The organism is Pseudomonas sp. REP124, assembly GCF_020164475.1.
In the GTDB taxonomy this organism is placed as follows: domain Bacteria; phylum Pseudomonadota; class Gammaproteobacteria; order Pseudomonadales; family Pseudomonadaceae; genus Aquipseudomonas.
In genome coordinates this window covers 1-57671 of sequence record NZ_JAIQWX010000015.1, presented here as the reverse complement: position 1 = coordinate 57671, position 57671 = coordinate 1, and the positions used below count along the sequence as shown (strand labels likewise).

General features: G+C 58.1%; 52 protein-coding genes (1 of these 52 running past the window's edge). 15 read left to right on the top strand and 37 right to left on the bottom strand.

The annotated features are described in order from the left end of the window. The 5 genes from K9857_RS06180 to K9857_RS06160 all read right to left on the bottom strand — a co-directional run. Positions 1–762 carry the 5' end (the start) of a cation-translocating P-type ATPase gene (locus K9857_RS06180; RefSeq protein WP_224533966.1) on the bottom strand. 1149 nt of this gene lie to the left of the window's left edge, so the window shows 762 of its 1911 coding nt (coding positions 1–762); the start codon lies at positions 760–762; the stop codon falls past the left edge of the window. Then, on the bottom strand, positions 759–1817 hold the full coding sequence (hflK, locus tag K9857_RS06175; RefSeq protein ID WP_224533965.1) for a protease modulator HflK: 1059 nt from the start codon (positions 1815–1817) through the stop codon (positions 759–761). Before hflK (K9857_RS06175) ends, K9857_RS06180 begins: the two co-directional genes overlap by 4 nt. Then, positions 1814–2872 (bottom strand): protease modulator HflC, encoded by a 1059-nt coding sequence (hflC, locus tag K9857_RS06170; RefSeq protein WP_224533963.1) that lies wholly within the window; start codon positions 2870–2872, stop codon positions 1814–1816. Before hflC ends, hflK (K9857_RS06175) begins: the two co-directional genes overlap by 4 nt. Beyond that, the gene (hflK, locus tag K9857_RS06165; RefSeq protein ID WP_224533961.1) at positions 2869–4827 is read right to left on the bottom strand and encodes a protease modulator HflK; all 1959 of its coding nucleotides are present in this window, start codon (positions 4825–4827) and stop codon (positions 2869–2871) included. The genes hflC and hflK (K9857_RS06165) overlap by 4 nt, the downstream gene beginning before the upstream one ends. A 254-nt stretch (positions 4828–5081) precedes the next feature. Continuing rightward, the gene (locus K9857_RS06160) at positions 5082–5555 is read right to left on the bottom strand and encodes an Lrp/AsnC family transcriptional regulator (RefSeq protein ID WP_224533960.1); all 474 of its coding nucleotides are present in this window, start codon (positions 5553–5555) and stop codon (positions 5082–5084) included. A 145-nt stretch (positions 5556–5700) separates the two neighbouring features. On the opposite strand from K9857_RS06160, the gene K9857_RS06155 reads away from it, so the two are divergent. Further along, positions 5701–6330: a LysE family translocator gene (locus K9857_RS06155; RefSeq protein ID WP_224533959.1), complete on the top strand. Its 630-nt coding sequence runs from the start codon at positions 5701–5703 to the stop codon at positions 6328–6330. A 3-nt stretch (positions 6331–6333) separates the two neighbouring features. On the opposite strand, the gene K9857_RS06150 is transcribed toward K9857_RS06155, so the two are convergent. The 20 genes from K9857_RS06150 to mnmG form a co-directional block, all read right to left on the bottom strand. Then, entirely contained in the window at positions 6334–8448 is a 2115-nt protein-coding gene (locus tag K9857_RS06150; protein ID WP_224533957.1) for a hypothetical protein, read from the bottom strand. Continuing rightward, on the bottom strand, positions 8435–9631 hold the full coding sequence (locus K9857_RS06145) for a DUF3142 domain-containing protein (protein ID WP_224533956.1): 1197 nt from the start codon (positions 9629–9631) through the stop codon (positions 8435–8437). Before K9857_RS06145 ends, K9857_RS06150 begins: the two co-directional genes overlap by 14 nt. A gap of 110 nt (positions 9632–9741) precedes the next feature. Then, complete coding sequence (locus K9857_RS06140; protein ID WP_224533955.1) at positions 9742–10368, bottom strand: glutathione S-transferase family protein; 627 nt, start codon at positions 10366–10368, stop codon at positions 9742–9744. A 130-nt stretch (positions 10369–10498) separates the two neighbouring features. Continuing rightward, positions 10499–11401, bottom strand: a complete 903-nt coding sequence (locus K9857_RS06135; RefSeq protein WP_224533953.1) for a LysR family transcriptional regulator — start codon at positions 11399–11401, stop codon at positions 10499–10501. A 76-nt stretch (positions 11402–11477) separates the two neighbouring features. After that, entirely contained in the window at positions 11478–13310 is a 1833-nt protein-coding gene (gene glmS / locus K9857_RS06130) for a glutamine--fructose-6-phosphate transaminase (isomerizing) (RefSeq protein ID WP_224533952.1), read from the bottom strand. Between the two features lies 1 nt (position 13311). After that, positions 13312–14088: a DeoR/GlpR family DNA-binding transcription regulator gene (locus tag K9857_RS06125; protein ID WP_224533951.1), complete on the bottom strand. Its 777-nt coding sequence runs from the start codon at positions 14086–14088 to the stop codon at positions 13312–13314. 209 nt (positions 14089–14297) lie between these two features. Beyond that, a complete protein-coding gene (gene glmU / locus K9857_RS06120) occupies positions 14298–15665 on the bottom strand; it encodes a bifunctional UDP-N-acetylglucosamine diphosphorylase/glucosamine-1-phosphate N-acetyltransferase GlmU (RefSeq protein WP_224533950.1) in 1368 nt (455 codons plus the stop codon). A gap of 113 nt (positions 15666–15778) precedes the next feature. Further along, positions 15779–16204, bottom strand: coding sequence for a F0F1 ATP synthase subunit epsilon (locus K9857_RS06115; protein WP_075946957.1), 426 nt, complete (start codon positions 16202–16204; stop codon positions 15779–15781). Positions 16205–16249: 45 nt separating this feature from the next. Next, a complete protein-coding gene (atpD, locus tag K9857_RS06110) occupies positions 16250–17626 on the bottom strand; it encodes a F0F1 ATP synthase subunit beta (RefSeq protein ID WP_224533949.1) in 1377 nt (458 codons plus the stop codon). 27 nt (positions 17627–17653) lie between these two features. Beyond that, entirely contained in the window at positions 17654–18514 is an 861-nt protein-coding gene (gene atpG / locus K9857_RS06105) for a F0F1 ATP synthase subunit gamma (protein ID WP_085716116.1), read from the bottom strand. A gap of 50 nt (positions 18515–18564) precedes the next feature. Beyond that, the gene (gene atpA, locus K9857_RS06100; RefSeq protein ID WP_217829078.1) at positions 18565–20109 is read right to left on the bottom strand and encodes a F0F1 ATP synthase subunit alpha; all 1545 of its coding nucleotides are present in this window, start codon (positions 20107–20109) and stop codon (positions 18565–18567) included. Between the two features lie 21 nt (positions 20110–20130). Continuing rightward, positions 20131–20667 (bottom strand): F0F1 ATP synthase subunit delta, encoded by a 537-nt coding sequence (locus tag K9857_RS06095; protein ID WP_175375685.1) that lies wholly within the window; start codon positions 20665–20667, stop codon positions 20131–20133. A 12-nt stretch (positions 20668–20679) separates the two neighbouring features. Further along, positions 20680–21150, bottom strand: a complete 471-nt coding sequence (locus tag K9857_RS06090; RefSeq protein WP_175375686.1) for a F0F1 ATP synthase subunit B — start codon at positions 21148–21150, stop codon at positions 20680–20682. Between the two features lie 58 nt (positions 21151–21208). Next, complete coding sequence (gene atpE, locus K9857_RS06085) at positions 21209–21466, bottom strand: F0F1 ATP synthase subunit C (RefSeq protein WP_003097235.1); 258 nt, start codon at positions 21464–21466, stop codon at positions 21209–21211. 134 nt (positions 21467–21600) lie between these two features. After that, positions 21601–22470 carry a F0F1 ATP synthase subunit A gene (gene atpB, locus K9857_RS06080; RefSeq protein ID WP_224533948.1) on the bottom strand — a complete coding sequence of 290 codons (870 nt, stop codon included), beginning with the start codon at positions 22468–22470 and terminating at the stop codon, positions 21601–21603. 16 nt (positions 22471–22486) lie between these two features. Beyond that, entirely contained in the window at positions 22487–22894 is a 408-nt protein-coding gene (locus K9857_RS06075) for a F0F1 ATP synthase subunit I (protein ID WP_110965648.1), read from the bottom strand. 148 nt (positions 22895–23042) lie between these two features. Further along, on the bottom strand, positions 23043–23915 hold the full coding sequence (locus K9857_RS06070; RefSeq protein WP_224533947.1) for a ParB/RepB/Spo0J family partition protein: 873 nt from the start codon (positions 23913–23915) through the stop codon (positions 23043–23045). Positions 23916–23924: 9 nt separating this feature from the next. Beyond that, the gene (locus tag K9857_RS06065) at positions 23925–24722 is read right to left on the bottom strand and encodes a ParA family protein (RefSeq protein ID WP_110965646.1); all 798 of its coding nucleotides are present in this window, start codon (positions 24720–24722) and stop codon (positions 23925–23927) included. Positions 24723–24740: 18 nt separating this feature from the next. Beyond that, entirely contained in the window at positions 24741–25385 is a 645-nt protein-coding gene (gene rsmG / locus K9857_RS06060) for a 16S rRNA (guanine(527)-N(7))-methyltransferase RsmG (protein ID WP_224533946.1), read from the bottom strand. Then, on the bottom strand, positions 25382–27274 hold the full coding sequence (gene mnmG, locus K9857_RS06055) for a tRNA uridine-5-carboxymethylaminomethyl(34) synthesis enzyme MnmG (RefSeq protein WP_224533945.1): 1893 nt from the start codon (positions 27272–27274) through the stop codon (positions 25382–25384). The genes rsmG and mnmG overlap by 4 nt, the downstream gene beginning before the upstream one ends. A gap of 591 nt (positions 27275–27865) precedes the next feature. On the opposite strand from mnmG, the gene K9857_RS06050 reads away from it, so the two are divergent. The 3 genes from K9857_RS06050 (at position 27866) to K9857_RS06040 (ending at position 31860) form a co-directional block, all read left to right on the top strand. Then, the gene (locus K9857_RS06050; RefSeq protein WP_224533943.1) at positions 27866–28372 is read left to right on the top strand and encodes a sigma-70 family RNA polymerase sigma factor; all 507 of its coding nucleotides are present in this window, start codon (positions 27866–27868) and stop codon (positions 28370–28372) included. Continuing rightward, a complete protein-coding gene (locus K9857_RS06045) occupies positions 28372–29316 on the top strand; it encodes a FecR domain-containing protein (protein WP_224533940.1) in 945 nt (314 codons plus the stop codon). The genes K9857_RS06050 and K9857_RS06045 overlap by 1 nt, the downstream gene beginning before the upstream one ends. A gap of 108 nt (positions 29317–29424) precedes the next feature. Further along, entirely contained in the window at positions 29425–31860 is a 2436-nt protein-coding gene (locus tag K9857_RS06040; protein WP_224533938.1) for a TonB-dependent siderophore receptor, read from the top strand. A gap of 45 nt (positions 31861–31905) precedes the next feature. Here the strand turns inward: K9857_RS06040 and mnmE are convergent, their stop codons facing one another. The 5 genes from mnmE to rpmH all read right to left on the bottom strand — a co-directional run bounded on the left by mnmE (position 31906) and on the right by rpmH (position 35828). Beyond that, a complete protein-coding gene (mnmE, locus tag K9857_RS06035) occupies positions 31906–33276 on the bottom strand; it encodes a tRNA uridine-5-carboxymethylaminomethyl(34) synthesis GTPase MnmE (RefSeq protein ID WP_224533937.1) in 1371 nt (456 codons plus the stop codon). A 79-nt stretch (positions 33277–33355) separates the two neighbouring features. Continuing rightward, the gene (gene yidC, locus K9857_RS06030; protein ID WP_224533936.1) at positions 33356–35035 is read right to left on the bottom strand and encodes a membrane protein insertase YidC; all 1680 of its coding nucleotides are present in this window, start codon (positions 35033–35035) and stop codon (positions 33356–33358) included. A gap of 2 nt (positions 35036–35037) precedes the next feature. Next, complete coding sequence (yidD, locus tag K9857_RS06025) at positions 35038–35283, bottom strand: membrane protein insertion efficiency factor YidD (protein ID WP_010207715.1); 246 nt, start codon at positions 35281–35283, stop codon at positions 35038–35040. Further along, complete coding sequence (rnpA, locus tag K9857_RS06020) at positions 35276–35677, bottom strand: ribonuclease P protein component (RefSeq protein WP_224533935.1); 402 nt, start codon at positions 35675–35677, stop codon at positions 35276–35278. Before rnpA ends, yidD begins: the two co-directional genes overlap by 8 nt. A 16-nt stretch (positions 35678–35693) precedes the next feature. Continuing rightward, complete coding sequence (gene rpmH, locus K9857_RS06015) at positions 35694–35828, bottom strand: 50S ribosomal protein L34 (protein ID WP_003213577.1); 135 nt, start codon at positions 35826–35828, stop codon at positions 35694–35696. Between the two features lie 566 nt (positions 35829–36394). Between rpmH and dnaA the strand changes: the two genes are divergently transcribed. From dnaA to K9857_RS05980, 7 genes are all read left to right on the top strand, one after another. Then, entirely contained in the window at positions 36395–37915 is a 1521-nt protein-coding gene (gene dnaA / locus K9857_RS06010; protein WP_224533934.1) for a chromosomal replication initiator protein DnaA, read from the top strand. A 38-nt stretch (positions 37916–37953) separates the two neighbouring features. After that, positions 37954–39057: a DNA polymerase III subunit beta gene (dnaN, locus tag K9857_RS06005; protein WP_224533933.1), complete on the top strand. Its 1104-nt coding sequence runs from the start codon at positions 37954–37956 to the stop codon at positions 39055–39057. 20 nt (positions 39058–39077) lie between these two features. After that, positions 39078–40181 (top strand): DNA replication/repair protein RecF, encoded by a 1104-nt coding sequence (recF, locus tag K9857_RS06000; RefSeq protein ID WP_224533932.1) that lies wholly within the window; start codon positions 39078–39080, stop codon positions 40179–40181. Positions 40182–40186: 5 nt separating this feature from the next. Further along, positions 40187–42604, top strand: coding sequence for a DNA topoisomerase (ATP-hydrolyzing) subunit B (gene gyrB / locus K9857_RS05995; protein WP_224533931.1), 2418 nt, complete (start codon positions 40187–40189; stop codon positions 42602–42604). A gap of 223 nt (positions 42605–42827) precedes the next feature. Then, positions 42828–45200: a TOTE conflict system archaeo-eukaryotic primase domain-containing protein gene (locus tag K9857_RS05990; RefSeq protein WP_224533930.1), complete on the top strand. Its 2373-nt coding sequence runs from the start codon at positions 42828–42830 to the stop codon at positions 45198–45200. 243 nt (positions 45201–45443) lie between these two features. After that, a complete protein-coding gene (locus tag K9857_RS05985; RefSeq protein WP_224533929.1) occupies positions 45444–46544 on the top strand; it encodes a type IV toxin-antitoxin system AbiEi family antitoxin in 1101 nt (366 codons plus the stop codon). Between the two features lie 4 nt (positions 46545–46548). Further along, positions 46549–47460 carry a hypothetical protein gene (locus K9857_RS05980; protein ID WP_224533928.1) on the top strand — a complete coding sequence of 304 codons (912 nt, stop codon included), beginning with the start codon at positions 46549–46551 and terminating at the stop codon, positions 47458–47460. A 124-nt stretch (positions 47461–47584) separates the two neighbouring features. On the opposite strand, the gene K9857_RS05975 is transcribed toward K9857_RS05980, so the two are convergent. After that, positions 47585–48304 carry a response regulator transcription factor gene (locus K9857_RS05975; RefSeq protein WP_224533927.1) on the bottom strand — a complete coding sequence of 240 codons (720 nt, stop codon included), beginning with the start codon at positions 48302–48304 and terminating at the stop codon, positions 47585–47587. A 136-nt stretch (positions 48305–48440) separates the two neighbouring features. Here K9857_RS05975 and K9857_RS05970 point away from each other — a divergent pair, with 136 nt between their 5' ends. Then, positions 48441–50003, top strand: a complete 1563-nt coding sequence (locus tag K9857_RS05970; RefSeq protein ID WP_224533926.1) for a sensor histidine kinase — start codon at positions 48441–48443, stop codon at positions 50001–50003. Positions 50004–50183: 180 nt separating this feature from the next. On the opposite strand, the gene K9857_RS05965 is transcribed toward K9857_RS05970, so the two are convergent. The 4 genes from K9857_RS05965 to glyQ all read right to left on the bottom strand — a co-directional run bounded on the left by K9857_RS05965 (position 50184) and on the right by glyQ (position 54586). Then, positions 50184–50963, bottom strand: coding sequence for a lysophospholipid acyltransferase family protein (locus K9857_RS05965; protein WP_175375700.1), 780 nt, complete (start codon positions 50961–50963; stop codon positions 50184–50186). Between the two features lie 78 nt (positions 50964–51041). Then, positions 51042–51575 (bottom strand): D-glycero-beta-D-manno-heptose 1,7-bisphosphate 7-phosphatase, encoded by a 534-nt coding sequence (gene gmhB / locus K9857_RS05960; protein ID WP_175375701.1) that lies wholly within the window; start codon positions 51573–51575, stop codon positions 51042–51044. Positions 51576–51581: 6 nt separating this feature from the next. Beyond that, positions 51582–53636 carry a glycine--tRNA ligase subunit beta gene (gene glyS / locus K9857_RS05955; RefSeq protein ID WP_224533925.1) on the bottom strand — a complete coding sequence of 685 codons (2055 nt, stop codon included), beginning with the start codon at positions 53634–53636 and terminating at the stop codon, positions 51582–51584. Then, positions 53633–54586, bottom strand: coding sequence for a glycine--tRNA ligase subunit alpha (glyQ, locus tag K9857_RS05950; RefSeq protein WP_003213601.1), 954 nt, complete (start codon positions 54584–54586; stop codon positions 53633–53635). Before glyQ ends, glyS begins: the two co-directional genes overlap by 4 nt. An 81-nt stretch (positions 54587–54667) precedes the next feature. Between glyQ and tag the strand changes: the two genes are divergently transcribed. The 3 genes from tag to K9857_RS05935 all read left to right on the top strand — a co-directional run bounded on the left by tag (position 54668) and on the right by K9857_RS05935 (position 56464). Then, complete coding sequence (gene tag, locus K9857_RS05945) at positions 54668–55225, top strand: DNA-3-methyladenine glycosylase I (protein WP_175375703.1); 558 nt, start codon at positions 54668–54670, stop codon at positions 55223–55225. Positions 55226–55265: 40 nt separating this feature from the next. Then, positions 55266–56153, top strand: coding sequence for a lysophospholipid acyltransferase (locus K9857_RS05940; protein WP_224533924.1), 888 nt, complete (start codon positions 55266–55268; stop codon positions 56151–56153). A 71-nt stretch (positions 56154–56224) separates the two neighbouring features. After that, on the top strand, positions 56225–56464 hold the full coding sequence (locus K9857_RS05935) for a PilZ domain-containing protein (RefSeq protein WP_224533923.1): 240 nt from the start codon (positions 56225–56227) through the stop codon (positions 56462–56464). Between the two features lie 7 nt (positions 56465–56471). Here the strand turns inward: K9857_RS05935 and K9857_RS05930 are convergent, their stop codons facing one another. Both K9857_RS05930 and trkA read right to left on the bottom strand, forming a co-directional pair. After that, positions 56472–56786 (bottom strand): tetratricopeptide repeat protein, encoded by a 315-nt coding sequence (locus tag K9857_RS05930; RefSeq protein ID WP_224533922.1) that lies wholly within the window; start codon positions 56784–56786, stop codon positions 56472–56474. A gap of 87 nt (positions 56787–56873) precedes the next feature. Beyond that, positions 56874–57671, bottom strand: a 798-nt coding sequence (trkA, locus tag K9857_RS05925; protein WP_224533921.1) for a Trk system potassium transporter TrkA, incomplete at its 5' end; no start/stop codon positions are given.

Below are 57671 nucleotides of genomic sequence, written 5' to 3'. Positions count from 1 at the left end.
GCTGCCGGCATAACGTTCCAGCAGTCGGGTGATCGGCGGCTTGGAACGCTCGGCGTTCTGCATCAGGGCGATGACTTTACCGAGGGTCGATTCACGCCCGGTGCGGGTCACTTCGATGTGCAGCAGGCCATCGAGATTGATCGCCCCGCCGAACACCGTCATCCCGGCGTGCGCCTCCACCGGCACCGATTCGCCGGTGATGGAGGCGGTGTCCAGACTTGCCTGGCCGGACAGCACCAGGCCATCGGCCGGCACCCGATCTCCGGCGCGCACCTCCACCCGATCGCCAGCCCTCAAGGTGCCGTTGTCGACTTCAATGATGGAGCCATCGGCCTGAACCTTGCGCGCGTGGCTGCGGGTCAATTTGCCGAGCGCGTGAATGGCTTCCTGGGAGCCGATGACACTGCGCTCCTCCAGCACGTGGCTGAAGATCATGATGATCGGCAGCAACGCTGCGGTCAGCAGATCGCCGGTCGCCCAGGCACCCAGCATGGCCAGTGCAATCAGTTGATCGGTGATGCCATGCAGGCTGGGATAACGCAGGCTGAACCACGCCGAACGCATCACCGGCACGGCCACCAGCACGGAGGCAACACCCAGCAACAACTGACTGACGTCGTTCTGCTCGGGCGTCAGCCAGCGCCAGATCAGACCAAGTGCGAGCAGCCCCAGCGCCAGCATGGCCAGGGTCAATTGGCGGGCGGCGCTGCGTTGTTCGGTCGAGGACAACAAGCTCGGTGCAGCGGCGGTTTGCGTAGTCATTGTGCAGCTCCCTGGATGATCAGGCGGGAATCGTCTTTGGGATCGACAGTGGTGACCGAGCCTGCCTGACCGAGAATTTTCGGCATCCGCTCGCGGTAGATTCGCAGCAGCATCTGCGGGTCGGTGCCCTGCTGCTGAGCCTTCGCCAGGCTCAGGACGGTGGCAGTGTCGGCGGAGGCTTTGGCCAATCGTTCACTGGCTTGGGCATGGGCGACTTGCAGCGTGCGATCCGCTTGCTCGTTGGCAGACTGGGTGAGTTTCTCGGCCTCCGTTCGCGCGTTGGCCACCGCCTTGTCCGCTTGCTGACTGGCCGTCAGGACCGCGTTGAAAGCGTTCACCGCAGGGCCGGGCAAACTCGATTGCACATCCACCCGCGCCACTTCGATGCCCAGCCCCTGCCCCGTCGCCGACAACTCGGCAAGACGCTGGTTGATGCCTCGCACCAAATCGCCACGCAAACGCTCACGCCTTTGCGCCGCCTGATTGTCCGATCCGATCAGCTCCGGGCGTGCCACGAGGATGGTGTCCAGATCCCGCGCTGCCGTCAGTGCCACGGTGCTGCGGGTGACGAGCCGATCCAATGCCGGCAGCACGTGTTCACCCTGCAACACGAATGCATAGGGATCGGTGACTTTGTAGAAGACCCGCACATCGAGTTGAACCACACCCGCGTCACCTGTCAGCAGATACCCGGAGCCCGCCAGCGCATCGCTTATCGGGGTGGCGAAACTGGCGGCGCGATCGGCTTGCAACGCCGCATCGCTGCGCAGCAGATTTTCCACTCGACGCTCGATCACCCGATCCGCCGCTGGCAGCAAGATGACCTGCTCGAAGGGTCGCGGCCACGCCAACAGCAGGCCGGCATTCTGGATGCGATCGAGCGCACCGAAGTGCAGGACCACCGCGCGATCCTGCGGATCGATCTGTCGCACATTGGAGAAGGCCCAAGCCAAAGCGGCCAACGCCGTCACGGCGTACAAGGCAAAAAATGCCAGACGCCCGGCCTGAATCCAGGGGCTGCTCAACTCATGTGTTCCACGTGGAACGCTACTCATGGTTGCGATCCGGATTTGTTGTCGAGGCTCGGCGGGCCGTCCACCAGAACGCGGAACGGCGCAGCATCGGTACGCAGAATCAATTTGGTGCCCGGCGTGACCACCGTGCCCAGGGTATCGAGGGAGCGCAGCAAGTTATAAAGCTGAGGCGAACTGGCGTAGGCGCGACCGTAAATCTGCGCCGCTTCCACCCGGGATTGCGCTTCGATGTCCGCCGCTTTCACCGTGGCATCGGCTTGCACGATTCGGGCATCACGCTCGGCGGCGGAACGGATTTGCGCCGCCTCTCGTTTGCCGATGGCGGTGCGTTCGGTGGCTATCGTTTCACGCTCCGCGCGCATGCGATCCACCGTGGCGGTGAGGGTCACTGAGGGCAGGGTCAGACGCTCGACGCCCACTTGCAACACTCGCACGCCATAGGTGGTCAGCAACTGCTGATCGATCTGCTGGCGCAGCTGAGCTTCGAAGTCGGCGATACGTACCTGACTGGCGTCGGTATTGACCAGATCGGCCAGGTCGAAACTGCTGGCCGTGGTTTCCAGGGCCGAGCCGACGAAGGTGCGAATCTGCCGCGCCGCTTCGTCCGGCTGATTCTGCACGGCGCGCATGAAGCGCTGCACGTTGTCCGGATCGCCCTGAACCTGCCAGGCCACGTAGGCCTGAACGATGATGCGCAGACCGTCCCGGGTACCGACATCCTGCAAGCCGCTGGAAGTGGTACGCAGGCGCAGATCAACCGGAATCGCCGCCTCGAAGGGTGCCGGCCAGCGCCAGCCCAGACCGGGCTCGAGCAACACTCGCGACGGATTGCCGAAGCGCGTAATCACCGTCGCCTCCCCCGACCTGACCTGTACCAGACTGGCAGCAGCGACGGCGAATGCCACCAGCAACGCGGCCCACCCCATGCGTCGCCAAGGGAAAGGGCCAGCGTCTTGCGGATCGCCGTGGTGATGGTGGTGGTGACCGTGATGATGTTGATGTCCACCATGGCCATGATCATGACCGCTGTGGTCATCGTGATCGTGGCCGTGATCTGAAGTGGGCGACTGGCTCAATTGGAGGCTCCTGGCTGAGCGGTTTTACGCGACGATGCAGGGTCAGCCGGCAACGTAAAATTTCGCAGGTCGATGGTCGGCGCATTGCTGCTGCCACCCAGACGGTGATCGAGTACCAGCAGTTTGGCGTTGGCCAAACCCTGGGAGAGTTGGCTGAGGTACTGCTCCAGCACGAAGGCCTGGCCTGCATTGGCGTAGGCTTTTTGTTCAGCGCTGAACTTGAGGTCGGCGATTTGCGCACCGGCATTGATTTCACGCGCGTTGGCCGTGGCCTGATCGCGGGCGATGCTGGCCTGCAATTGCGCCTGATTGGTGGCTTCAGCGGCGGCGCCACGTTCGCGGGCGATCAACGCCTGGGCTCCGATCTGTGCAGCTTGAACACCGTGATAGGCATTGGCGGCGCCGGCCGGTGGATGAATCGCCTCGACGACCGTAGCGAGGATTTCCACACCGCTGTCGAGCTTCTCCAGATCGGCCTGCACCGCGCGGCCGATCTCCTGGGCAAGCCCTACCCGGTCCTCACCGAGCAAACCGTCCAAGGTGCGCGAAGCGAAATCGTGGACCAGAACGCGACTGGCGGTGCTGCGAATCAGCGTCGGCACATCTGCACTGTTGTAGGTGGCCGCCAGTGCCGCCTGATCGCTCAGACCGATGCGATAGACGAAACGCACGTCCATGTTGACGATCTGAAAGCTCTGCTGCTCGCCACGACTGCTGGCGATCACCTGGGATTTGTCGTTCACATGGCTTGCGTCCCACAAGCGATTGGCCGTGATCGGCGCCGGACCTTCCGCCGGTTCGGCCATCACCGGCGCGGTTGTTTCACCCACGCTGGTGGCCAGTTCGTGGACCACACCGTTTTCGACACTCAGCACCCGACCCAGCGGCCAGGGCAAACCGGCGTGCAGACCAGGACCGAAGACCATGACCGGTTTGCCGAAACGCTCGTAGATTCCCCGCCCTTGCAGCGGGATTTCGTGAATGCCCGTCAGGGACCAACCGACCACAGCCACGACGCTCATCACCGGAAAAAAAGCGCGGCGCATGTAGGTGAAGGCCCAGATCTGTCGCAGGTCGATGCCGAAGCGGTTGTGCAATTCGTGCTGCAACGCCAGCAACGGCTGGGGCGGCCAACGCAGCATGTCGGCGACAAAACTGCGGGCCAGCAGTGTCGGCTCCAGTTGCTCACGCCGCGGACTGAACAATGACAGTACCGCGCGCAACAACAATTCAGCGGCGACCAGGCCCGGCAACAGGCCGATCAGTACCGCGAGGCGCACCGGCCAGATAGCGGATTCGCTGGCGAACAGCAGACACAATACACCCAGCACCAGGCTGATGATCGCCACTCGGACCATCTGCGCCAGGGCGCCCGCCTCAGGCCATTGCGCGGGGTTTTCCTGAGCCAGGTGACGTTCCAGCACCAGCAAGGCGAACGCCAGCAGCAGCGCGATCGCTGCGCCGACAGTGGCCGACAGGCCCGTTGCCGCGGGCGGTAAACCGAGATTCCAGACCTGCTCGACACTTGCCAGCGCCAGTAATGCCCAGCCGCCGAGCCACAACGTCGGTGCACCGATCTGCCTGAGCAGATGAATCCATCGCTGCCCCAGGCGGTCCAGCAGTTGCTCGTACCAACCTAGCGGCCCATCTGTCTCCTGGATGTCGGCTACAGGTTCCACAGGATTCATCGCCCGTGCCCGCCACAGGCTGACAAACCTGGCCGATTGCAGGGCAGACGCGACCACCAGCAGCGCAGCGCTTTGATTGAACAGCAACGCCGGCCACAGGGATTGCGGCGCAAACAGCCCGACAAAGAACCCCACCACCAGCCCCGTGGCCACCAACACACCGCAGCCAATCAGCATCTGACGCAATCGACGGCCTTGAAAAATCGCCTGCTGAAAACGCGGTAGCTCAGCTACCTGCGTTCCCTCCACTTCGAGATCGACTTGCATACCACCCCAGCGCCCGGACCGTTCACGTTCGGACTATCTAAAGACGGCAAAGCTGTCGCGTTGCTGAAGCTGCGAACGAAAAACGTGATTCAACGAAAAATGAAGAGGTGGCGATAGGAGGTGCGTTTTCCCCTTCTCCAAATGATGGTGATTTATCTGCCGTATTCGCGAGCAAGCCCCCTCCCACATTGGATTTGTGTTCGACGCAAATCAAAGGTGGGAGCGGGCTTGCTCGCGAATGCAGGCGACGCGGTCTAAAGCGGCAAATGCTCCAGCGGCAACCCCCCCGGCGCCTTCACCGTATGGATCGCAAAATTGCTGCGGATATCGCTCACCCCCGGCAACTTGAGCAGGCTTCCGGTCAGAAACCGGTCATAGGCTCGCAGATCCGGCACCACGACCTGCAACAGGAAATCCGATTCTCCCGATACCAGGAACGCCGAAATCACCTCGGGCAATGCCGTCACAGCCTGGCGAAAGGCTTCGGCCTGTTCATCGTTATGGCGCTCGACCTTCACCCCGACGAACACCGTCAAACCGAGCCCCACTTCATCGCGATCCAGATTGGCCTGATAACCCCGAATCACCCCCGCCTCTTCCAGCATCCGCACGCGACGCAAACAGGGAGAAGCTGACAGACCGATCTCGTCAGCCAACTGCACGTTGCTCAGGCGTCCGTCACGTTGCAGCGCGGCGAGGATCTTGCGATCAAAAGCGTCGAGTTTCATGGCTTGGCAGATCCTGATAGTTTGATGTGAATTACGTGGCAGGTTATGCCAATCCACAACCCATTAGAAGCGAACTACGCAAGCACCTGCCCTGCCCTTGCGGCATAGACTGGCCCTACCGAATCGACAACGAATGGGGTGTGACATGGCGGGTCTGTGGCTGTTTTTCATGGCGCTGGCGGTGGTTTATCTGCTGCCGGGGCCGGACATGATCCTGTTGCTGCAGACCGGTGCCCGACAGGGCAGAGGCGCGGCGCTGGCCACTGCCGCAGGTTTGGCGATTGCCCGGGGTTGTCATGTCGCACTGGCGGCCTTGGGGCTGGCGGCGCTGTTCAAGGCGGCGCCCTGGACCTTCGATGTGGTGCGTCTGGGCGGTGCCGCTTACCTGTTATGGATCGGCATTCAGTGCCTGCGCACGTCGCTGCTGCCAAGCCTGAATAACGCAGACACAGTCAAAGAAAAACCGCGCTACCGGCAGGCGGTACAACGCGGTTTGCTCACCAACCTGCTCAACCCCAAGGCCCTGCTGTTCTGCTCGGTGCTGTTGCCACAATTCATCGATCCACAGGCAGGAGCGGTGCTGAGGCAATTCGCAACGCTGGGTGTGGTGCTGGTCGCGGTGGGCTTACTGTTCGACAGCGCTTACGCTTTGGCCGGTGTCGCCCTTGGCCGATGGCTGCAACGCAGTCCATCGGCACAACGTGTACAGCAGTGGTTATTCGGCAGCCTGTTGATCGGCTTCGCCGTGCGACTGAGCCTTTTTCAACAGACGTGAGCCCTAGCGGGACTTGCGGCGGCGATTGATCAACAACAGCGCCGCCGCGACCACTGCCAGCCCACCACCGATCTGCAACGGCCTCTTGTAGGGTCGCAGCGCCGAGCGCGCCGCATCGATCGGCTCTGTCACATAGCGCTTGTCGGCATCCTGGAATTTGGGATCCTGGCACTGATGACCGAAATCACCGGCCCATACAACGTAAGGGCCGTTCTCGACATAGCGTTGATAGAACGCGCTTTGCTCCTGAAGACTGGTCCCCCACATCGACGCCTTGCACAGCACCGCCGCAAACGCCTGACTGCTGTGGGGCAAATGATCGGCAGCCTTGTTCGCCAGTGCCGTGGCGACGTAGCGGTAATGAAAGCGCTCGTCCGGTTTTGCCACGCTGGCGTTCTGTCGCTGCACTTCCCCCTCGGCGATCAAAGGCCCGACTTTCAACTCGGTGGTTTCCAGGCTGTAGTTGCCTTCGAAGGTCGCGAAGTCCGGCGCCATCTCGTAGCCCAGCAACTCCATGCCGTTGAAGCGAGCCAGATACCCGGCCTGGTAATAAGCGGACGCCCGCTTGCTCGGCCACCATTTGGATTCGGCGTCCTGACGCAGCTCTCCATACCACTTGGCCTTGGCCTGCAAATCGGCGTTGTCGAAATACGCGGGCGCTTCTTCGTAACGTTCCTCGCGCAACAAACGCCGTCCGAGCAGATTGCGCAGTTTGGCGGCGACCGGCAGCGGCACATAGTTGTCGCGATCCTGCTGGGTCAGCGCTGGCGGCGCGGGCACCTGAGTGTCGACATAATGTTTGAGTTCGTCGGTGGTCAGCACCCGCTCGGCAACGGTAGCGGCATCGAACCAGTAGATGTCCTTGCTGCGATAAAGCTGATCGAACGCCTGCAGGTAATCACCGCGTTGCAGGGCCAGAATTGCGCTTTCACAGTCGACACGACACTTGGGCTGCAAGGTTTCGAAGGCCCAGTCTGGCGTGCGTCGTTCACCCCAGGATTCGTTCTGCGGGAAAGCCTGGGCCGCCTTCGCATACGCGGCGGCCGCGGCATTCTTGTCGCCGTCGCGTACTGCCAGTTTGGCGCGCAACCACCAGGCCAGCCCACCATCACCGGCGTGTTCGAGGAACGCCTTGGCACTGGCGTAATCGCCCTGTTGATAATTCATCGCCGCCAGGCGATCGGCATTATCGAGACTTCCTCGGGTGCTGTTTTGCAGGAGCTTGATGAGCTTTTGTTCGCCCGGCGGTTGATCGCCGAACGACCAGCCCAGGCGACTGATCAAACCGGCGGTCACCAACTGCTGTACGGGTTTGCCCTTGAGCAACTCGGCCAATTGATCCTCAGACATGGCTGCCAGATCCGCCATCAACAGCTTCAACGAGGTGTAGCCCACCGTCGAGCCGTAGCGGTTTTGCGTGGCATACAGTTCGATGGCGCTGTTCCAGTCACCTGCGGTGCGGGCCACTCGCGCCTCTTCACCGAGGCTGGCGACACCCAGGCCCAACGGATCACTGAATCCGTCGGCGCTCAGTTGCCGGGCTTGCTCGAAAGCCTTGCGCGATTGCGCGAGCAGGTCTGGCCCCGCCCCTGCTTGCGTACTCATGGCGAACAACGCCCGGCCCAGCGAGTAAGCGGCCCAGGTGCTGCGCAACGTGCGCTGGTCCGCCGGCAAATCCAGAACCTTGTGGAAATACTCCGCCGCCAGCCTGTGGTCACCGGCAGCAAAGGCCACAGCGCCGGCCAGATACAACCGCAGCTCGGCAGGCAGACTTTCTCCCTGAACCTCGACCTGATGTGCATCCATCAATGCGCGCAACTGTTTGACCAACGCCTGCTGTTCCGCGCTCAGCCCCTCTTCCTCGGCCAGGCTGCGCTGTTCGACATAGTCAGCCGCTTCCAGGCCATAGGTCACTTCGGCGACTTCTTTCAGTCCGCTGATCGCCTGGCCCAGCCGATTGATCTCGAACCGGAAGTTGCCCTCGGGCAATTCCGCCAACGACTGATTGCGGTTGTCGAGCAAGCGCATCGGAAAGTCGGGGCCGCACGCCAACGCCGAACCCAATGGCAGACTCAGGCTCAGGCACAGCAATTGGCGGGACCAGTTACGGGTGAACATTCGACTCTCCTTGATCTATGTTTGCGCAGCGCGCCCAGCCGATAGCGCGCTGTCCGCCGGCGCCAATCCGACCTTCGCGCTGGCGGGTGAAGGTAAGCAGATCCGCATCTTGTTGCAATGTATAACCGGCCAGCGCATCGGCGCCTTCGCAATCGCGCACTTTTAATGTGAGGCGTTCGGGCCAGGCGTTGTCCATATTGCCCTCGTTGCGCAGACCGATGTCATAGAGTCCTTGTTGCGAAGACAGGTTCACCTTGAGTTGGCTTTGCAGCGCGTCACCTCGAGCCACGGCGCGCAATGTTGTCAGACTCCAGGCACGGCGGTCGTTGGCCAGTGGCAGGCGAAACCAGATCAGGCCGGCAAGATGGGACGGAGGATCAGTACGCAACTCGCTGGCGAGCTGACTGAGTTGTTGGGGATCGGCCATCAGCTCTCGACGTTTACCATCGCTTTCGAGGCTGACTTCGCTTTCCACAACAGGCGCACCATTGACGCTCGGCAACAGCGCGACGCCGTAGGCCGGCAGAGCCAGATAGAAAGGTTTCACCGTGATGCTGCTCCAGGCCTTTGCCCATCGACGGGCCTGATCCGGATCGAACAGGCCACGACGAGGATCGGTCACCGCATGAACCTGCAGCACACTGCTATCGACTGTTGATAGCAACGCGGGCAATTCTGGACTGTCGAGCCAGGCTGGCAATGCAGTGATGCTCAGTGGCATCGAGGCGGGGAGCGCCGCGCGCAAGTGCTTCAGAAATTCGCGGTAGGCCGGCAGCCGGGCGCTACCCGCATCGTGATCGATTTCCACGCCGGCAAGGTTCAGGCCCTGCCCTTGCCAATCGTTGATCAACTGCAGAATCTGCGTGGTGATGTCTTGCTGATCCAACGTAGGGAGTTGTCCATCGAGGCGAATCACCGCGATGAGCGAACGACCATCCTGCTTGAGCAGAGCCGGATCGATCCGCGCCCGCGTCCAGCCCGCCTTGGGAAAAGCCTGCAAGGCCAACACGCGCAAGGTCGAAAAATCGGCACGGCTTTCGTTCAGCGCCGCTTCATGGTTTGCCGTCCATTGCCGCTGCCAAACGTAGAGTTGCTGCTCCAACGGTGGTGCGTCTTTTCTCTCGCAACCGCCCAGCAATGCAAGCGCCATCAGCAATGCCGACAGGCGCAGGTAAAAATGCATAGAACTCCCGATCCCTTCTGTTTGGCCGAGTCGCGAGTCTAACGTAGGTGGGGAATAGAAAGACGGCGCTGATGTGTTCCACGTGGAACGTTCATCAGCTCCGTTTTACGTCAGGCGGTTTTTTGCAGGCCAGCCACTGTGCGAGGCATGCCGACAAAACCAGGCAAGTCTTCAACACGGGCCAGCCAGGCGCGGATGTTGGCGTAGTCGTCCAGCGATACGTTGCCTTCAGGTGCGTGGGCGATGTAACTGTAGGCGGCAACATCGGCGATGGTCGGTTCGCTGCCCACCAGATACGGCGAGTTGGCCAGTTCGTGGTCGATGACTTTGAGCACGGTGTGGGCGTAGGCGATGACTTCTTCAGCGTTGTAAGGCGCACCGAAAACCGTGATCAATCGAGCCCGCGCCGGGCCGAATGCGATGGGACCTGCAGCTGCGGACAACCAGCGCTGCACTTTTGCTGCGCCAACCGGATCGGCAGGCAACCAGCGACCGTTGCCGTATTTCTGCGCCAGGTAAACCAGGATGGCGTTGGAGTCAGCGAGTACCACGCCTTGATCGTCCAGCACCGGCACTTGGCCGAAAGCATTGAGTGCCAAATATTCCGGCTTCTTGTGTTCGCCCTTGGCCAAGTCAACGAAGATCAGTTCAGTCGGCAGTTTAAGCAGCGAGAGCATCAGTTCCACACGGTGGGCGTGGCCGGAACGTGGGAAGTTATAGAGTTTGATGGCTTGCATGGTCGACTCCGCGGGTGAGTGGTGTTGTTCGGAAGGATCAGCACCGGATGGCAGCCATCTTCTACCAGTCCCGCGAACAACAGAATCACCAGGGAACGCAATCCATTATTTCAACAGGCGAAATAACCAATCACTCTCGTAAAGCTGGATCTTCCCTCAACGCCTTGACCGTGAAATCGACAAAGCTTCGAACCCGCGCCGGGGCTTTGCGCCCACCCTGATAGACAACATGGATTGGCAACGGTGGCAGTTCAAAGTCGGCCAGGACGATTTCCAATTCTCCGTCCGCGACTTTGCTGGCAACCTGATAAGAAAGTACTCGGGTGTAGCCCAGTCCAAGAGCTGCGGCGTTGATGGCCGCCCGATTTGCTGTCACCACCAACCGAGGATCAGCTCGCACAGAAAGCGGCTCGTCCCCTTCAAGAAACGGCCAGTTCTTGAGCTGGCCAATCGCGGAGGTGCCAATGATTGGCGCCTGAGCCAGATCTTGCGGATGCGTTGGACGGCCATGAGTTTTCAGAAACTCAGGCGAGGCAACGATCACCCGGCGGACCTGGCCCACCCGAATCGCATGTTGATTGCTGTCCGGCAGCTCACCGATGCGCACCGCCACATCGATCCCCTCCTCCACCACGCTGACCACTCGATCAACCAGCAATGCGTTGATCGTGACGTCCGGAAATTGAGTCAGAAATTTCACCATGAGCGGTGTGATGAATAACTCACCAAACAGCACCGGTGCCGTAATCGTCAGTTGTCCGCGAGGCAGGATATGACTGCCTGCCGCCGAATCCTCGGCTTCCTGCACCTCGGCGAGGATCCTGCGGCAGTCTTCGAGAAATCGCTGGCCCGCTTCGCTCAAATGCACACTGCGCGTGGTGCGTGTGAGTAACTGCGTACCAATGCGCTTCTCCAGCCCCGCCACAGCCCGAGTGACGCTGGCCGCCGACATTCCCAAGCGTCGCGCGGCAGCCGAAAAGCCTTGATCCTGGGCAACGGCAGCGAAGACCTGCATTTCCTGAAAGCGGTCCATCGGCGATCCTCGATTCAGATAAAAAAATCGCAGCCGGTTGGCTGCGATTTTCAGGGTTCGATCAACTGTGGATAACTTATTCCACAGTCACCGATTTCGCCAGGTTGCGCGGCTGGTCAACGTCGGTGCCCTTGAGCACGGCCACGTAGTACGACAGCAGCTGCAGCGGAATGGTGTAGAGGATAGGCGACAGGATGTCGTGGATGTGCGGCATGTTCACCACATGCGTGCCTTCTCCATTGGTCATGCCGGCCTTCTCGTCGGCGAAGACGATCAGCTCGCCACCCCGGGCGCGGACTTCCTGAAGGTTGGACTTCAGTTTTTCCAGCAGCTCGTTGTTCGGCGCGACAGTTACGACCGGCATGTGGTTATCCACAAGTGCCAGCGGACCGTGCTTCAGCTCGCCCGCCGGATAGGCTTCGGCGTGGATGTAGGAGATTTCCTTGAGCTTGAGCGCACCTTCCATTGCCACCGGGAATTGCGCGCCGCGACCGAGGAACAGCGTGTGGTTTTTCTCGGCGAACAGCTCGGCGACTTTTTCCACAGTACCGTCCATGGCCAGCGCCTCGCCCAAGCGGCTCGGCAGGCGACGCAGCTCTTCAACCAGAGTGGCTTCGACGCCGCTGGCCAAGGTGCCGCGAACCTGACCCAGGGACAGGGTCAGCAGCAACAGGCCTACCAGCTGAGTGGTGAAAGCTTTGGTCGATGCCACGCCGATTTCGCGACCGGCCTGGGTCAACAGGGTCAGGTCGGATTCACGCACCAGGGAACTGATGCCGACGTTGCAGATGGCCAGGCTGGCGAGGAAGCCCAGTTCCTTGGCATTGCGCAGTGCGGCCAGGGTGTCGGCGGTTTCGCCGGACTGGGAGATAGTGACGAACAGGGTGTCCGGCTGCACCACCACCTTGCGATAACGGAATTCGCTGGCGACTTCAACCTGGCACGGGATACCAGCCAGTTCTTCGAGCCAGTAACGCGCGACCATGCCAGCGTGGTAGCTGGTACCGCACGCGACGATCTGAACATTGCGCACTTTGGCGAACAGCTCGGCAGCCTGTGGACCGAAAGCCTGCACCAGCACCTGGTTCGGGCTCAGGCGACCTTCCAGAGTACGTTGCACCACGGACGGCTGCTCGTGGATTTCCTTGAGCATGTAGTGACGGAACTCGCCTTTGTCAGCGGCTTCCGCACCGTCTGTGTACTGCACCATCTTGCGTTCAACCGCTTTGCCGGTCACGTCCCAGATCTGCACGCTGTGGCGGCGAATCTCGGCGATATCGCCCTCCTCCAGGTACATGAAGCGGTCGGTGACCTGACGCAGGGCCAGTTGGTCGGACGCCAGGAAGTTTTCACCCAGGCCCAGACCGATCACCAGCGGGCTGCCGCTACGGGCTGCAACCAGGCGATCGGGTTGGCTGGCGCTGATGACCGCCAGGCCGTAGGCACCATGCAGATCCTTGACGGTGGCCTTGAGGGCTTCGGTCAGATCAGGCTGATCCTTGAGTTTGTGGTTCAGCAGGTGTGCGATGACTTCGGTATCGGTGTCCGAGGTAAAGACGTAACCCAGCGCCTTGAGTTGCTCGCGCAGCGCTTCGTGGTTCTCGATGATGCCGTTGTGCACGACCGCCACGCCTTCGGAGAAATGCGGGTGCGCATTGCGCTCGCAAGGGGCGCCGTGGGTGGCCCAACGGGTGTGGGCGATGCCCAGGCGACCGACCAGCGGCGATTGCTCCAACGCTTGTTCCAGCTCGCTGACTTTGCCAGGGCGACGGGCGCGCTCGAGCTTTTCTTCATTGGTGTAAACGGCCACGCCGGCGCTGTCATAGCCGCGGTATTCAAGACGCTTCAGGCCTTCGACCAGGATGGCGGTGATGTTACGTTCTGCGACTGCACCAACAATTCCACACATGTTATTTCTCCTGACTGACAGCCGCGCAAATCAGATTGATGCCGCGGGCCTGTATTTGATCGCGGGCCTCGAGGGGCAGGCGATCGTCCGTAATGAGGGTATGGACACTGCTCCAGGGCAGCTCCAGGTTGGGAATCTTGCGGCCGATCTTGTCGGCCTCCACCATCACCACCACTTCCCGGGCAACTTCGGCCATGACGCGGCTCAGCCCCAGCAGTTCGTTGAAGGTGGTTGTACCGCGAACCAGATCGATGCCATCGGCACCGATGAACAATTGATCGAAGTCGTAGGAGCGTAGTACCTGCTCGGCAACCTGCCCTTGAAATGACTCGGAATGCGGATCCCAGGTTCCGCCAGTCATCAGCAGCACGGGCTCGTGTTCGAGCTCGCTCAACGCATTGGCGACATGCAGGGAATTGGTCATCACCACCAGGCCCGGTTGTTGACCGAGTTCGGGAATCATCGCGGCTGTCGTGCTGCCGCTGTCGATGATGATCCGAGCATGCTCGCGAATCCGCGTGACCGCAGCACGAGCGATGGCTTGCTTGTATCTGGAGACAGGCTGACCGATATCGGCCACCAGTTCCTGAGGCATGGTGATCGCGCCGCCATAACGACGGAGCAGCAAACCATTGCTTTCAAGCGCGGCCAAATCCTTGCGAATCGTAACTTCGGAAGTTTCGAAACGTTTGGCCAGTTCATCCACACTCACTTCACCCTGCTCGTTGAGCAAGGCAAGAATGTTGTGCCGACGTTGAGGTGTGTTGCGCTTGGACATGAGGAAGATAAGTTTCGTTTCGAAAGTTAACAGCACCAATCAAAACCTATCAGTGAAACTTCGTCAAGCGCGGTGCGATAAAAAGATCTGTGGATAAAACGTTCGCGAGCAAGGCTCACACCTACCTCTGACTGTAGGAGCGAGGCTTGCCCGCGAATCGCTTTGATCAGCCTGTGAATAACTTCAGCGATTTCACGGCTGTGGACAACTCAGCCCTTCTTGACCTTCTCAGGCCGTTTCCAGCCATCGATGTTCTTCTGCCGAGCACGACCCACCGCCAACTGATCTTTATCCACATTCTGCGTGATGGTCGAACCTGCCGCAGTGGTTGCACCGGACGAGATATCCACAGGCGCTACCAACGAGTTGTTGGAACCGATGAAAACGTCTTCACCCAGCACGGTTTTCCACTTGTTCACACCATCGTAGTTGCAGGTGATGGTGCCGGCGCCGATGTTGGTGCGTGCGCCAATTTCCGCATCGCCCAGATAGCTAAGGTGACCGGCTTTGGCGCCTTCACCCATGTGGGCGTTTTTCAGTTCGACGAAGTTACCCACATGGGCGCGAGCTTCCAGTACGGTGCCCGGACGCAGCCGCGCGAACGGACCGGCATCGCTGCTCTCGCCCAGAATTGCGCCTTCGATGTGGCTGTTTGCCTTGATCACCACACCTTTGCGCAGGGTACTGTCCTTGATCACGCAGTTCGGGCCGATCACCACGTCGTCTTCGATGACGACTTTGCCTTCGAGGATAACGTTGATGTCGATCAGCACGTCGCGGCCGACGGTCACTTCACCGCGGATATCGAAGCGTGCCGGGTCACGCAGGGTCACGCCTTGGGCCATCAGGCGGCGACCGGCGCGCAATTGATAGTGACGCTCCAGTTCGGAAAGCTGCTTGCGATCGTTGGCGCCCTGCACTTCCATCGCGTCGTGGGGTTGTTCGGTGGCCACCACCAGACCGTCCTTGACCGCCATTTCGATCACGTCGGTCAGGTAGTACTCGCCCTGCACGTTGTTGTTCGACAGGCGACCGGTCCATTCAGCCAGGCGATCGGCAGGTACCGCGAGGATACCGGTGTTGCCTTCCTTTATAGCGCGTTGAGCTTCGGTGGCGTCCTTGTGCTCGACGATGGCGGCAACCTTGCCGTCCGCGCCGCGAACGATTCGGCCGTAACCGGTGGCATCGTCCAGTTCGACGGTCAGCAGGCCCATCTGTGTTGGGGTGACCAGTTTGAGCAGGCGTTGCAGGGTTTCGACTTCGATCAGCGGAACGTCACCGTACAGCACCAGCACAGTGTCGGCTTCGATGAAAGGAACCGCCTGGGCGACGGCGTGGCCGGTACCCAGTTGTTTGTCCTGAAGGACGAAATTCAGATCGTCCGCGGCCAGGCGTTCACGCACGGCGTCGGCACCGTGGCCGATTACGACGTGAATGCGCTGTGGATCAAGTTGCCGGGCGCTGTGGATAACATGACCGAGCATCGAATTGCCGGCAATCGGATGCAAAACCTTCGGCAAGGACGAACGCATGCGCGTGCCTTGGCCAGCAGCGAGAATTACGATTTCAAGAGACATGACTGGCTACCAATCCTGGGTGGTCAGCGGCTGCGACCAAAGTGAAGAAAACCGGAAAAGAAAAAAGGGTAGCCGAGGCTACCCTTTTTAATCAATCACACAACAAGCACGACTTAGTGGCCGAACTTCTTGCGGATCTGCTGGACGGTGCGCAGCTGAGCTGCAGCCTCGGCCAGACGTGCGGATGCGGAGCCGTAATCGAATTCCGCGCCACGCTCATGCAAGGCCTTCTCGGCAGCCTTAACGGCTTCCTGAGCGGAGGCTTCGTCCAGGTCGGCAGCACGTTGCACGGTGTCGGCGAGAACCTTGACCATGTTCGGCTGGACCTCGAGGAAACCACCGGAGATGTAATACACCTCCTCTTCCCCGCCCTGCTTGACCAGGCGGATCGGACCTGGCTTCAGATTAGTGATCAGCGGCGCGTGACCCAGAGCGATACCAAGATCACCCAGTGCACCGTGCGCAATCACCATCTCGACCAGACCGGAGAAGATTTCTCCTTCCGCACTGACGATATCGCAATGGACTGTCATAGCCATCTGATTGCCTCAACCTAAATTAGCGCCCGTTGCCGGGCGCCGGGATTACAGTTTCTTGGCTTTCTCGATCGCTTCGTCGATGCCGCCAACCATGTAGAACGCTTGTTCTGGCAGGTGGTCGTAGTCACCGTTGAGGATGCCTTTGAAGCCAGCGATGGTGTCTTTCAGGGAAACGTATTTGCCTGGAGAACCAGTGAAGACTTCAGCCACGAAGAACGGCTGCGACAAGAAACGCTGGATCTTACGAGCACGGTTTACCAACTGCTTGTCGGCTTCCGACAGCTCGTCCATACCCAGGATCGCAATGATGTCCTTCAGTTCTTTGTAACGCTGCAGAACGTACTGTACACCGCGAGCGGTTTCGTAGTGCTCGTTGCCGATCACGTTCGGGTCCAGCTGACGCGAAGTCGAGTCCAGTGGGTCTACCGCTGGGTAGATACCCAGGGAAGCGATGTCACGGGACAGTACGACGGTGGCGTCCAAGTGGGCGAAGGTGGTTGCTGGCGACGGGTCAGTCAAGTCGTCCGCAGGTACGTATACGGCCTGGATCGAAGTAATCGAACCTTGCTTGGTCGAAGTGATGCGCTCTTGCAGCACGCCCATCTCTTCAGCCAGGGTCGGCTGGTAACCTACTGCCGAAGGCATACGGCCCAGCAGTGCGGATACTTCAGTACCGGCCAAGGTGTAACGATAGATGTTGTCGACGAACAGCAGAACGTCGTTACCTTCGTCACGGAACTTCTCGGCCATGGTCAGGCCGGTCAGAGCAACGCGCAGACGGTTTCCCGGCGGCTCGTTCATCTGGCCGTAAACCAGTGCCACTTTGTCCAGAACGTTGGAATCCTTCATCTCGTGGTAGAAGTCGTTACCCTCACGAGTACGCTCACCCACACCGGCGAACACGGAATAACCGCTGTGCTCGATGGCGATGTTACGGATCAGTTCCATCATGTTTACGGTTTTGCCTACACCGGCACCACCGAACAGACCAACCTTACCACCCTTGGCGAACGGGCAAACCAGGTCGATAACCTTGATGCCGGTTTCCAGCAGGTCGTTGCCGCCTGCCTGCTCTGCGAACGACGGCGCAGCGCGGTGGATGCCCCAACGCTCTTCGGTGTCGATCGGGCCAGCTTCGTCGATCGGGTTGCCCAGTACGTCCATGATCCGGCCCAGGGTCGCTTTACCGACCGGTACAGAGATGGCTGCGCCAGTGTTGTTGACGTCCAGACCGCGCTTCAAGCCTTCGGTGGAGCCCATCGCAATGGTACGAACCACGCCGTCACCCAGCTGCTGCTGAACTTCGAGGGTGGTTTCGGCGCCTTGAACCTTCAAGGCGTCGTAGATGCTCGGTACGCTGTCGCGTGGGAATTCCACGTCGATAACGGCGCCGATGATTTGAACGATACGTCCGCTACTCATAGCTGGATCCTCTGAATATTTGAACCGTTAAACCGCGGCAGCGCCGCCGACGATTTCCGAGATCTCTTGGGTGATCGCAGCCTGACGCGCCTTGTTGTAGACCAGCTGCAATTCGCTGATCAAATCACCGGCGTTGTCGGTAGCGTTCTTCATCGCGATCATCCGCGCAGCTTGTTCAGCCGCGTTGTTCTCGACCACCGCCTGGTAGACCTGCGACTCCACGTAACGCACCATCAGGCCGTCAAGCAGCTCTTTGGCGTCCGGTTCGTAGAGATAGTCCCAGTGGTGCTTGAGTTCTTGATCCGGGGTTGCCACCAGTGGAATCAACTGCTCCACGGTTGGCGTTTGCGTCATGGTGTTGACGAACTTGTTGGACACCACGGACAGGCGGTCAATACGGCCGTCCAGATAAGCATCCAGCATCACCTTGACGCTGCCGATCAAATCGTTGATCGACGGCTCTTCACCCAGGTGACTGATAGCCGCGACGACGTTACCGCCGAAGTTGCGGAAGAAAGCCGCACCCTTGCTACCAACCACACACAGATCGATCTCGACGCCGTTTTCACGGTTTACCGCCATGTCCTTGACCAGAGCCTTGAACAGGTTGGTGTTCAAGCCACCACACAGACCACGGTCACTGCTCACTACGACATAACCGACGCGCTTTACTTCGCGGTCGATCATGAACGGGTGACGATATTCCGGGTTGGCGTTGGCCAGATGACCAATAACCTGGCGGATGCGCTCCGCATAAGGACGGCTAGCAGCCATGCGCATTTGTGCCTTGCGCATTTTGCTGACCGCCACTTTTTCCATGGCGCTGGTAATTTTTTGCGTGCTTTTGATGCTCGCAATCTTACTGCGAATCTCTTTTGCGCCTGCCATGTAACACCTATCAGGTTAGCAAGCGGGGGCCTTGCGGCCCCCGCTGCGGCTTACCAGGTTTGGGTGGCCTTGAACTTCTCGATACCGGCTTTGAGGCCAGCGTCGATTTCGTCGTTGAAATCACCCTTCACGTTGATCTTCGCCATCAAATCGGCGTGATCGCGGTTGAAGTAAGCAATCAGCGCTTGTTCAAAGCTGCCGACTTTGGCGTTTTCAACGTCAGTCAGGAACCCACGCTCAGCGGCATACAGCGACAGCGACATGTCGGCGATCGACATTGGCGCGTATTGCTTCTGCTTCATCAGCTCGGTTACGCGCTGACCATGCTCAAGTTGCTTACGGGTCGCTTCGTCCAGGTCAGAAGCGAACTGGGCGAATGCCGCCAGTTCACGGTACTGAGCCAGAGCGGTACGGATACCACCGGAGAGCTTCTTGATGATCTTGGTCTGAGCGGCACCACCCACACGGGATACCGAAACACCGGCGTTCACTGCAGGGCGGATGCCCGAGTTGAACATGGCCGATTCCAGGAAGATCTGACCGTCGGTGATGGAAATCACGTTGGTCGGAACGAACGCGGAAACGTCGCCAGCCTGGGTTTCGATGATCGGCAGTGCAGTCAGGGAACCGGTTTTGCCAGTCACTGCGCCGTTGGTGAACTTCTCTACGTACTCTTCCGAAACGCGGGATGCGCGCTCCAGCAGACGGGAGTGGAGATAGAACACGTCGCCTGGGTAAGCTTCACGTCCTGGTGGACGGCGCAGCAGCAGGGAAATCTGGCGGTACGCCACTGCTTGCTTGGACAGATCGTCATAAACGATCAGCGCGTCTTCACCGCGGTCGCGGAAGTATTCGCCCATGGTGCAACCGGAGTACGGTGCCAGGTATTGCAGTGCAGGAGATTCCGAAGCACTGGCAGCCACGATGATCGTGTTGGCCAGAGCGCCGTTTTCTTCCAGCTTGCGAACAACGTTGGCGATGGTCGATTGCTTCTGACCGATTGCAACGTATACGCAGAAAATGCCGCTGTCTTTCTGGTTGATGATCGCGTCGATCGCCAGAGCGGTTTTACCGATCTGACGGTCACCGATGATCAGCTCACGCTGGCCACGGCCGACAGGGATCATGGCATCGACAGCCTTGTAGCCAGTCTGTACAGGCTGGTCTACCGACTTACGCCAGATCACGCCTGGAGCAACTTTCTCGACCGCGTCGGTCTCGGTGTTGTTCAGCGGACCTTTGCCGTCAACTGGGTTACCCAGTGCGTCGACTACGCGACCCAGCAGTTCCTTACCAACCGGAACCTGCAGGATGCGGCCTGTGCACTTGGCGCTCATGCCTTCAGCCAGACTGGTGTATGCGCCCAATACAACGGCACCTACGGAGTCTTGCTCCAGGTTGAGGGCCATACCGTAGACGCCGCCCGGAAACTCGATCATCTCGCCGTACATTACGTCGGCCAGACCGTGAATCCGCACGATGCCGTCAGATACGCTGACGACAGTGCCTTCGTTACGGGCTTGGGAGGTCACATCGAGCTTGTCGATGCGGCCCTTGATAATTTCACTTATTTCGGAAGGATTGAGTTGCTGCATTGCTCTGCTGCCCCTTCAAACTCAAGATTTCAATGCTTCGGCAAGTTTCGCGATTTTGCCGCGAATCGAGCCATCGATAACCAGGTCGCCGGCGCGGATGACAACACCACCAATAAGGGAGCTGTCTTCCTCGACTTGCAGGCGCACTTCCCGGTTGAGTCGTGCACTGAGAACCTTGGCGAGTTTGTCTTGCTGTTCTTGGTTCAATGCAAAAGCACTGGTCACTTCAACGTCTACCGACTTCTCTTGCTCGGCCTTGTACAGGTCGAACTGAGCGGCAATCTCCGGCAACAGCGAGAGACGGTCGTTTTCGGCAACGACGTGAATGAAGTTCTGCACTTTTACATCAAACTTGTCGCCGCACACGTCAATGAACGTGGCGGCCTTTTCTGCGCTCGTCAGTCGCGGGGCCTTGAGCACACGCTGCATGGTGTCGTCTTGCGACACCGCTGCTGCCAGGCCGAGCATGGCTGACCAATTGGCCAGTTGCTGGTGGGCCTGAGCGTGCTCGAAGGCCGCCTTAGCGTAAGGTCGGGCCAACGTGGTCAGTTCTGCCATGATCGCCCTCGCTTAGATTTCAGCAGCCAGTTTGTTAACCAGCTCTGCGTGCGCGTTTTGATCGATTGTGGCACCCAGGATCTTCTCAGCACCGCCAACGGCCAGGCTACCCACTTGGGCGCGCAGCGCGTCTTTGACACTGTTCAGTTCCTGTTCGATCTCGGCCTGAGCCTGAGCCTTCACACGGTCAGCTTCGACGCGAGCCTGTTCACGGGCTTCGTCGACAATCTGGCTACCGCGTTTCTTGGCTTGCTCGATGATTTCAGCTGCCTGAGCTTTCGCTTCGCGCAGTTGCTGACCCGCTTTTTCTTGGGCCAACTCCAGGTCGCGAGCTGCTCGGCTGGCAGCGTCCAGACCATCAGCGATCTTCTTCTGACGTTCGTGCAGAGCCGCGATGACCGGAGGCCATACGAACTTCATGCAGAACAGTACAAAAATCAGGAACGCAACGGACTGGCCAATCAGGGTCGCATTAATGTTCACGCCAACACCTCGCAGTTACGTTGTCCATCACACCAAATTACCCGGAAGATCCGAGTAATTAGCCAGCGATTTGACCAACGAACGGGTTCGCAAAGGTGAAGAACAGAGCGATACCAACACCGATCATGGTTACGGCGTCGAGCAGACCGGCAACGATGAACATTTTAACTTGCAGCATTGGAACCATTTCTGGCTGACGCGCTGCGCCTTCCAGGAACTTGCCGCCCAGCAGGCCGAAACCAATTGCGGTACCCAGTGCGCCCAGGCCGATCAACAGTGCAACAGCGATAGCGGTTAGACCAACTACAGTTTCCATCTTTCCTCCCGACTTTTACGTCGTATGGTTTAGGTTTTTTTAATTTAAAGCGGTAAAACAAATCGTTTCAGAGGCCTCGTTAAAGGCCCCCTCTCGTTTGACCGAGAGGGACATCAGACTAGTCGAAACTGGTCTTAATGGTTTTCTTCGTGCGCCATCGACAGATAGACGATGGTCAGCATCATGAAGATGAATGCCTGCAGGGTGATGATCAGGATGTGGAACACAGCCCACGCCCACTGCAGAACAACGCCCAGGCCGCTGAGCCAGAGCAGACCGCTGCCGAACATCACAGCAATCAGGATGAACACCAGTTCGCCGGCATACATGTTGCCGAACAGACGCAGAGCCAGAGAGATCGGTTTGGCGATCAGGGTCACGAATTCCAGCAGGAAGTTCACCGGGATCAGCAGGGCCTGAACGAGGATGTTCTTGCTGCCGAACGGGTGCAGGGTCAGCTCGCCGATGAAGCCGCCGAGGCCCTTGACCTTGATGCTATAGAAGATGATCAGTGCGAAAACCGAGAACGCCATGCCCAGGGTCGCGTTCGGGTCGGTGGTCGACACGGCGCGGAACGGGATGTGGGGGTCACCGGAGATCAGGATGGCCAGCTGAGGAATCCAGTCGACCGGTACCAGGTCGACGGCGTTCATCAGGAAGACCCAGACGAAGATGGTCAGTGCCAGCGGTGCAATCACCGGGCTACGGCCGTGGAAGCTGTCTTTCACGCTGCCATCGACGAATTCGACCAGTACTTCAACGAAGTTCTGCAGAGCGCCTGGTTGACCGGAAGTCGCTTTCTTCGCCGCCATGCGGAAAAGAAGAACGAAGATCAGACCCAGTGCGACCGACCAGCCGAGGGTATCGACGTGGAAAGCCCAGAAGCCCATTTCCTTGGCTTCTGCTGCGGTGTGGGCAAAGCCCCAGCCGCCGGTAGGGTGCTGACCGAAAGTCAGGTTCTGCAAGTGGTGCTGGATATAGCCCGAAGCCGTTGTTTCTGCCATGGTTGCCTCAAACGCCCTAAGGTCTCGAAAGTCTTGTTCTCATCAACAGGGGAGCGAACCAGCTGACCGACTGGGTCAGCACGAAGGCACCGAAGACTGCAATCGGCGCCAATGGCTTCACACCTGCAAACACCAGTGCAAACAGCACTGCCGTCAAAATCAATTTCCCTGCCTCGCCGGCATAAAACGACCGGACGATGGACTGGGCTGCTCTGGCGCCGGAAAACCGAAATGCCTTGTGAGCGAAATAAACATTGGGCAGCAAGGCTATCAGGCCTCCGCAAAGTCCCGAATATCCGGCGACGACTCCGTACCATTTCCAAAGCGCCAAAGCGGCGATGAGCAAAACGATAAACTGGGCCATCAACACCGGAAAAACTGCCAGGCGATGGAACGGCAAGCGGTTTGGCGTGCGGGTTTCCATCACTATTGCTCTCCAATGGTCGGCTGCCAGAATTCAATAACTTGGCATAATTTGTGCCGACAAAATGCGCGCAGAGTATAGGGGCGGTTTTGCCCCTATTCAACTGTCAGGTAGTGATTTCCGACTGCGCGCTACATGAGGAAATGTTTCAGCGGATATGAGCAAGTACGCCTTGAAGCTCATCCAGAGAGTTGTAGCCAATCACCAACTGACCCTTTCCCTTCTTACCGTGGCGAATCTGCACCGCAGAGCCTAGGCGCTCGGCCAGACGCTGCTCCAGACGAGCGATATCCGGGTCGGTTTTGGTGGGTTCGACGGGCTCCGGTTTGCCACTCAACCACTGGCGAACCAGTGCTTCAGTCTGGCGCACTGTCAGTCCGCGTGCGACAACATGTCGCGCCCCTTCAACCTGTTGAATGTCCGGCAAACCGAGCAATGCACGGGCATGACCCATTTCCAGATCGCCATGGGACAACATGGTCTTGATGACTTCCGGCAGCGAGATCAGGCGCAGCAGGTTGGCCACGGTCACCCGCGACTTGCCGACCGCTTCAGCAACCTGTTGCTGAGTCAGCTGGAATTCCTGCTGCAGACGCTGCAGGGCAATGGCTTCCTCGATCGGATTGAGGTCTTCGCGCTGGATGTTCTCGATCAGCGCCATGGCGATCGCGGTTTCATCCGGCACATCACGCACCATGGCCGGAATGGTTTCCTGCCCGGCTTGCTGGCTGGCGCGCCAGCGGCGCTCACCGGCGATGATTTCATAGCGACCGCTGCCGATCGGGCGGACCACGATCGGTTGCATGACGCCCTGGGCCTTGATCGACTGCGCCAACTCTTCCAGCGCCTGCGAATCCATGTCGCGTCGCGGTTGATATTTGCCACGCTGGAGCAGATCCAGCGGCAAATGCTGCAACTCGCGGTGATCGGCTTGCGAGGCCTGTTCTTCCAGCGAGCTGATGGTCGGACCACTCAGCAGTGCATCCAGTCCTCGTCCGAGACCTCGTTTCTTGACGGCCATGGGGATTCCTTAAGTTGCCTGAGCGGCGGCGATGCGTGAGTTTTTGCGCTGACGGCGCACCATTTCGCCGGCCAGAGCCAGGTAGGCGACTGCACCGCGGGAGGCCTTGTCATAGGCCAGCGCCGGCATGCCATAGCTTGGGGCTTCGGCCAATCGGATGTTGCGCGGAATGACGGTGTCGTAAAGCTGGTCACCGAAGTGTTCCTTGAGCTGCGCCGACACATCGTTCATCAGGCTCAGGCGCGGGTCGTACATCGTACGCAGCAGGCCTTCGACCTTCAGGTCCGGATTGAGCAGTTCAGAGATGCGCTTGATGTTATCCACAAGGTCGCTCAGACCTTCGAGTGCAAAGTATTCACACTGCATGGGGATAATCACCCCGTCGGACGCGACCAGGGCGTTCAGCGTCAGCATCGACAGCGACGGCGGGCAGTCGATCAAAATGTAATCGTAGTTTTCACGGATCGGCGCCAACGCACTGCGCAGGCGGCTCTCCTTCATCTGCATTTCCAGCAGAACCACTTCGGCCGCGGTCAGGTCACGGTTGGCCGGCAGCAGTTGATAACCGCCGTGTTCGGAAAAATGCATGGCCTGAGCCAGATCGCATTCGCCGATCAGCAGGTCATAGACCGAGTTTTCCAGGCCATGTTTATCCACACCGCTACCCATGGTGGCGTTGCCCTGTGGATCGAGATCGATCAACAGCACCCGGCGCTTGGTGGCGACGAGCGATGCTGCGAGGTTGATGCAGGTGGTGGTCTTGCCCACACCACCCTTCTGGTTCGCAATCGCGAATACCTTAGCCATTCTTGCTTGTGTTCCCAATCATGCCGTGCGGCGCAGTATCAGCAGATGGCGTTGGCCTTGGCAACCGGGTACGGCCAGGGCGTGTTCGCTATCGAGGTGGAAATCTGTCGGCAATGCTACCAGTTCATCGGCTGGATGAACGCCCTTCATTGCCAGCCAGCGTGTATCGGCGTCGCCGAGGTGACGAGTCCAGTTGGTGAAGTTTTCCATGCTGCTGAAAGCGCGGGAAATGATCCCGTTGAATGGCTGTGCAGGCTGGAACGCTTCGACGCGACTGTGGATAACTTGCAGGTTATCCAGCTGGAGTTCGAGTTTGACCTGGGTCAGGAACCGGGTTTTCTTGCCGTTGCTGTCGAGGCAGGTCACTTGCGACTCGGGAAACAGGATGGCCAACGGGATGCCCGGCATGCCGCCGCCACTGCCCACGTCCAGCCAGCGACCGTTTTCGATGAATGACATCACGCTCAGGCTATCGAGCAAATGGCGCGACACCATTTCGTCCGGATCACGCACCGCGGTCAGGTTGTAGGCCTTGTTCCATTTGATCAACAGGGCCAGATAACCCAGCAGCTGCGTGTGCTGGGCTTCTGTCAGCGTGACACCCAGTTGGCGAGCGCCTGTGGATAACTCTTCGGCATGTTGCGAGGTGACCAACGAACTCAAGCGCTTTGCTCCAACTGACGGCCAGCGCCGCGTTTTTTCAAATGAATCATCAGCAGCGAAATCGCTGCCGGGGTAACGCCCGGGATACGCGACGCCTGGCCCAAAGTCTCGGGACGGGTCGTACCGAGCTTGCTCTGGATCTCTTTGGAAAGACCGGAAATGCTCGTGTAATCGATATCCACAGGCAGTTTCGTGTCTTCGCTGGCGCGCAGTCGGGCGATTTCATCCTGTTGACGGTCGATGTAACCGGCGTATTTGGTCTTGATTTCGACCTGCTCGGCGACCTGTGGATCTTCTGCGCCGTCACCGGTGACGGAGATGAGACCAGCGTAGTCGATTTCCGGACGGCTCAAGAGATTGAGCAAGTTGTATTCGTGGGTCAGCGGCGTGCCGAATTTTTCGGCGATCGCGTCGCCCTGCTCGGTGCCAGGTCGAACCCAGGTACTTTTCAGGCGCTGTTCTTCCAGCGTGATGCTTTCGCGTTTTTTGCTGAATGCAGCCCAACGCTCATCATCGACCAGACCCAACTCACGGCCTTTTTCGGTCAAGCGCAGGTCGGCGTTGTCTTCGCGAAGAATCAGACGGTATTCGGCACGCGAGGTGAACATGCGGTACGGCTCTTGAGTACCAAGGGTAATCAGGTCGTCGACCAGTACGCCGATGTACGCTTCATCGCGACGCGGACACCAGGCGTCTTTGCCCTGTGCACGCAGCGCGGCGTTGGCTCCGGCCAGCAAACCCTGGGCGCCAGCTTCTTCGTAACCGGTTGTGCCATTGATCTGACCGGCGAAAAACAGGCCGCCGATCACTTTGGTTTCCAGGCTGTACTTCAGATCCCGCGGATCGAAGTAATCGTATTCGATGGCATAGCCTGGACGCACGATGTGCGCGTTTTCCATGCCGCGGATCGACTGAACGATCTGCAATTGCACGTCGAACGGGAGCGATGTGGATATCCCGTTCGGATACAGCTCGTTAGTCGTCAAACCTTCCGGCTCGATGAAGACCTGATGGCTTTCCTTGTCGGCAAAGCGATGGATCTTGTCTTCGATCGACGGGCAGTAACGCGGGCCGATACCTTCGATGACACCGGAATACATCGGCGACCGATCAAGGTTGGCGGCAATGATTTCGTGGGTACGCGCGTTGGTATGGGTGATCCAGCAGCTGATCTGTTGTGGATGCAACTCTTTGGAGCCCATGAAGGACATCACCGGAATCGGTGTATCGCCCGCTTGCTCGGTCATGACCGAGAAATCCACAGAGCGAGCGTCGATACGCGGTGGCGTACCGGTTTTCAGGCGACCGACACGCAGCGGCAGTTCACGCAGACGGTGCGCGAGGGCGATCGACGGTGGATCACCCGCACGACCACCGGAAAAATTCTGCATGCCGATGTGGATAAGTCCCCCGAGGAAGGTGCCAGTGGTCAAAACCACAGAATCGGCCATGAAACGCAGGCCCATTTGCGTGACCACACCACGGACCTGGTCCTGCTCGACGATCAGGTCGTCGGCGGCCTGTTGAAATATCCACAGGTTCGGCTGGTTTTCCAGGATTTCGCGGATAGCAGCCTTGTAGAGAGCACGGTCCGCCTGCGCACGGGTTGCTCGTACGGCCGGGCCTTTGCGGCTGTTCAATACGCGGAACTGGATACCACCTTTATCGGTGGCCAAGGCCATCGCACCACCCAGGGCGTCGATTTCCTTTACCAGGTGGCTTTTGCCAATCCCGCCAATCGCGGGGTTGCAACTCATGGCACCGAGGGTTTCCACGTTATGCGTCAGCAACAGGGTTTTTACCCCCATACGTGCTGAGGCCAGTGCTGCCTCGGTACCGGCATGACCGCCGCCGATGACGATCACTTCAAAACGGGAAGGGAAATCCACCACGCACCTCGTGCCTGCTTAAGTAGGTAATTCAGGAATAGTTGGGCTCAGGTTTCTGGACCTGGTCGGCAAGTATAGGGACTTCGCCCTTCCTAAAGAACCCTTTGCACAAAATTTAACCAGTTGTGGAGAAGTCGGAGTTATAGAAATTAAAAAGAGAGAAATTTATAGAATCTTTGTTTTTATGTTTATTTCTAGTGCACCTCATATCTGTGGATAGATTGATGTATGCCTTTATATCCGCTGTGTACAGAGATTCATAACCCTGTGCCCATGTGTCAATGAGGCCCTTGGATAACCGGTTTAAACCTGTGGATCAAAGTGATGGTTATCCACAGAGGCAGTTATGTTCAGTTTTCACGCTCTGTTATCAACCGTCCTTAGCTGCGGTTATTCACAGGGCTTAATCCACAGAAATTCGCACGGATCATTGAAATCCGAGGCAAAAAAATTTCTCGTGCAGGGGAAAAGTCGTCGGCTATCGCAAAGAAAGCCATCGAGTCGTCGTCCGAAGGTACGCAGGAGGCTATTGTGGGGATCTGTAACAAAAGCTAATAATATCTATTATCATTAACCAACCCTTCCCTCCTCATGCCCATGCCATCCCACACCTCAGCAATCGAGCGAATCTACGTTCAGCACCATTCGTGGCTGTTTGGATGGTTGAGGGGAAGACTGAATAACGCCTGCGATGCGGCGGACGTTGCCCACGATACGTTTGTGCGAATTCTCGGTTCGCGGGATGCGAGCCAGATTCGGGAGCCGCGAGATTATCTGACGACGGTGGCAAGGGGATTGGTGATCGACCGCTATCGCCGGCGCGCGATAGAGGTGGCTTATCTGGAAACCCTCGCAGCACGCCCCGAGGCCACCCAGATCAGTGAAGAAGACAGGGCGTTGATCATCGAAACCCTGATCGCTGTGGATAAGGCACTGTCCGATCTCGGCGCCCGGGCACGACAAATCTTCATGTTGTCGCAGATCGAGGGGCTGACTTATCAACAGATCGCCACTCAACTGAAGATTTCGCTGACCACCGTGAAGAAACACATGATTCGCGCACTGACCGAATGTTCGATGATCATGGCGGGGCTTTGATGTCTGCCGCACCGGATCGCAAAATCTTCGAAGCCGCTGCCAGCTGGTATGTGCAGTTTCAGGCCGAGCCGCCGACAGCCGCGCAACGTCAGGCGTGGCAGCACTGGCTCGACAGCAGTCCTGCGCATCTGGCGGCGTGGAATCAGATGGAAAGAATCCAGCGCCATATCGGCGGATCTCGCGATCTCTCCCGGCGGGCATTGTCCTCAACCCAACAACGTCGCCAGGTACTCAAACTGCTTCTGATTCTTGCCGGCACCGGTTATCTGGGCTGGAACGTTCAGCAGCACACTTCATTGGGCAATGTCTGGGCGGATTACCGGACCAAAGTCGGCCAGCGACGCAGGATCGAGTTCGCCGATGGCACCCGGATTCATCTCAATACCGGTACCGCCATCGATGTGCTGTTCGATGGCGAGCAGCGATTGATCCGTTTGCGAGAAGGGGAAATTCTCGTCAGCACCGGCAAGCTCGGTGATCAGCGGCCGTTTTTCGTCGAAACCCGCCAAGGGCGAATCAGGGCCTTGGGCACGCGTTTCTCGGTTCGACAGTTATCCGGATCATCGCGAATCGGCGTCCTTGAAGATCGTGTCAGCGTTCAACCAGGCGATCAGCCTGAACAGGCACGCCTGCTGGTGGCCGGCGAAGGTGCGGATTTCGACAGTCTCGGCGTGGGCGCAACCCATCCTTATCGATCAACCGAAGCGGCCTGGATCAACGGGCAACTGATCGTCCTCGATGCCCGCCTGGGGGATGTGATCGCTGAGCTGGGCCGGTACCGCTCCGGAATTCTGCACTGTGACGAAAGCGCGGCGCGTCTGCGTGTATCCGGAACCTTTCGGCTGGACTCGACGGATGCAGTCCTGGCCAACCTTCAAGCCTCATTGCCCGTCAGCGTCAGCTACTTCACCCGTTACTGGGTGTCGATCAAACGAGTCAGCTAACCGACCCGGAAAAAAATCCGCCACAGGGTTATCTTTTTTTTTCCTGTAACGGCCCTACAGGTAATCGCGATCCACGCGGCTTTTGCCACCTTCAGGGCTTTCCTACTCATGCGACTCCCGATCTTGCGTAAGCGTTTCACTCCCCACTGCATTGCCTACAGTTTGCTGCTGACCAGCGCTGCGAGTTATCCACTGATCATTCCTCACGCCATGGCCGCCGATGCCATGCAGCGCTACGCCATTGCGGCCGGCCCGCTGGATAACGCCCTGAGTCAATTCGCTTCCGCGGCCAATGTGATCCTGTCGTTCTCCCCCCAACAGACTGCGAATCTGCGCACTCAGGGTGTGGTCGGCAGTTACTCGATCGAACAGGGCTTTGCGATTCTGTTGCAAGGCTCAGGATTGCAGGCCGTCCCGCAGGGGCCCGACAGTTACATTCTGCAGCCGCTGCCGGAAGCCGGCTCGCTGGTACTCGGTGCGACCAACATTAATGGTCAGCAACCGAATGACATGAATCTGGATTACTCCGAAGACAAGGGCTACAAGGCGAACGACAGCCGGATCGGCACCAAAACCAGCACGCCGCTGTCGGAAACCCCGCGGTCGATTTCGGTCGTCACCGCTCAACGCATGAAGGATCAGAAATCCCAGACCCTGACTGATGTCCTGGGCTATGTGCCGGGTATCTTCGCGCCGCCGTTTGCCGCGGGGGATAGCCTGGCCGGCGACCTGTTCTACATTCGCGGTTTCAACGCAACGGATTACGGTTATGGCCTGCTGCGCGATGGCTTGCGAGTCCAGGGCAATCGGTACGACACCACCACCGAGCCCTATGGTCTTGAACGGGTTGAAGTGTTCCGCGGACCGTCTTCGCTGCTCTATGGTGAGAACGCGCCGGGCGGACTGGTCAATCTGGTAAGCAAGCGCCCCACCGCTGCACCTCAGGGCGAGATTCAACTCAGCTATGGTTCGAACAACCGCCGGCAGCTGGGCGTCGATGTTTCCGGACCGCTGAACGACAACGAAAACGTGCTCGGTCGGGTGGTGATGCTGGGGCGCAACGCTGACACCCAGACCAAACATGTGCCGGACGATCGCATCTACATCGCCCCTTCCCTGACCCTGAATTTCGATGACTTCAATACCTTGACCCTGCTGGCCAGCTACCAGAAGGATCACACCAATATGGAGCTCGGCCTGCCGGCCGCCGGCACCTTGCTGAAGAACCCCAACGGCAAGTTATCCAAGGACACCATGCTTGGCGATCCGGACTGGAATACCTTCGAGCGTGAAACCTGGAGTACCGGTTACGAATTCAGTCACAGCTTCAATGATGACTGGCAGTTCCGGCAGAACTCGCGCTACATGCAGTCACGCATCACCCGCCATGAGACCTGGCCAGGCAACTTGAACAACGCGGGTTTCGGCACGCGTGTGAACATGACCGCCTACGATCGCTTCAACAAATCGATGGTGTACTCGCTGGATAACCAGCTGGAAGGCAAATTCCAGCTGGGAGGGCTGGAAAACACCGTGCTGTTTGGTGGCAGCTTTGACCGCACCTCATTCAATCAGGACTGGAATGCCGGGCTGGTGGGGCCGATCGATATCTACAACCCGGTGTACCTGCGTGATCCGACGACGCCGATTGCTGTGCAGAACACCTTGCTGGAACAGCAGATGAAGGGCGTTTATGCACAGCTTCAGAGCAAGTATGACCACTGGCTGTTCCTGCTCGGTGGCCGTCAGGACTGGGTCGACAGTGATTTCCGCGACAAGGTGGCCAGCGCCGGTAACATCAGCTCCGAGGACAAGAAGTTCACTTACCAGGGCGGCGTGATGTACCAGTTCGACAACGGCCTGACCCCGTATGTCAGCTATTCCACAGCCTTTGTCCCGGTTCAGCAGATCTCCAATGCCGGCCAACCATTGGACCCGATCACCAGCAGCCAATATGAAGTAGGGCTCAAATACGAACCTGTCGGTTGGGACACCGCCTTCACCGCGTCTGTGTATGACCTGCGCAAGAAAGACGACACCTATTTCGACGCGACCACATCCACCTATCGCCAGGTCGGCGAAAGCCGTTCCAAGGGTGTCGAACTTGAACTCAACAGCAACCTGACGCCGAACCTCAATGTGACGGCAGCCTACACCTACACCGATGCGCGGATTACCAAGGATTCGCCAACCTCACTGGTCAAGGATCATCAAATGACCGGCGTGCCGCGCAACCAGGCTTCGGTGTGGGCCAAGTATCGTTTTCTTGAGAGCAGCCTCAAGGGACTGTATGTGGGCGGCGGGATTCGCTACTTCGACAGCGCATTCGCCTACACCTCGCCTTCCCTGTACGGAAAACTCGATGCTGGCGATGTCACTTTGGTGGATGCGGCCATCGGTTATCAGATCGATCGCCATTGGACCGTGGACCTGAATGCGAAAAACCTCTTCGACAAAGAATACGTGTCAGGTTGTAACGATGCGGGCCGCTGTTACTGGGGTGAAGACCGTACCTTCCTGGGATCAGTCTCTTACAACTGGTAAGTCGCAAAAAGCGAGCTGTGGATAACTTCTCCACAGCTCGCTCTGTCATTTGCCAATGCAGAAACTGGAAAAGATTCGCCCGAGCAAATCATCGGAGCTGAATGCACCGGTGATTTCTCCCAGAAATTGCTGCGCCTGGCGCAAATCTTCGGCCAACAACTCTCCGGCACCTGCCAGGGTCAGCTGGGAACGGCCGTGCTCAAGCGAATCGCTGGCGTGGCGCAATGCCTCGAGGTGACGCCGACGGGCACTGAAGCTGCTTTCCGAAGTCTGTTCATAACCCATGCAGGCCTTGAGGTGATCGCGCAGCAGTTCCAGACCGTCCCCTGCAGATTTAGCGCTCAGACTGATGGTGACATGGCCATCGTCGCTGACATCCAGGGCAATGGCTTCCCCGGTCAGATCGGCTTTGTTGCGGATCAGTGTGACTTTCGCAGGGTCCGGACGGGTTTCGAGAAACTCTGGCCACAGCGCAAAAGGATCGAGTGCTTCGGGCGCCGTCGCATCGACGACCAGCAAGACGCGATCTGCCTCGCCAATGGCTTTCAATGCCCGCTCTACACCGATCTTTTCCACATGATCATCGGTATCGCGCAAGCCTGCCGTATCAACAACGTGCAGCGGCATGCCGTCGATGTGGATATGTTCGCGAAGAACGTCTCGTGTCGTGCCTGCAATTTCGGTGACGATCGCAGCTTCGCGGCCGGCCAATGCGTTGAGCAGACTCGATTTGCCGGCATTCGGTCGACCGGCGATCACCACCGTCATGCCATCACGGAGCAACGCGCCCTGTCCTGCTTCACGGATCACTGTGGACAACTCGCCACGTACCTTGTCGAGCATGCTCAACACATGGCCATCGGCAAGGAAGTCAATTTCTTCTTCCGGGAAGTCGATTGCCGCCTCAACGTAGATGCGCAAGCCGATCAACTGTTCTGTGAGGTTATGCACACGCGCTGAAAAAGCGCCTTGCAGCGAACGCAGAGCATTACGCGCAGCCTGTGCAGAACTGGCTTCGATCAGGTCGGCGATGGCTTCAGCCTGGGCCAGGTCGAGTTTGTCATTGAGGAATGCGCGTTCGCTGAATTCGCCGGGGCGGGCCAGACGGCAACCCAGTTCGAGGCAGCGAGTGAGCAGCATATCCAGAACAATCGGCCCGCCATGGCCCTGCAGTTCCAGCACGTCTTCGCCGGTAAACGAGTTCGGCCCCGGGAAATACAGCGCGATTCCCTCGTCCAGCACTTCGTCGTTTTCACCCAGGAACGGACCATAGTGGGCAAATCGCGGCTTGAGTTCGCGGCCGGTGAAGGCTTGGGCCGCAACGCTGGCCAGCGGCCCGGAAATACGGACGATACCGACACCGCCACGGCCTTGAGCGGTGGCGACAGCGGCGATGGTTTCGCGGGGAGCACTCATAAACCGGTATCCAGACAAAAAAGACAGATAGCAAAACGCCCCACTAGGGGGCGTTTTGAGTGGTTATCCACAGTGTAAATCAGGCAGCTGCTTTGGTAGCCGCTTCGATCTTACGAGTGATGTACCACTGTTGGGCGATCGACAGGCAGTTGTTCACTACCCAGTACAGCACCAGACCGGCCGGGAACCACAGGAAGAAGAAGGTGAAGATGATTGGCATCAGCTTCATCACCTTGGCCTGCATCGGATCCGGTGGAGTCGGGTTCAACTGCTGCTGGATGAACATGGTTGCACCCATGATGATCGGCAGAATGAAGAACGGATCCTTGATCGACAGGTCAGTAATCCACAGCATGAACGGCGCCTGGCGCATTTCCACGCTTTCCAGCAGAACCCAGTAAAGCGAGAGGAAAACCGGCATCTGCACGAGGATTGGCAAGCAACCACCCAGCGGATTGATCTTCTCTTTCTTGTACAGCTCCATCATGGCTTGCGACATTTTCTGCCGGTCGTCGCCATGTTGCTCTTTCAGCGCAGCCAGTTTCGGGGCCACTGCACGCATGCGCGCCATGGATTTGTAGCTGGCAGCCGACAGAGGGAAGAAAAGCCCTTTGATCAGCATGGTCAGGAAGATGATCGACCAGCCCCAGTTACCCACAATGGCGTGGATGTGTTGCAGCAACCAGAAGATCGGTTGAGCGATAAACCACAGAATGCCGTAGTCGACGGTCAGTTCCAGACCTGGGGACAACTCTTTCAACACGGCTTGGCTTTTCGGACCGGCGTACAGAATGGCGCTGGTTTCGGCCTTGGCACCGGGTGCAACGGTCAAAGATGGACCGGTGTAACCGATGATGTAGTTGCCGCGGCTGTCTTTACGGGTCTGGACGATATTGTTTTCGCCCTTCTCCGGAATCCATGCGGTCACGAAGTAGTGTTGCAGCCAGGCAACCCAGCCACCGGTGACGTTTTCTTTTAGCGCGCCCTTGTCCATGTCCTTCATGGACACTTTCTTGTACGGCTCGGAACTTGTCCACAGGGCGGCGCCCAGGTAAGTCGCAGTGCCGGTGGCGGTGCTGGAAGAAGGATCGGAACTGGCGTCGCGCTTGAGTTGCGCGAACATCGCACCCGACCAGGGTTGGGCGCTTTCGTTGTCGATCAGGTAAGTAACGGTCACGTCATACAGGCCACGTTTCAGGGTGAAACGCTTGATGTAGTTGACGCCGTCCTTGCTGAACTTCAGGTCCACGACCAATTGGTCCTGACCATCAGCCAGTTGATAAACCTTCTTCTCCGAGGAGTAAACCGGACGACCGGCAGGACTTGCGTCCGGGCCGTTGGTGCCGATCAGACCGCTCTGAGCCAGATAAGTACGCTCGTTGCCATTGTCGAACAGCTGGAAAGGAATTTCCGGATGGTCCTGGCGACGTGGATACAGCGGCAGTTTCAGCTGGGCGACATCACCACCTTGTGGATCGATGGCGAGATCCAGCACATCCGTTTTGACCTGGATCAGATCGGTGCTTGCAGCGACCGGAGTCTCGGCAGGTGCACTGGTATCGTTTGCGGCGTGTGGAATGTCGTCACTGACGGACGCTTTATTGCCAGTTGCCGTGTCCGGGAGGCCCGGGGCGGTCGTACTGGAAGCAACATTCTGAGTCGGCAGGGCAGCCTGGCCATAATCCTGGTTCCATTTAAGAACCATGACGTAGGACACGATTGCCAGGGCGACGATCAGGATCGTGCGTTTGATATCCATGATTACTCGGCCATCGAAGAAGAACGGGAGGTAGGGATAGGTGGAACCGGGTCATAACCACCGGGATTCCACGGATGACAGCGACCTAGACGACGAAAGGTCAGCCAGCCACCGCGCAGAAGGCCATGATTTTCGATGGCTTCCAACGCGTAGCAGGAACAGCTGGGGTAGAAACGACAGTGACTGGCCATCAAGGGACTAATGGCGTAGCGGTAAAACTGGATCGGAACGAGTGCCAGTTTACGCATCCGGACTGTCTACCCCTACATCTTCGGTTTTGACTGCTGGTACTGGCTTGCTGCGTGCCAGACGTTTCCAGAGCTTGCCGAAATGCTGAATTAATTCAGGGTTTTCTACATCGCCCAAACCTTTGCGCGCGACGATAACGATGTCCCAGCCGACCAGTGAATCCTGGTTCAGGCGAAACGATTCGCGCATCAGACGTTTGAGGCGATTGCGCTCAACGGAGAGCTTTACGCTCTTTTTCCCGATTACCAGCCCGAGACGGGGGTGATCGAGATCGTTGTTGCGCGCAAGGAGCAGGAGATTTTTCCCCGGAACCTTGCCGGTAGGGGAGTCAAAGACTGCCTTGAAATGCCGGGGAGTAAGCAGACGCTTTTCCCGACTGAAGTCCTGACTCACCTCCAGTGCCGGATTATCAAACTGCCAGACGTGCGCGACCTTTGGCGCGACGACGCGACAGGACGGCACGACCGTTCTTGGTAGCCATGCGAGCACGGAAACCGTGGGTACGAGCGCGTTTGATAGTGCTTGGTTGGAAAGTACGTTTCATGTCGTGTTACCTGGTTCGTCCACAACGGGCCGGAATGGCCCCCGTTTTAAGAGACCGGGGATTCTAGAGAAAGCAAGTCCTCAGGTCAATTTCCAACCAACATTTCCTTATAGGCAGTTCGTGACCGGTCTGTTCGTGCTCAATCCGCACATTAGACATAAAAATAAAGAAGGAAAGTATTTAAAGCTTTTCTGTAAAGCTTATAAAAGCTAAGGACGTGTTCATCTGTGGATAACTGGCTCAATACCTTATTATTCAAGCTGTACAGAGAATGACAACTACAGTGGAAAACCGTGACAAGCCTGTGCTGCGCTGTCGGAAAACCTGTGTGTGAAAGACGGGTTTATCCACAGGGTGGTTATCCACCGAGTTTCGCCCCCAGTTGTGCAACGATCTCAGCCTCGGTTATCCACAGAGCTTATGCACAGACCATTGGTCGTCTTTTTGGCGTATAAAGCGTTGATTCTTCTTGGCCGATCACCCACCTTCGTGTGGATAAGTCCGCGTCTGGTCGTTACAATGGCCGCTTGTTTTTGCCTCACCGGCTTTCAACTTAGGGGATGTCCGTGTCAGTGGAACTTTGGCAGCAGTGCGTGGAGCTTCTGCGCGATGAGCTGCCTGCCCAACAATTCAACACTTGGATCCGTCCACTACAGGTCGAAGCCGAAGGCGACGAGTTGCGCGTCTATGCGCCCAACCGTTTTGTCCTGGACTGGGTCAACGAAAAGTATCTGGGCCGTGTCCTGGAACTGCTTGATGAACATGGCAACGGATCGACGCCTGCGCTTTCCTTATTAATAGGAAGCAAACGTAGCTCGGCTCCACGTGCTGCGCCGAATGCGCCACTGGCCGCCGCTGCCGTTGCAGCCCAGGCTCAGGCGGCTTCGGCCCCTGCCGCTCCAGCGCCAGTCGCTGCACCGGCCAAGCGTGCGACGCAAAAGGTTGCCGAGGTCATTGAAGAAGAGCCTTCCCGGGAAAGCTTCGATCCAATGGCTGGCGCCAGCTCGCAACAGGCGCCGGTTCGTGCCGAACAACGCACCGTCCAGGTTGAAGGTGCGCTCAAGCACACCAGCTACCTGAACCGCACCTTCACCTTCGAGAACTTCGTTGAGGGCAAGTCCAACCAACTGGCCCGGGCGGCTGCGTGGCAGGTGGCGGACAATCCCAAGCACGGCTACAACCCGCTCTTCCTTTATGGCGGCGTAGGCTTGGGTAAAACGCACTTGATGCACGCTGTGGGTAACCACCTGTTAAAGAAGAACCCGAATGCCAAGGTTGTCTACTTGCATTCCGAGCGATTCGTGGCGGACATGGTCAAGGCGTTGCAACTGAACGCCATCAACGAGTTCAAGCGTTTCTATCGTTCCGTGGATGCCCTGCTGATCGACGACATTCAGTTCTTCGCTCGCAAGGAACGTTCCCAGGAAGAGTTTTTCCACACCTTCAACGCCCTGCTTGAAGGTGGCCAGCAGGTCATTCTCACCAGTGACCGCTATCCGAAAGAAATCGAAGGCCTGGAAGAACGCCTCAAATCCCGTTTCGGCTGGGGCCTGACGGTCGCCGTCGAGCCGCCGGAACTTGAGACCCGTGTCGCGATTCTGATGAAGAAGGCCGACCAGGCCAAAGTCGAGTTGCCCCATGACGCGGCGTTCTTCATTGCCCAGCGCATTCGCTCCAACGTCCGTGAACTGGAAGGCGCGCTCAAGCGCGTGATCGCCCACTCGCACTTCATGGGCCGCGATATCACCATTGAGCTGATTCGCGAATCCCTCAAGGATCTGTTGGCGCTGCAAGACAAACTGGTCTCTGTGGATAACATTCAGCGCACCGTCGCCGAGTACTACAAGATCAAGATCTCCGACTTGCTGTCCAAACGCCGGTCGCGTTCGGTCGCCCGTCCCCGTCAGGTCGCCATGGCGTTGTCCAAGGAATTGACCAACCACAGCTTGCCGGAAATCGGCGATGTGTTCGGCGGCCGTGACCACACCACCGTTTTGCACGCCTGCCGCAAGATCAACGAGCTTAAGGAATCCGACGCGGACATCCGCGAGGACTACAAGAACCTGCTGCGTACATTGACTACGTGATGACACCAGCGCAGCTAATTAAGGCAAGGGACTAGACCATGCATTTCACCATTCAACGCGAAGCCCTGTTGAAACCCCTGCAACTGGTCGCAGGTGTCGTCGAGCGCCGTCAGACCTTGCCGGTGCTCTCCAATGTGCTGCTGGTTGTCGAAGGCCAGCAACTGTCGTTGACCGGTACCGACCTGGAAGTCGAGCTGGTCGGTCGTGTTCAACTCGAAGAACCGGCAGAATCCGGTTCCATCACCGTGCCTGCGCGCAAGCTGATGGACATCTGCAAAAGCTTGCCGAACGATGCGCTGATCGACATCAAGGTCGACGAGCAGAAGCTGGTCGTGAAGGCCGGTCGCAGCCGTTTCACCCTGTCGACCCTGCCTTCCGATGACTTCCCTACTGTAGAAGAAGGCCCGGGTTCGCTGACCTGCAGCCTGGAGCAAAGCAAACTGCGTCGCCTGATAGAACGCACCAGCTTCGCCATGGCCCAGCAGGACGTGCGCTACTACCTCAATGGCATGCTGCTGGAAGTGTCCGCCGGCGTGATTCGCGCCGTGGCCACCGACGGCCACCGTCTGGCGATGTGCTCCATGCAGGCCGATATCGGTCAGCCGGATCGCCACCAGGTCATCGTGCCGCGCAAAGGTATCCTTGAGTTGGCCCGTTTGCTGACCGAGCCGGAAGGCATTGTCAGCATCGTTCTGGGTCAGCACCACATTCGCGCCACCACCGGTGAATTCACTTTCACCTCAAAACTGGTCGACGGCAAATTCCCGGATTACGAGCGTGTGCTGCCTAAAGGTGGTGACAAGCTGGTACTGGGCGATCGTCAGGCGCTGCGTGAAGCTTTCAGCCGTACTGCGATTCTGTCCAACGAGAAGTATCGCGGCATCCGTCTGCAACTGGCCAATGGTCAGCTGAAGATCCAGGCGAACAACCCGGAGCAGGAAGAAGCGGAAGAAGAAGTGGCCGTTGAATACACTGGCGGCTCCCTGGAAATCGGCTTCAACGTGAGCTACCTGCTCGACGTGCTGGGCGTGATGACCACTGAGCAAGTTCGTCTGATCCTGTCCGACTCCAACAGCAGTGCGCTGGTGCAAGAGTCCGACAACGACGATTCGGCTTACGTTGTCATGCCGATGCGTCTGTGATCCTGTTCAGCAGAAGCTAGATGTCCTTAAGTCGCGTCTCGGTCACCGCGGTGCGCAATCTGCACCCGGTGACCTTCTCCCCCTCTCCCCGAATCAATATTCTTTACGGCGCCAACGGCAGCGGCAAAACCAGTGTTCTGGAAGCCATTCACCTGCTGGGGCTTGCCCGTTCGTTTCGCAGCACCCGCCTGTTGCCGGTCATTCAATATGAGCAGCTGGCGTGTACCGTTTTCGGCCAGGTTGAGTTGGCCGAAGGCGGACACAGTGCACTGGGAATTTCCCGGGATCGCCAGGGGGAGTTCCAGATCCGTATCGATGGACAGAATGCTCGCAGCGCTGCGCAACTGGCAGAAATGCTGCCGCTGCAGTTGATCAACCCCGACAGTTTTCGCCTGCTCGAAGGCGCACCGAAGATTCGCCGACAGTTTCTCGACTGGGGAGTGTTCCACGTGGAACCTCGCTTCATGTCAACCTGGCAGCGCCTGCAGAAGGCTTTGCGCCAGAGAAACTCCTGGCTGCGGCATGGTACACTTGACGCCGTTTCGCAAGCGGTTTGGGACAGGGAACTGTGCCAGGCCAGCGCTGAAATTGATGAATACCGCCGCGCCTACATCAAAGTCTTGAAACCAGTCTTTGAACAAACTTTGAGCGAATTGGTTGAGCTTGAGGGCTTAACGCTCAGCTATTACCGAGGTTGGGATAAAGACCGCGAATTGAGCGAAGTGCTCGCCGGCTCCCTTCACCGGGACCAGCAAATGGGTCATACCCAAGCCGGACCACAACGTGCAGATTTGCGTCTCAGATTGGGCGCTCACAACGCTGCGGACATCTTGTCCCGCGGACAGCAGAAGTTGGTGGTGTGTGCATTGCGGATTGCCCAGGGGCATCTGGTCAGCCAGGCCCGACGCGGTCAGTGTATTTATCTGGTGGATGACTTGCCGTCCGAGCTGGACGAGCATCACCGTCGCGCGCTTTGCCGCTTGCTGGAAGACTTACGCTGCCAGGTATTTATTACCTGTGTAGATCACGAATTACTGAGGGAAGGCTGGCAGACGGAAACGCCAGTCGCTTTGTTCCACGTGGAACAGGGCCGTATCACCCAGACCCACGACCATCGGGAGTGAAGGCATTGAGCGAAGAAAATACGTACGACTCAACGAGCATTAAAGTGCTGAAAGGCCTGGATGCCGTACGCAAACGTCCCGGTATGTACATTGGCGACACCGATGATGGTAGCGGCCTGCACCACATGGTGTTCGAGGTGGTCGACAACTCGATCGACGAAGCACTCGCCGGCTATTGCGACGACATCAGCATCATCATTCACCCGGATGAATCCATCACCGTTCGCGACAACGGCCGTGGTATCCCGGTAGACGTGCATAAAGAGGAAGGCGTTTCCGCCGCAGAGGTCATCATGACCGTCCTCCACGCTGGCGGTAAGTTCGACGACAACTCCTACAAAGTATCCGGCGGTCTGCACGGTGTAGGTGTTTCGGTAGTGAACGCCCTGTCCGAAGAACTGGTCCTGACCGTTCGCCGTAGCGGCAAGATCTGGGAACAGACCTACGTTCATGGTGTTCCACAGGCTCCAATGGCCATCGTTGGCGACAGCGAAACCACCGGTACCCAGATTCACTTCAAGGCTTCCAGCGAAACCTTCAAGAACATTCACTTCAGCTGGGACATCCTCGCCAAGCGCATTCGTGAACTCTCCTTCCTCAACTCCGGCGTCGGCATCGTTCTGAAAGATGAGCGCACCGGCAAAGAAGAGCTGTTCAAGTACGAAGGCGGCCTGCGTGCATTCGTTGAATACCTGAACACCAACAAGACTGCGGTCAACCAGGTGTTCCACTTCAACATCCAGCGTGAAGACGGCATCGGCGTGGAAATCGCCCTGCAGTGGAACGACAGCTTCAACGAGAACCTGTTGTGCTTCACCAACAACATTCCCCAGCGCGATGGCGGCACCCACCTGGTGGGCTTCCGTTCCGCACTGACGCGTAACCTGAACAACTACATCGAGCAGGAAGGTCTGGCCAAGAAGCACAAGGTCGCGACCACCGGCGACGATGCCCGCGAAGGCCTGACCGCGATCATCTCGGTGAAGGTGCCGGATCCGAAGTTCAGTTCCCAGACTAAAGACAAGCTGGTGTCTTCCGAAGTGAAGACCGCGGTCGAACAGGAAATGGGCAAGTACTTCTCGGACTTCCTGCTGGAAAACCCGAACGAAGCCAAGCTGGTCGTCGGCAAGATGATCGACGCCGCCCGTGCCCGTGAAGCGGCGCGCAAGGCCCGTGAGATGACCCGCCGCAAAGGTGCGCTGGACATCGCCGGCCTGCCGGGCAAACTGGCCGACTGCCAGGAAAAGGACCCTGCCCTTTCCGAGCTGTACCTCGTGGAAGGTGACTCTGCTGGCGGCTCCGCCAAGCAGGGACGCAACCGTCGCACCCAAGCGATCCTGCCTCTGAAGGGCAAGATCCTGAACGTCGAGAAAGCACGCTTCGACAAGATGATCTCTTCCCAGGAAGTGGGCACCCTGATCACTGCGTTGGGCTGCGGTATCGGTCGCGAAGAGTACAACATCGACAAGCTGCGTTATCACAACATCATCATCATGACCGATGCTGACGTCGACGGTTCGCACATCCGTACCCTGCTGCTGACCTTCTTCTTCCGTCAGTTGCCGGAGCTGATCGAGCGCGGCTACATCTACATCGCCCAGCCGCCGCTGTACAAGGTCAAGAAAGGCAAGCAAGAGCAATACATCAAAGACGACGACGCCATGGAAGAGTACATGACGCAGTCGGCCCTGGAAGATGCGAGCCTGCACCTGAATGAAGACGCACCGGGCATTTCCGGCGAAGCGCTGGAGCGTCTGGTGAATGACTTCCGCATGGTGATGAAGACCCTCAAGCGTCTGTCGCGCCTGTACCCGCAGGAGCTGACCGAACACTTCATCTACCTGCCGGCCGTGAGCCTGGAAAAACTCGGCGACCACGCAGCGATGCAAGACTGGCTGGCCCAGTACGAAACTCGCCTGCGCGGCGTAGAGAAGTCCGGTCTGGTCTACAAGGCCAGCCTGCGTGAAGACCGTGAGCGTGGCGTGTGGCTGCCGGAAGTCGAACTGACCTCCCACGGTCTGTCCAGCTACGTCACCTTCAACCGCGACTTCTTCGGCAGCAACGACTACAAGACCGTCGTTTCCCTGGGCGCCCAACTGAGCACCCTGCTGGACGAAGGTGCCTACGTTCAGCGTGGCGAGCGCAAGAAAGCAGTCACCGAGTTCAAGGAAGCACTGGACTGGCTGATGGCTGAAAGTACCAAGCGTCATACCATCCAGCGATACAAAGGTCTGGGCGAAATGAACCCGGATCAGCTGTGGGAAACCACAATGGATCCAAGCGTACGCCGGATGCTCAAAGTGACCATCGAAGACGCCATCGGCGCCGACCAGATCTTCAACACCCTGATGGGTGATGCGGTCGAACCTCGCCGTGACTTCATCGAAAGCAATGCCTTGGCGGTTTCCAACCTGGATTTCTGATTCGGTACAGGTAACGGTCAATTGAAAAGCCCGCGCAAGCGGGCTTTTCTTTGCACGCTATCTAATATCGCTGAACGCTAATCTGGTAATCGCTGCGGCGGTGCTTCACCTTGTCTAGGTCCCTAATTCCAAATCTCGATCTTTCGATAACGAATGTTTTTCTGTGGGTTGAGTTGGCGGCGGGAGATGGTGAATTGGTTCTGACGGGTGGAGGTGAATAGTTGTGACAGACGCCAGTCAACTAGCGAAATTGAAAGCCGAAAACGCAAGGCTGATTGGGTTGCTCGAGGCTCACGGTATTGATTGGCACATTCCGATTGAGTCGGTTGAAACTCATGTTGTGCCCATTGTCCCTTCGAAGCAACTCAGTACTGACCGCAAGATTGCACTGTTCAGAAGCCTGTTCCGCGGAAGAAACGACGTCTACCCAATCCGCTGGGATAGCAAAGCAGGCAAGTCGGGATACGCACCGGCCTGTGCTAATGAGTGGCGGCCAGGGGTTTGTGAGAAACCGAAAATCAAGTGTGGCGATTGTGGCAACCGTCAGTTACTGCCGTTGACCGATGAGGTAATTTTTCGTCATCTGGCTGGGGAGGTAGTTGTTGGCATTTATCCTTTGCTACAGGACGACACCTGCTACTTTCTCGCCGTGGATTTTGATGAGGCCGAATGGCGTGATGATGCTCGAGCCTTCGTTCAGTCTTGTCATGAGTTGAATGTCCCGGCGTCGCTGGAGATTTCGCGATCAGGTAATGGGGCTCATGCATGGATATTCTTCGACAGTAAGGTTTCTGCCTACGATGCACGTCGTCTGGGGGCCGCGATCATCAGTCATGCTTGTGATCGTACCCGGCAATTGGCGCTGCGTTCATACGATCGATTGTTTCCAAACCAGGACTTTATGCCCAATGGTGGATTTGGGAACCTCATTGCATTGCCTCTGCAAAAGCGCGCCAGAGCCAATAACAACAGCGTATTTGTAGACGACTCGCTTCAACCTTATTCAGATCAATGGGCCTACCTGGCTTCCATCCAGCGAATGAGCCTGGCGAGTATCGAGCCGGTCATTATTCTGGCGATGGGGAATCGTGATCCGGTAGGTGTAGCGTACCTCAACGATGAGGGAGAGGCTGAACCTTGGAAAACTCCTGAGTTGAGGTCACGTAAGTTAGCTTGCCCTTTGCCGACGTCTATCACGATCACACTGGCTAATCTCGTGTATTTCGAAAAGTCGAAATTGCCACAGCCTTTGACAAACTCACTCGTCAGGCTTGCGGCCTTTCAGAATCCTGAATTCTATAAAGCCCAGGCAATGCGCATGTCGGTCTGGAATAAGCCGAGAGTTATTGGATGCGCGCAAAACTTTCCACAACATATCGCTTTGCCACGTGGTTGCCTCGATGCAGTGTTGGAACTATTTGAGGAAAACGGCATTGTCCCTTTGTTGCAGGATGAACGCTTTGAAGGCGCATCCATTGATGTGGGGTTCCTCGGCACTTTGCGCGCTGACCAAGAAGTTGCAGTCAACGCGATGCTCAATCACGACGTCGGAATCTTGTGTGCACCGACTGCATTCGGAAAAACCGTGAGTGCTGCTGCGGTGATAGCTAAACGCAGCGTTAACACATTGGTACTTGTGCACAGAACTGAATTATTGAGGCAGTGGCAGGAGCGCCTGCAGGCATTTTTAGGTGTTGGCGACGATGTGGTGGGAACCATTGGAGGTGGAAAAGCGAAACCTACAAAAGTCATTGATATTGCTGTTATGCAGTCTTTATCCCGAAAGGGTGAAATCAGTGACACGGTGAAAGACTATGGTCAGATCATCGTAGACGAGTGCCATCACGTATCAGCTGTTTCGTTCGAGGCGTTGTTGAGGAGTGCTCCAGCGCGATATGTGATTGGGCTTACAGCAACGCCAGTGCGTCGAGATGGGCAACAGCCGATCATTTTCATGCAGTGTGGTCCTGTCCGGCACTCCGCCACCCGACCGGCGAATGCCCCACATGATCTGACTGTGCTCCCCCGTTTGCTTTCCAAACCTATTGTCGTACCTGACAACTCAAAGATTCAGGATGTGTTCCGAATTGTGGCGGAGGATATTGAACGCACTGCCAGAATCGCCTCCGAGGTTGATCGTGCCTTTGGTCAAGGCAGGAAGATCTTGGTGCTGACTGAGCGTACTGAGCATGTGGCTGCTATTGAGGCTGCATTGAGGGGGCGCGTACATAACCTTTTTACACTTCATGGGCGGGTACCTAAAAAGCAGCGAATCTCCATCCTGAGCGAGCTTGACTCGCTTCCAGCCGATGCTCCACGTGTACTGGTTGCAACTGGGAAGTTGATTGGCGAGGGGTTCGATCATCCGGCATTGGATACTTTGGTGTTGGCGATGCCCATCTCCTGGAAAGGAATTCTTCAGCAATACACTGGCCGACTGCATCGGGCGCATGCTGATAAGGTTGACGTGAGAGTGATCGACTTCGTTGATGTAGGTAATTCTGCGCTGCAGAGAATGTGGGATAAGCGCCAGGCGGGATACAAGGCGATGGGTTACCGAATGGCTGATTCGCTAGCCACTATGGAACTGCTCTAGTCGGGGTTTTCTGTAAAACAGCTGATTCGTGGTCTGCACGCTTGAGAATGGTTCCGGCGTTACCAGCAGTGTTCACGGGCATGGCCAAGCCGACAATCAAGATGCCAGGTCAGATTGCGATTTGCGGCCTATGAACTGGGTTCATCTTTGTTTATGGTTTTTAGCTAGTTTATCTGTTCAGATAAACTATGTTTATTGAATAAACAAGGCTGCGCTTTTCTTACCTTCCTGGACGATTGAGCTATGCGGCGCGAAACATCTGACCACGACCAGCAACCCCTGATCGAGGCCTTCGTCGAATCGCTACAGAACGCGACGGGGACACAAATTCTTGACAGGAAGTACAACGTTCCTGGACCAGACGGCGATATTGACTTGCTGTTGAGGATCAATTCGCCCGATGGTCCATGGGATGTAGCAGTTGAAATGAAGCGAGTGATGTATCCGCGGGATGTCCGAGAAGCGGTATGGATTCTGGACCGTTATCGCTGCAATGCCGAGCGCAAAAGCAACGAGGCTGCTGTCGTCCCCATGGTTTTAGCTGAACAATTGAGCAGCGGCGCCCGTGAAGACCTAAAACGACGAGGCGTGGGTTATTACGATTCCAGCGGCTCTTTGTACTTTCGACACAATCGCTGGCTGATAAATATTGAGCGCAAGCCAAGTACGACTTCACAGAAGCAGCGTCGAGTGCCTCTGTTTACCGGAGCGCGCGAAATGGTGGTTCACGCGTTGCTTCAGACAAGGGGGGAATGGTTCACAGGGTTGGAGCTTGCTGAGACCTCCCAGACTTCAGTTTTTTCCGTTTCATCCGTTTTGCGTGAACTGGAGTTGCGAGAGTGGATTGAGGCAGACGGGAAGGGTCGTCTCCAGCGCAGACGTCTTACAAAACCAGGGGAGTTGTTAGATGCTTGGGCTGACGCTTGGCAGAAGCGCAAGGAAAGCAGATCGCGCTGGTATGTTTTCAGCTCCAATCCCAACCAGCTGCTAGACAAACTCTCCTTGAATGCTAAGGAGGCTGGGGAAAAAGACTGGGCCTTTACCGGGGCGATCGCGGCAAACAACCTTTCACCCTTGCTAACCCAGGTGGACATCGCAGAGGTGGAAATCATGCCTGGAACCAAAGAGTCTTTCGCTTACGCACTTGGTCTGAAGCCGGCGGAAAAAGGGGCTAACGTTGTGTTGGTAGAGCGCTCTGGTTCGAGCATGCTTTTTCGGCGTCATCATCCCGAATTCGAGGGCTGGTTTGCCAGTGAGTTCATTCAATATCTCGACTTGCAAGACGGACGAGGCCGTAATGCTGAGTTGGCTGCTCAGCTTCGACAAGATATTTTGAAGGTCTGAATAAATGGCACTGGCTCCTAAACCAAAAACTGCTGATGGTTACTCTGCAGACAAGACGGACGCCTGCGAGCAGGTTCTAGTGACCCTCCTTGGCGCATTCGGAACACTTAAATCCACCCTGCGCCTGGTAGGTGGATTAGTGCCGAGATACCTCACCCCAGAGTCTCATCCCGATGTTCCAGCGCACTTTGGTACATCGGATGTCGATATGGTGTTGAATCTTCAGTTAATCGCTGAGGGTGAAGGCTATGCATCCCTCGCCGAACAGCTAGAGCAGAGAGGATTTCAGCGATTCATTGAGCCAAATGGCTGGTCGTCTGGATGGCGTTGGTTTCGGCATATCTCAGAGAAAGAGTATGTACTTGTAGAGTTTCTACAGGGCGCCACAGAAGACTCTCCGGCTGGAAAATCTAAAAACGTTGACGGGGAAGCAGTATCAGCACTCGCGATTGATCATGCTGAAATCGTGCATGAATGGTACGAAGAGAGAGAAGTTACCGCCAAGTTGTTGACTGGTGGTGGCTATTCGATCGAAACAGTCCGTTATGCCGATCTGGTGGCATTTATCATTCTCAAGGCACTTGCCTTCGACGGTCGTGGTGAACCGAAGGACGCGGGGGATCTCATCCATGTATTGCGGTACTCAGGAGATCCAGCAGAAGTTGCGGCGAAATTTATTGAAAAAATCTTGTCTGCGCGCTATCCCGCCGCAGTAGAGGCCGCTATTCAGGCTTTGCAGAAAAGATTCTGCGAGGGGAACGGCGTAGAAGGTTACGAGCTCAACGGGCCGGTAGCCTATGCACAGTTCATCTACGGAAAGGGAGACGAGTTCACGGAAGAAAAAAGTCAGGCACAACGGTATGCATCGGGCTTGGTGACTGAAATTCTGATGCGCATCCGTAGTGGTGTGGCTTGAGTCTCACGCTAAGAACCGCGTAGGTATTTCGAAGCTATTTTTTTCCTTCATTCGGAGCTGTTGCCGATGAAAAAAGGCCAACGCTCAAGCGTTGGCCTTTTTTTTACGTTGAATTAACCGGCAATTACGACGTCACTGCAGTCACACTTTCCAACCGATACCCATACCCATAAATAGTCAGCAACTGCCAACCCCGATCCGCGGTCAATCCCAGTTTGTTTCTCAGTCGATAGATGTGAGTATCCAGTGGCCGGGAGGAGTCCATTTCTTCGTGGGTCCAGAAGCGTTGGTAGAGGTATTCCCGCGACAGTGGCCGGCCGAGGTTGGTGAACAGGCAGCGCGCCAGTCGATATTCGCGTTCGGTCAGGACGATGGGTTTGCCGGCGCGTTTGATGGTCAGGTCAGCGTCGTCGAATACCAGGTCATTGAAGTTCAATACTTCGGTTGCCGCGGTGCGCTGTTGGCTGCGTCGACGCAGTACGGCGGTGACGCGGGCTTTCAGCTCGTTGGGGCGGAAGGGTTTGCTGACGTAGTCATCGGCGCCGGCATTCAACGCCTGGACGATGTCGCTCTCGGTATCGCGGCTGGTGAGCATGATGGCCGCCGGCGGGGCGTCCATGTGTTCGCGGGTCCATTGCAGCAGCGCGATGCCGCTGAGGTCCGGCAGTTGCCAGTCGAGGATGAGCAGGTCGTAGGTTTCCCTGCGCAGCTGACGCAGCAGATCCTCTCCCCTCTCAAAGCTGTGCAGGGCCCAGGCGTCTTCGCCCGGTTCGGCCATCTGATGGAGCGTCTGTTCCACCCGGCGCAATTCAGCCGGTTCATCGTCGAGCACTGCAATACGCATGGGCGGTGATTCCTTGGCTCTGAATACACTCCACAATGAAAGGACGATAGCTTCTCGAGTGGCGGAGTGAAAGTAAGAAGCACGCCGCTGGTCGACGTCCGCTATGATTTCAGTCATCCATCCAGACCTGTGCCCCATGAACGATTTCTCTCGCGACCGGGTATTCAAGATGAAAGAGCGTCGTCGGGAAAGCCGGGAGCCGACCCAAGTCCAGCGGCTGTTCAGGAAAATGGTCCGTGAATGGCTGTGGATAAGCGTGGTGCTGTTGCCGCTGACTGCCCTGCTTTCTTATCGCACGCAGATGAACCTGCACGATGCCACTCCTGCCCTCGGCGCTTTTCTGTCCTTCGGCCTGCTGATCTCTGTTTTGGGATTGCTGCTGTGGTTGCCTCGCCTGGCGCTCTGGGTGATGTTGGCCGGCATGGGCTGCGCGTTTTTGACCAGTGCCGGCTTGGCGGAGCAGCGCTACTGGTGGTCACCGACCCCCAGCGTTCTGGGAATGTTGTTCGGCTACCTGATCTGGAACTGGCGGCGCCTGAGCGTGGTGCTGACCTATTTCGGCTGGGAGCTGGCGAGACTCGACAGCGAACCGAAAGTCTTCCCCGAGCGCCGTCGCTCGCACTTCCCCACCGGCGACCGCCTGCGCGGCCAGGTCATCGCCCTGGAACAAGCCATCAGCCGCACACGCGATGCCCGGCGTTTCATTGCCGATGGCCTGGAGCATCTGCCCGTTGCCACGTTGATCAGCGACCCCAAGGGACAAATCCTGCTGGGCAACCGCAAGGCTCGCGCGTTGTTCAGCGCTGAACTGGTGGGCGATGACGTACTCGAGCAGTTGAAGCAACTGGGCTATCCGGCATTGGCTCAAAGCACGCCTGCGCTGTTGTCCGAATTACCGATGCTGGAATTTCGCGATATCAAGGAGCGCAGCCTGCGTCTGGAACGTGCGCCGCTGCTGCCTGTGGGCGGTGAAACACCGGTCGGTTGGCTGTTGAGTCTGACGGACCTGAGCGTCGAGCGCGAAGCGGAGGAACAGCGCAGCGTGATGCTGCGGTTCCTGTCCCATGACCTGCGAGCGCCACATTCGGCCATCCTCGCCCTGCTCGATGTGCATCGGCATCAGGTCGGGGGCGATGCGCAATTGTTCGATCAGATCGAGTTGCAGGTGCGCCGGGCGTTGAATTTGACTGACGGCTTCGTCCAGCTAGCCAAGGCCGAATCCGACGCCTATGTGTTTCAGCCGAGCCTCTTTGCAATGGTGGTACTGGATGTGTTCGACCAGGCCTTGCCCATCGCGCAGCAGAAAGAGATCGAACTGGACCAGCAGATCGATGAGCAGGCCCAGGAAAGCCTGATCATGGCCGATCAGGCGCTGCTGACCCGGGCGATGTTCAACCTGCTGGAGAACGCGATCAAGTACAGCGCCAGCGGAACCCGCGTGAGTCTGCAGGTCAGCCGCAGTAACGGTTGGCTCACCTGCGAACTAATCGATCAAGGCAAGGGCATTGCCACCCAGGAGCTGCCTGATTTGTTCAGCCAGTACCGGCGGTTTTCCTCGGCCCAAGGGATTGATGGTGTGGGTCTTGGCCTGTCGATGGTCAAGGCCGTGGTGGACCGCCATGGGGGACGGATCGACTGCCGCAGCGTGCTCGGAGAGGGGACCTGCTTCAGTCTGCAGTTCCCTTTGTACGAAGAGTGAAACAGCCTGTTCGCGGGCATAAAAAAACCGGCTATATCAGCCGGTTTTTTTGCGCCCGAAAAAAACTTATGCACGTTTTTCCAGATTTTAGAGCTTTAAAAAATATCTAAATAAATCATGCGTTTAGAATCGAAATTGGAAACCTGTCAATAAATTGGTACACAGGTTATCCACAGAAACTCAGACGGCCACCTGATCACTGGCGGTCGGAGCCTGCGGAGCCGGTGGCAGCGAGCCCATTTCCCGCTGGGTTTGCTCGTTCCAGGCCTGCACGCGATCGTTCAGATCGGCGATGGCCCGAGGTCCGCTGCCCTCGGCATACATCGGTGCGCCGATGACCACGGTAATCACGCCCTGCTTCTTGGCCCAACCGGTTTTGGGCCAGAACTTGCCGGCGTTGTGGGCGACGGGCAATACAGGCAGTTCGGCATTCACCGCCAGCGCAGATCCGCTGCGCGAGAACTTGCCAACGGTGCCGTAAGGAACGCGGGTGCCTTCCGGGAAAATCAGTACCCAGACGTTGTCCTTGAGCAGCTCGTCGCCCTTGGACGCGACTTGCTTGAGCGCGGCTTTCGGGTTGTCACGATCGATGGCGATCGGTCGCAGCATGGCCATCGCCCAGCCGAAGAACGGTACGTACAGCAGCTCGCGCTTGAGTACCTGGCTCAACGGCGAAAAATAGGCCGACAGAAAGAACGTTTCCCAGGTGCTCTGGTGATTCGACACGATCACGCAGGGCCGCTCTGGCACGTTCTCGGCGCCCTTGATTTCGTAATGGATGCCGAGGAACACCTTGCTCAACCACAAGGCGCAGCGGCACCAGTAAACGTTGATGAAGCGATAACGCGCCTTGAACGGCAGAAAGGGCGCGATAAAAAAGCTAAGGCTGCACCACAGCAGGGAGCTGGTGCCCAGCAGCAGGTAAAAGAGGAAAATTCTGATGGCCTGCAGTATCGACATGGCGACGTTTACCGTTACGGGCATTGCCCGACTGAAAGCGCACTCCCGAACATTCCTTGTCAGGATGTCGAAAGCGCTTTAATTGAGGATAAGTTCTGCGGCAATCGCCGCCAGATCGTCGAAAATCAAGGTGCCTACCGGTAGGGTCTTGCCCAAAGTCTTTTCGCCTTTCCCGGTCTTTACCAAAACTGGCTGAGAATCGACGGCTTTGGCGGCTTCCAGGTCACCGATACTATCGCCGACGAACCAGAGATTGGTCAGCGATACGTTGTAATGTGCGGCGATGTTTTTCAACATCCCGGGTTTTGGCTTGCGGCAATCGCAGCCATCGTCCGGCCCGTGCGGGCAGTAGACGATCAGCCCGACCTCGCCACCCTGCTCAGCCACCAGCGAGCGCAAGCGCTCGTGCATGGCATCCAGGGTCGCGATGTCGTAATAGCCGCGAGCGATGCCCGACTGGTTGGTAGCGACTGCTACCGTCCAGCCGGCCTTGCTCAACTGCGCGATGGCTTCGATCGAACCGGGAAGTGGAATCCACTCCTCCACCGATTTGATGTAAGCGTCGGAGTCGTAATTGATCACTCCGTCCCGATCGAGAATCAGCAGTTTCAAACAGTCTTACCCCAGCAACGAAATGTCGGCGACGCCGAGGAACAGGCCACGCAGGCGCGCCAGCAAGGCATAACGGTTGGCGCGGACATTGGCATCTTCCGCGTTGACCATCACCGCTTCGAAGAACGCATCCACCGGCTCGCGCAGGGCAGCCAGACGAGCCAGGGACTCGCTGTACTGACGCGAAGCGGCCATCGGCTGAACCGCCTGGTCCGCCTGCTGAATCGCCGAGTACAGGGAGAACTCGTTGGCGTTGTCGAAGTACTTGGCTTCCACCACGGTCGGTACGGAGCCTTCAACCTTGCTCAGCAGGTTCGATACGCGCTTGTTCACGGCGGCCAGTGCAGCGGCTTCCGGCAACTTGCGGAACGCTTGCACCGCTTGAACGCGCTGGTCGAAGTCCAGGGCAGAACCCGGCTTCAGGGCGCGAACCGACAGGTAAGTGGCAACGTCGACGCCTTCGTCTTCGTAACGGGCACGCAGACGATCGAAGATGAACTCCAGCACCGCCTCGTTCAGACCGGCTGCCTTGACCTTGGCACCGAACGCATTCACGGCGAAGGCCACGGCGTCGTTCAGGTCCAGATCCAGTTGCTTCTCGATCAGGATGCGCAGCACGCCCAGTGCGGCACGGCGCAGGGCATACGGATCCTTGCTGCCGGTTGGCAGCATGCCGATGCCGAAGATACCCACCAGGGTATCGAGCTTGTCGGCGATGGCCACGGCCGCACCGGTCAGGGTGCTTGGCAGTTCAGCGCCGGCACCGCGCGGCATGTACTGCTCGTTCAGGGCCAGGGCGACGTCTTCCGGCTCGCCGTCGTTGAGGGCGTAGTAGTAGCCGGCGACACCTTGCATCTCCGGGAACTCGCCGACCATTTCGGTCGCCAGGTCGCACTTGGACAGCAGGCCGGCACGCGCGGCCCACGAAGCGTTGCCGCCGATGCGCGCGGCGATATAGGCAGCGAGCTTGGAAACGCGCTCGGCCTTGTCATAGACGCTGCCGAGTTTTTCCTGGAACACCACGTTCTGCAGGCGCTGGTTGAAGTCTTCCAGCTTCTGCTTCTTGTCCTGCTTGAAGAAGAACTCGGCGTCGGTCAGACGTGGGCGAACCACTTTCTCGTTACCGGCGATGATCTGCTGCGGGTCCTTGCTCTCGATGTTGGCCACGGTGATGAAGCGTGGCAGCAACTTGCCGTCGACATCCAGCAGGCAGAAGTACTTCTGGTTGTCCTGCATGGTGGTGATCAGGGCTTCTTGCGGCACATCGAGGAAGCGCTCTTCGAACGAGCACACCAGCGGCACAGGCCACTCGACCAGCGCGGTCACTTCATCGAGCAAATCCTGCGGCACGATGGCGGTGCCTTCCTGGCGGGTCGCCAGCTCTTCGGTGCGCTTGCTGATGATGTCGCGACGCTCGTTGGCGTCGGCCAGCACGTAGGCGCTGCGCAGGTCGGCCAGGTAGCTGGACGGCGAACCGATGCTGACCTTTTCCGGGTGGTGGAAGCGGTGGCCACGGGAGTCGCGACCGGCCTTCTGGGCAAGAATGGTGCAGTCGATGACCTGGTCACCGAGCAGCATCACCAGCCATTGGGTTGGACGAACGAATTCTTCCTTGCGCGCGCCCCAGCGCATGCGCTTGGGAATCGGCAGGTCGTTCAGCGAGTCTTCGACGATGGTCGGCAGCAGGCTCGCGGTCGGCTTGCCGGCGATGTTCTGGCTGTAGCGCAGTTTCGGACCGCTCTGGTCGATTTCGCTCAGCTCGACGCCGCACTTCTTGGCAAAGCCCAGGGCGGCCTGGGTCGGGTTGCCGTCGGCATCGAACGCGGCCTGGCGTGGCGGACCGTCGAGGTTGATGCTGCGATCAGGCTGCTGGGTGGCCAGCGAGGTGATCAGCACCGCCAGACGACGTGGCGCGGCGTAGACGGTCTTGGTCTCGTAGTTCAGGCCGGCGGCCTGCAAGCCTTTGTCGATACCGGCCAGGAACGCTTCGGCCAGGGTATTGAGGGCTTTGGGTGGCAGTTCTTCGGTGCCCAGTTCAACCAGGAAATCTTGAGCACTCATTGTGCAGCCTCCAGCTTGGCCAGTACTTCGTCACGCAGGTCCGGGGTCGCCATCGGGAAGCCCAGCTTGGCGCGCGCCAGCAGGTAGGCTTGCGCAACGGAACGCGCCAGGGTGCGAACACGCAGGATGTATTGCTGACGCGCAGTCACGGAAATCGCCCGGCGCGCATCCAGCAGGTTGAAGGTATGGGAGGCCTTCAACACCATTTCGTAGCTCGGCAACGGTAGCGGCTGGTCGAGTTCGATCAGGCGCTTGGCTTCGCTTTCGTAGAAATCGAACAGTTCGAACAGCTTCTCCACGTTGGCGTGTTCGAAGTTGTAGGTCGACTGTTCCACTTCGTTCTGGTGGAACACGTCGCCGTAGGTCACCTTGCCGAACGGACCGTCGGCCCAGACCAGGTCGTAGACCGAATCCACGCCCTGCAGGTACATGGCCAGACGTTCCAGGCCGTAGGTGATCTCGCCGGTCACCGGGTAGCACTCGATGCCGCCGGCTTGCTGGAAGTAAGTGAACTGCGTCACTTCCATGCCGTTGAGCCAGACTTCCCAGCCCAGACCCCACGCGCCGAGCGTCGGCGATTCCCAGTTGTCTTCGACGAAGCGGATGTCATGCACCAATGGGTCCAGGCCCACGTGCTTGAGGGAGCCCAGGTACAGTTCCTGGAAATTGTCCGGGTTCGGCTTCAGGACCACCTGGAACTGGTAGTAGTGCTGCAGACGGTTCGGGTTTTCGCCGTAGCGGCCGTCAGTCGGGCGGCGGCTTGGCTGCACGTAGGCGGCGTTCCAGGTTTCCGGGCCGATGGCGCGCAGGAATGTAGCGGTGTGGAAAGTGCCGGCGCCTACTTCCATATCGTAGGGCTGAAGTACCACACAACCTTGCTCGGCCCAGTATTGCTGCAGGGCGAGGATCAAGTCTTGGAAGGTACGCACGGCTGGCGTAGGCTGGCTCACGAAATTCACCTGTTTCTTGGGCTGCGATTTAAAGAGCGGGAGTATACCCGATTCGTTGCTGCGCACGCCCCCTGGAGCCTTATGCCACGCTGCTTTTGGTGTTCCGAAGATCCGCTGTACATGGCTTATCACGATCAGGAGTGGGGCACGCCGCTACGCGATGCGCAGGGTTTGTTCGAGTTGCTTTTGCTCGAAGGGTTCCAGGCCGGGCTTTCCTGGATCACCGTGCTGCGCAAACGCGAGCACTATCGCCAGGTGATGTTCGGCTTCGATGTGCAGCGCGTGGCGCAGATGAGCGACGCGGAAATCGATGAATTGATGCTCGATCCGGGCATCATCCGCAATCGCCTCAAGCTCAATGCGGCCCGACGCAATGCTCAGGCCTGGATGGCGCTGGAGGACCCGGTGGCGTTTCTCTGGTCCTTCGTCGGCGGTGTGCCGAAGATCAATCACTTCAAGGATCGCAGCGAAGTGCCGGCCGTCACGCCCGAGGCGGTGGACATGAGCAAGGGCCTGAAAAAGGCCGGCTTCACTTTCGTCGGGCCGACCATTTGCTACGCGTTGATGCAGGCCTCGGGCATGGTCATGGACCACACGCAGGATTGCGACCGCTACGCGATGCTGGCGAACGGCGGTTAGAATAGCCGCCTCGCGCACAGCACAAGATCAGGAGTGACCTGTGGATAAGTTTAAAGGCGCCTTGCTGGTAGGCGCTCTGCGGCTGTTTGCCCTGCTTCCGTGGCGGGCAGTGCAGGCCGTTGGCTCAGCCATTGGCTGGTTGATGTGGAAAACCCCTAATCGTTCGCGCGATGTGGTGCGGATCAACCTCGCCAAGTGCTTTCCGGACATGGACCCCGCCGAACGCGAGCGCCTGGTCGGCCAGAGCCTGAAAGACATCGGCAAATCCCTGACCGAAAGCGCCTGCGCCTGGATCTGGCCTGCCCAGCGCTCCATCGATCTGGTGCGCGAAGTCGAAGGCCTCGACGTATTGAAGGATGCCCTCGCCTCCGGCAAAGGCGTCGTCGGCATCACCAGCCACCTTGGCAACTGGGAAGTGCTCAACCACTTCTATTGCAGCCAGTGCAAACCGATCATCTTCTACCGTCCGCCCAAGCTCAAGGCTGTGGATGAATTGCTGCAGAAGCAGCGGGTGCAATTGGGCAACAAGGTGGCGGCCTCCACCAAGGAAGGTATCCTCAGCGTCATCAAGGAAGTGCGCAAAGGTGGTGCAGTGGGGATTCCCGCTGACCCGGAACCGGCCGAATCCGCCGGTATTTTCGTGCCGTTCTTCGCCACCCAGGCCCTGACCAGCAAGTTCGTACCGAACATGCTCGCAGGCCATAAGGCGGTCGGCGTGTTCCTGCATGCCCTGCGCCTGCCGGACGGTTCGGGCTACAAAGTGATTCTGGAAGCCGCGCCCGAGGCCATGTACAGCACCGATACCGCCACTTCCTGCGCGGCCATGAGCCAGGTAGTCGAGCGTTATGTGCGGGCGTATCCGAGCCAGTACATGTGGAGCATGAAGCGTTTCAAGAAGCGTCCTCCGGGAGAGGAGCGCTGGTACTGAGTCGATTGGCATGATCTGTGGATAATTCTTTGGCGGGGTTATCCACAACCGTTCACTGAAGGGCGCAATAGATGTCCGAACAACGCAAATCCTTTCGCATCAAGATCAGTCACGAGAGCTTTGGCGAATGCCTGGGCCAGACGCGAAATCTTTCGACCACCGGGGTCTACGTCAAGCATCCAGCCTTGGCGGCATTGCCCAGAGGCGCGGTTGTTTACGGGCAGGTCCAGGACTTACCCACAGGCGCGCCGCAGGTGAAGATGGAGGTTGTGCAGGTGGATGCCGAAGGGATTGGCCTGCGTTATCTCTAAACAGCTATCAGTGTGCCTGACGGTCGAGTTTCTTCAGGAACACAGTCATTTCCTTCTCGGCCTGCTTGTCGCCATGGGCTTGCGCGGCTTGCAGGCCTTTCTCCCAGGCCGAGCGCGCGGCGTCATGCTCCGCCAGCGCCAGATGGGCCTTTCCCAGCAGTTTCCAGGCCGCCGAATACTTCGGATCGAGCTCGACGCAGCGCTGCAAATGTTCCACAGCCTTGGCGTTTTCCCCCAGATCCAGATAGCCCTTGCCCAGGCCGAAGCGCAGCAATGGGTTATCCACACCCTTGGCGAGCATTTTTTCCAGCGATTCGATCATGGTGGGGTCCTTGTTTGGGGCGTTCACAAAACCTGTGGGAGCGGGCTTGCCCGCGAAGAGGCTCGCCCAATCACCGCAAAATCGGGATCAGAAGAAGCTCAATCCCACATGGAACAGCTTTTCCACATCGCGAATATGCTTTTTATCCACAAGGAACAGGATCACATGGTCCCCGGTCTGGATCACCGTGTCGTCGTGGGCGATGATCACTTCTTCATCGCGGATGATCGCACCGATGGTGGTGCCCGGCGGCAGGCCGATGTTTTCGATGGCCTTGCCGATCACCTTGCTCGATTTCGCGTCACCGTGGGCGATGGCCTCAATGGCTTCCGCCGCGCCCCGGCGCAGTGAGTGCACGCTGACGATGTCGCCGCGACGCACGTGGGCCAAAAGGGTGCCGATGGTTGCCAGCTGCGGGCTGATGGCGATGTCGATATCGCCGCCCTGGATCAGGTCGACGTAGGCCGGGTTGTTGATGATGGTCATCACCTTCTTCGCGCCCAGGCGCTTGGCCAAGAGCGAGGACATGATGTTGGCTTCGTCGTCGTTGGTCAGGGCCAGGAAGATGTCCGCGTCGGCGATGTTCTCTTCCAGCAGCAGGTCGCGGTCCGAGGCGCTGCCCTGCAGCACCACGGTGCTGTCGAGGTGATCGGAGAGATGACGGCAGCGCGCCGGGTTCATCTCGATGATTTTCACCTGGTAACGGCTTTCGATGGCCTCGGCCAGTCGCTCGCCGATCTGTCCGCCACCGGCGATGACGATGCGCTTGTAGGTCTCGTCAAGGCGGCGCATTTCACTCATGACCGCACGGATGTTGGCGCGGGCGGCGATGAAAAACACCTCGTCATCCGCTTCGATCACCGTATCGCCCTGGGGCAGGATCGG

Bases quoted from the DNA above. Each gene is read 5' to 3' on its own strand.
- recF (WP_224533932.1), top strand. From the start codon at position 39,078: ATGTCCTTAAGTCGCGTCTCGGTCACCGCGGTGCGCAATCTGCACCCG.
- K9857_RS06115 (WP_075946957.1), bottom strand. From the start codon at position 16,204: ATGGCTATGACAGTCCATTGCGATATCGTCAGTGCGGAAGGAGAAATC.
- K9857_RS06135 (WP_224533953.1), bottom strand. From the start codon at position 11,401: ATGGACCGCTTTCAGGAAATGCAGGTCTTCGCTGCCGTTGCCCAGGAT.
- glmU (WP_224533950.1), bottom strand. From the start codon at position 15,665: ATGTCTCTTGAAATCGTAATTCTCGCTGCTGGCCAAGGCACGCGCATG.
- yidC (WP_224533936.1), bottom strand. From the start codon at position 35,035: ATGGATATCAAACGCACGATCCTGATCGTCGCCCTGGCAATCGTGTCC.
- K9857_RS06065 (WP_110965646.1), bottom strand. From the start codon at position 24,722: ATGGCTAAGGTATTCGCGATTGCGAACCAGAAGGGTGGTGTGGGCAAG.
- K9857_RS05985 (WP_224533929.1), top strand. From the start codon at position 45,444: ATGCGGCGCGAAACATCTGACCACGACCAGCAACCCCTGATCGAGGCC.
- K9857_RS05970 (WP_224533926.1), top strand. From the start codon at position 48,441: ATGAACGATTTCTCTCGCGACCGGGTATTCAAGATGAAAGAGCGTCGT.
- mnmE (WP_224533937.1), bottom strand. From the start codon at position 33,276: ATGAGTGCTCCCCGCGAAACCATCGCCGCTGTCGCCACCGCTCAAGGC.
- K9857_RS05980 (WP_224533928.1), top strand. From the start codon at position 46,549: ATGGCACTGGCTCCTAAACCAAAAACTGCTGATGGTTACTCTGCAGAC.
- yidD (WP_010207715.1), bottom strand. From the start codon at position 35,283: ATGCGTAAACTGGCACTCGTTCCGATCCAGTTTTACCGCTACGCCATT.
- K9857_RS06145 (WP_224533956.1), bottom strand. From the start codon at position 9,631: ATGCATTTTTACCTGCGCCTGTCGGCATTGCTGATGGCGCTTGCATTG.
- K9857_RS06150 (WP_224533957.1), bottom strand. From the start codon at position 8,448: ATGTTCACCCGTAACTGGTCCCGCCAATTGCTGTGCCTGAGCCTGAGT.
- K9857_RS05975 (WP_224533927.1), bottom strand. From the start codon at position 48,304: ATGCGTATTGCAGTGCTCGACGATGAACCGGCTGAATTGCGCCGGGTG.
- K9857_RS06095 (WP_175375685.1), bottom strand. From the start codon at position 20,667: ATGGCAGAACTGACCACGTTGGCCCGACCTTACGCTAAGGCGGCCTTC.
- K9857_RS06050 (WP_224533943.1), top strand. From the start codon at position 27,866: ATGCCCATGCCATCCCACACCTCAGCAATCGAGCGAATCTACGTTCAG.
- atpG (WP_085716116.1), bottom strand. From the start codon at position 18,514: ATGGCAGGCGCAAAAGAGATTCGCAGTAAGATTGCGAGCATCAAAAGC.
- glmS (WP_224533952.1), bottom strand. From the start codon at position 13,310: ATGTGTGGAATTGTTGGTGCAGTCGCAGAACGTAACATCACCGCCATC.
- dnaN (WP_224533933.1), top strand. From the start codon at position 37,954: ATGCATTTCACCATTCAACGCGAAGCCCTGTTGAAACCCCTGCAACTG.
- K9857_RS06070 (WP_224533947.1), bottom strand. From the start codon at position 23,915: ATGGCCGTCAAGAAACGAGGTCTCGGACGAGGACTGGATGCACTGCTG.
- glyS (WP_224533925.1), bottom strand. From the start codon at position 53,636: ATGAGTGCTCAAGATTTCCTGGTTGAACTGGGCACCGAAGAACTGCCA.
- atpA (WP_217829078.1), bottom strand. From the start codon at position 20,109: ATGCAGCAACTCAATCCTTCCGAAATAAGTGAAATTATCAAGGGCCGC.
- K9857_RS06125 (WP_224533951.1), bottom strand. From the start codon at position 14,088: ATGTCCAAGCGCAACACACCTCAACGTCGGCACAACATTCTTGCCTTG.
- tag (WP_175375703.1), top strand. From the start codon at position 54,668: ATGCCACGCTGCTTTTGGTGTTCCGAAGATCCGCTGTACATGGCTTAT.
- K9857_RS06040 (WP_224533938.1), top strand. From the start codon at position 29,425: ATGCGACTCCCGATCTTGCGTAAGCGTTTCACTCCCCACTGCATTGCC.
- K9857_RS06160 (WP_224533960.1), bottom strand. From the start codon at position 5,555: ATGAAACTCGACGCTTTTGATCGCAAGATCCTCGCCGCGCTGCAACGT.
- atpE (WP_003097235.1), bottom strand. From the start codon at position 21,466: ATGGAAACTGTAGTTGGTCTAACCGCTATCGCTGTTGCACTGTTGATC.
- hflK (WP_224533961.1), bottom strand. From the start codon at position 4,827: ATGCAAGTCGATCTCGAAGTGGAGGGAACGCAGGTAGCTGAGCTACCG.
- hflK (WP_224533965.1), bottom strand. From the start codon at position 1,817: ATGAGTAGCGTTCCACGTGGAACACATGAGTTGAGCAGCCCCTGGATT.
- rpmH (WP_003213577.1), bottom strand. From the start codon at position 35,828: ATGAAACGTACTTTCCAACCAAGCACTATCAAACGCGCTCGTACCCAC.
- K9857_RS06045 (WP_224533940.1), top strand. From the start codon at position 28,372: ATGTCTGCCGCACCGGATCGCAAAATCTTCGAAGCCGCTGCCAGCTGG.
- K9857_RS06140 (WP_224533955.1), bottom strand. From the start codon at position 10,368: ATGCAAGCCATCAAACTCTATAACTTCCCACGTTCCGGCCACGCCCAC.
- atpB (WP_224533948.1), bottom strand. From the start codon at position 22,470: ATGGCAGAAACAACGGCTTCGGGCTATATCCAGCACCACTTGCAGAAC.
- K9857_RS05935 (WP_224533923.1), top strand. From the start codon at position 56,225: ATGTCCGAACAACGCAAATCCTTTCGCATCAAGATCAGTCACGAGAGC.
- K9857_RS05965 (WP_175375700.1), bottom strand. From the start codon at position 50,963: ATGTCGATACTGCAGGCCATCAGAATTTTCCTCTTTTACCTGCTGCTG.
- K9857_RS06075 (WP_110965648.1), bottom strand. From the start codon at position 22,894: ATGGAAACCCGCACGCCAAACCGCTTGCCGTTCCATCGCCTGGCAGTT.
- K9857_RS05930 (WP_224533922.1), bottom strand. From the start codon at position 56,786: ATGATCGAATCGCTGGAAAAAATGCTCGCCAAGGGTGTGGATAACCCA.
- atpD (WP_224533949.1), bottom strand. From the start codon at position 17,626: ATGAGTAGCGGACGTATCGTTCAAATCATCGGCGCCGTTATCGACGTG.
- K9857_RS06155 (WP_224533959.1), top strand. From the start codon at position 5,701: ATGGCGGGTCTGTGGCTGTTTTTCATGGCGCTGGCGGTGGTTTATCTG.